40 protein-coding genes and 10 tRNA genes are annotated in these 42,961 nt (G+C 44.1%); 33 read left to right on the top strand and 17 right to left on the bottom strand.

The features are described from left to right. The first annotated feature begins 170 nt into the window (after window positions 1-170). From IEX81_RS15290 to IEX81_RS16920, 3 genes are all read left to right on the top strand, one after another. Window positions 171-245 (top strand) — tRNA-Asn (locus tag IEX81_RS15290). 6 nt (window positions 246-251) lie between these two features. Then, window positions 252-325 (top strand) — tRNA-Thr (locus IEX81_RS15295). A gap of 449 nt (window positions 326-774) precedes the next feature. Beyond that, on the top strand, window positions 775-855 hold the full coding sequence (locus IEX81_RS16920; RefSeq protein ID WP_373292394.1) for a putative holin-like toxin: 81 nt from the start codon (window positions 775-777) through the stop codon (window positions 853-855). A gap of 810 nt (window positions 856-1,665) precedes the next feature. Here the strand turns inward: IEX81_RS16920 and IEX81_RS15300 are convergent. Next, window positions 1,666-1,782 carry a YjcZ family sporulation protein gene (locus tag IEX81_RS15300; protein ID WP_229727643.1) on the bottom strand — a complete coding sequence of 39 codons (117 nt, stop codon included), beginning with the start codon at window positions 1,780-1,782 and terminating at the stop codon, window positions 1,666-1,668. Between the two features lie 436 nt (window positions 1,783-2,218). Between IEX81_RS15300 and IEX81_RS15305 the strand changes: the two genes are divergently transcribed. Both IEX81_RS15305 and IEX81_RS15310 read left to right on the top strand, forming a co-directional pair. After that, window positions 2,219-2,563 (top strand): hypothetical protein, encoded by a 345-nt coding sequence (locus IEX81_RS15305; RefSeq protein ID WP_188804894.1) that lies wholly within the window; start codon window positions 2,219-2,221, stop codon window positions 2,561-2,563. Between the two features lie 279 nt (window positions 2,564-2,842). Beyond that, on the top strand, window positions 2,843-3,454 hold the full coding sequence (locus tag IEX81_RS15310) for a flavin reductase family protein (protein WP_188804896.1): 612 nt from the start codon (window positions 2,843-2,845) through the stop codon (window positions 3,452-3,454). Between the two features lie 250 nt (window positions 3,455-3,704). Here IEX81_RS15310 and IEX81_RS15315 read toward each other — a convergent pair whose 3' ends face one another. Together IEX81_RS15315 and IEX81_RS15320 are read right to left on the bottom strand one after the other, a co-directional pair. Continuing rightward, the gene (locus tag IEX81_RS15315; RefSeq protein WP_188804898.1) at window positions 3,705-3,884 is read right to left on the bottom strand and encodes a MerR family transcriptional regulator; all 180 of its coding nucleotides are present in this window, start codon (window positions 3,882-3,884) and stop codon (window positions 3,705-3,707) included. 170 nt (window positions 3,885-4,054) lie between these two features. Beyond that, entirely contained in the window at window positions 4,055-4,312 is a 258-nt protein-coding gene (locus IEX81_RS15320) for a hypothetical protein (protein WP_188804900.1), read from the bottom strand. Window positions 4,313-4,880: 568 nt separating this feature from the next. Here IEX81_RS15320 and IEX81_RS15325 point away from each other — a divergent pair. Then, a complete protein-coding gene (locus IEX81_RS15325) occupies window positions 4,881-5,426 on the top strand; it encodes a hypothetical protein (protein WP_188804902.1) in 546 nt (181 codons plus the stop codon). A 160-nt stretch (window positions 5,427-5,586) separates the two neighbouring features. On the opposite strand, the gene IEX81_RS15330 is transcribed toward IEX81_RS15325, so the two are convergent. After that, on the bottom strand, window positions 5,587-5,685 hold the full coding sequence (locus tag IEX81_RS15330; RefSeq protein WP_188804904.1) for a YjcZ family sporulation protein: 99 nt from the start codon (window positions 5,683-5,685) through the stop codon (window positions 5,587-5,589). A gap of 1,042 nt (window positions 5,686-6,727) precedes the next feature. Between IEX81_RS15330 and hemG the strand changes: the two genes are divergently transcribed. Further along, window positions 6,728-8,110, top strand: a complete 1,383-nt coding sequence (gene hemG, locus IEX81_RS15335; protein WP_188804906.1) for a protoporphyrinogen oxidase — start codon at window positions 6,728-6,730, stop codon at window positions 8,108-8,110. Next, window positions 8,107-9,207: a TIGR04053 family radical SAM/SPASM domain-containing protein gene (locus IEX81_RS15340; protein WP_373292392.1), complete on the top strand. Its 1,101-nt coding sequence runs from the start codon at window positions 8,107-8,109 to the stop codon at window positions 9,205-9,207. Before hemG ends, IEX81_RS15340 begins: the two co-directional genes overlap by 4 nt. 244 nt (window positions 9,208-9,451) lie before the next feature. Here the strand turns inward: IEX81_RS15340 and IEX81_RS15345 are convergent, their stop codons facing one another. Further along, on the bottom strand, window positions 9,452-10,435 hold the full coding sequence (locus IEX81_RS15345) for a DMT family transporter (protein ID WP_188804908.1): 984 nt from the start codon (window positions 10,433-10,435) through the stop codon (window positions 9,452-9,454). Between the two features lie 328 nt (window positions 10,436-10,763). On the opposite strand from IEX81_RS15345, the gene IEX81_RS15350 reads away from it, so the two are divergent. The 13 genes from IEX81_RS15350 to IEX81_RS15410 all read left to right on the top strand — a co-directional run bounded on the left by IEX81_RS15350 (window position 10,764) and on the right by IEX81_RS15410 (window position 14,803). Further along, a complete protein-coding gene (locus IEX81_RS15350) occupies window positions 10,764-11,189 on the top strand; it encodes a universal stress protein (RefSeq protein WP_188804910.1) in 426 nt (141 codons plus the stop codon). A gap of 157 nt (window positions 11,190-11,346) precedes the next feature. Next, window positions 11,347-12,165, top strand: a complete 819-nt coding sequence (locus IEX81_RS15355) for an AAC(3) family N-acetyltransferase (RefSeq protein WP_308424094.1) — start codon at window positions 11,347-11,349, stop codon at window positions 12,163-12,165. A gap of 171 nt (window positions 12,166-12,336) precedes the next feature. Continuing rightward, complete coding sequence (locus IEX81_RS15360) at window positions 12,337-12,498, top strand: hypothetical protein (protein WP_188804912.1); 162 nt, start codon at window positions 12,337-12,339, stop codon at window positions 12,496-12,498. A gap of 193 nt (window positions 12,499-12,691) precedes the next feature. Beyond that, window positions 12,692-13,456: a M15 family metallopeptidase gene (locus IEX81_RS15365; protein WP_188804914.1), complete on the top strand. Its 765-nt coding sequence runs from the start codon at window positions 12,692-12,694 to the stop codon at window positions 13,454-13,456. Window positions 13,457-13,557: 101 nt separating this feature from the next. After that, the gene (locus IEX81_RS15370; protein WP_188804916.1) at window positions 13,558-13,713 is read left to right on the top strand and encodes a DUF3918 family protein; all 156 of its coding nucleotides are present in this window, start codon (window positions 13,558-13,560) and stop codon (window positions 13,711-13,713) included. A 285-nt stretch (window positions 13,714-13,998) separates the two neighbouring features. After that, window positions 13,999-14,070 (top strand) — tRNA-Glu (locus IEX81_RS15375). Between the two features lie 4 nt (window positions 14,071-14,074). Beyond that, a tRNA-Val gene (locus IEX81_RS15380) sits at window positions 14,075-14,150 on the top strand. Window positions 14,151-14,154: 4 nt separating this feature from the next. Continuing rightward, window positions 14,155-14,230: transfer RNA gene (locus IEX81_RS15385), tRNA-Thr, on the top strand. Window positions 14,231-14,254: 24 nt separating this feature from the next. Next, window positions 14,255-14,339, top strand: a tRNA-Tyr gene (locus tag IEX81_RS15390). Between the two features lie 22 nt (window positions 14,340-14,361). Then, window positions 14,362-14,437 (top strand) — tRNA-Lys (locus IEX81_RS15395). 13 nt (window positions 14,438-14,450) lie between these two features. Next, window positions 14,451-14,536 (top strand) — tRNA-Leu (locus tag IEX81_RS15400). Window positions 14,537-14,647: 111 nt separating this feature from the next. Further along, window positions 14,648-14,719, top strand: a tRNA-Gly gene (locus tag IEX81_RS15405). Window positions 14,720-14,730: 11 nt separating this feature from the next. Beyond that, a tRNA-Ala gene (locus tag IEX81_RS15410) sits at window positions 14,731-14,803 on the top strand. 158 nt (window positions 14,804-14,961) lie between these two features. Here IEX81_RS15410 and IEX81_RS15415 read toward each other — a convergent pair. The 3 genes from IEX81_RS15415 to IEX81_RS15425 all read right to left on the bottom strand — a co-directional run bounded on the left by IEX81_RS15415 (window position 14,962) and on the right by IEX81_RS15425 (window position 17,204). Further along, entirely contained in the window at window positions 14,962-16,158 is a 1,197-nt protein-coding gene (locus IEX81_RS15415) for an Acg family FMN-binding oxidoreductase (protein ID WP_188804918.1), read from the bottom strand. Then, complete coding sequence (locus IEX81_RS15420; protein WP_229727645.1) at window positions 16,155-16,811, bottom strand: TetR/AcrR family transcriptional regulator; 657 nt, start codon at window positions 16,809-16,811, stop codon at window positions 16,155-16,157. The genes IEX81_RS15415 and IEX81_RS15420 overlap by 4 nt, the downstream gene beginning before the upstream one ends. Before the next feature lie 240 nt (window positions 16,812-17,051). Further along, on the bottom strand, window positions 17,052-17,204 hold the full coding sequence (locus IEX81_RS15425) for an aspartyl-phosphate phosphatase Spo0E family protein (protein WP_188804920.1): 153 nt from the start codon (window positions 17,202-17,204) through the stop codon (window positions 17,052-17,054). Between the two features lie 182 nt (window positions 17,205-17,386). Here IEX81_RS15425 and sigW point away from each other — a divergent pair, with 182 nt between their 5' ends. From sigW to IEX81_RS15470, 9 genes are all read left to right on the top strand, one after another. Next, on the top strand, window positions 17,387-17,962 hold the full coding sequence (gene sigW / locus IEX81_RS15430) for an RNA polymerase sigma factor SigW (protein WP_188804922.1): 576 nt from the start codon (window positions 17,387-17,389) through the stop codon (window positions 17,960-17,962). Next, the gene (locus IEX81_RS15435) at window positions 17,962-18,360 is read left to right on the top strand and encodes an anti-sigma factor family protein (RefSeq protein WP_188804924.1); all 399 of its coding nucleotides are present in this window, start codon (window positions 17,962-17,964) and stop codon (window positions 18,358-18,360) included. Before sigW ends, IEX81_RS15435 begins: the two co-directional genes overlap by 1 nt. A gap of 232 nt (window positions 18,361-18,592) precedes the next feature. After that, complete coding sequence (cdaA, locus tag IEX81_RS15440) at window positions 18,593-19,423, top strand: diadenylate cyclase CdaA (protein WP_373292393.1); 831 nt, start codon at window positions 18,593-18,595, stop codon at window positions 19,421-19,423. After that, the gene (locus tag IEX81_RS15445) at window positions 19,416-20,696 is read left to right on the top strand and encodes a CdaR family protein (RefSeq protein WP_188804926.1); all 1,281 of its coding nucleotides are present in this window, start codon (window positions 19,416-19,418) and stop codon (window positions 20,694-20,696) included. Before cdaA ends, IEX81_RS15445 begins: the two co-directional genes overlap by 8 nt. 153 nt (window positions 20,697-20,849) lie before the next feature. Then, window positions 20,850-22,208, top strand: coding sequence for a phosphoglucosamine mutase (glmM, locus tag IEX81_RS15450; RefSeq protein WP_188804928.1), 1,359 nt, complete (start codon window positions 20,850-20,852; stop codon window positions 22,206-22,208). Window positions 22,209-22,867: 659 nt separating this feature from the next. Further along, the gene (gene glmS, locus IEX81_RS15455; RefSeq protein ID WP_188804930.1) at window positions 22,868-24,673 is read left to right on the top strand and encodes a glutamine--fructose-6-phosphate transaminase (isomerizing); all 1,806 of its coding nucleotides are present in this window, start codon (window positions 22,868-22,870) and stop codon (window positions 24,671-24,673) included. A gap of 891 nt (window positions 24,674-25,564) precedes the next feature. Then, window positions 25,565-25,609 (top strand): erythromycin resistance leader peptide, encoded by a 45-nt coding sequence (locus tag IEX81_RS16925; RefSeq protein WP_127762567.1) that lies wholly within the window; start codon window positions 25,565-25,567, stop codon window positions 25,607-25,609. 331 nt (window positions 25,610-25,940) lie between these two features. Then, window positions 25,941-26,852, top strand: coding sequence for a putative RNA methyltransferase (locus tag IEX81_RS15465; RefSeq protein WP_188804932.1), 912 nt, complete (start codon window positions 25,941-25,943; stop codon window positions 26,850-26,852). Then, window positions 26,833-28,296 carry an Msr family ABC-F type ribosomal protection protein gene (locus IEX81_RS15470; protein ID WP_188804933.1) on the top strand — a complete coding sequence of 488 codons (1,464 nt, stop codon included), beginning with the start codon at window positions 26,833-26,835 and terminating at the stop codon, window positions 28,294-28,296. The genes IEX81_RS15465 and IEX81_RS15470 overlap by 20 nt, the downstream gene beginning before the upstream one ends. Window positions 28,297-29,928: 1,632 nt before the next feature. Here the strand turns inward: IEX81_RS15470 and IEX81_RS15475 are convergent. The 6 genes from IEX81_RS15475 to IEX81_RS15500 form a co-directional block, all read right to left on the bottom strand. After that, window positions 29,929-30,807 carry a DMT family transporter gene (locus IEX81_RS15475; protein ID WP_188804935.1) on the bottom strand — a complete coding sequence of 293 codons (879 nt, stop codon included), beginning with the start codon at window positions 30,805-30,807 and terminating at the stop codon, window positions 29,929-29,931. Window positions 30,808-31,618: 811 nt separating this feature from the next. Next, window positions 31,619-31,840: an IS3 family transposase gene (locus IEX81_RS16930; RefSeq protein ID WP_188804938.1), complete on the bottom strand. Its 222-nt coding sequence runs from the start codon at window positions 31,838-31,840 to the stop codon at window positions 31,619-31,621. Continuing rightward, a complete protein-coding gene (locus IEX81_RS15485) occupies window positions 31,830-32,438 on the bottom strand; it encodes an IS3 family transposase (RefSeq protein WP_188804940.1) in 609 nt (202 codons plus the stop codon). Before IEX81_RS15485 ends, IEX81_RS16930 begins: the two co-directional genes overlap by 11 nt. A gap of 44 nt (window positions 32,439-32,482) precedes the next feature. Further along, on the bottom strand, window positions 32,483-33,031 hold the full coding sequence (locus tag IEX81_RS15490) for a helix-turn-helix domain-containing protein (protein WP_188804942.1): 549 nt from the start codon (window positions 33,029-33,031) through the stop codon (window positions 32,483-32,485). 938 nt (window positions 33,032-33,969) lie between these two features. Next, window positions 33,970-34,962 (bottom strand): LacI family DNA-binding transcriptional regulator, encoded by a 993-nt coding sequence (locus IEX81_RS15495; protein WP_188804944.1) that lies wholly within the window; start codon window positions 34,960-34,962, stop codon window positions 33,970-33,972. Window positions 34,963-34,968: 6 nt separating this feature from the next. Continuing rightward, on the bottom strand, window positions 34,969-36,450 hold the full coding sequence (locus IEX81_RS15500; protein ID WP_188804946.1) for a sucrose-6-phosphate hydrolase: 1,482 nt from the start codon (window positions 36,448-36,450) through the stop codon (window positions 34,969-34,971). Between the two features lie 227 nt (window positions 36,451-36,677). Between IEX81_RS15500 and IEX81_RS15505 the strand changes: the two genes are divergently transcribed. From IEX81_RS15505 to IEX81_RS15515, 3 genes are read left to right on the top strand one after another with little or no spacing between them, the layout of a single operon-like run. Next, on the top strand, window positions 36,678-38,624 hold the full coding sequence (locus tag IEX81_RS15505) for a sucrose-specific PTS transporter subunit IIBC (RefSeq protein WP_188804948.1): 1,947 nt from the start codon (window positions 36,678-36,680) through the stop codon (window positions 38,622-38,624). A 31-nt stretch (window positions 38,625-38,655) separates the two neighbouring features. Continuing rightward, window positions 38,656-39,531: an ROK family protein gene (locus IEX81_RS15510; protein WP_188804951.1), complete on the top strand. Its 876-nt coding sequence runs from the start codon at window positions 38,656-38,658 to the stop codon at window positions 39,529-39,531. Then, window positions 39,507-41,150, top strand: coding sequence for a glycoside hydrolase family 13 protein (locus IEX81_RS15515; protein ID WP_308424096.1), 1,644 nt, complete (start codon window positions 39,507-39,509; stop codon window positions 41,148-41,150). The genes IEX81_RS15510 and IEX81_RS15515 overlap by 25 nt, the downstream gene beginning before the upstream one ends. Before the next feature lie 119 nt (window positions 41,151-41,269). On the opposite strand, the gene IEX81_RS16640 is transcribed toward IEX81_RS15515, so the two are convergent. The 3 genes from IEX81_RS16640 to IEX81_RS15530 all read right to left on the bottom strand — a co-directional run bounded on the left by IEX81_RS16640 (window position 41,270) and on the right by IEX81_RS15530 (window position 42,711). Beyond that, on the bottom strand, window positions 41,270-41,503 hold the full coding sequence (locus tag IEX81_RS16640) for a hypothetical protein (RefSeq protein WP_229727646.1): 234 nt from the start codon (window positions 41,501-41,503) through the stop codon (window positions 41,270-41,272). Between the two features lie 243 nt (window positions 41,504-41,746). Beyond that, window positions 41,747-41,950 carry a hypothetical protein gene (locus IEX81_RS15525; RefSeq protein ID WP_188804953.1) on the bottom strand — a complete coding sequence of 68 codons (204 nt, stop codon included), beginning with the start codon at window positions 41,948-41,950 and terminating at the stop codon, window positions 41,747-41,749. 110 nt (window positions 41,951-42,060) lie between these two features. Then, on the bottom strand, window positions 42,061-42,711 hold the full coding sequence (locus IEX81_RS15530) for an ATP-binding cassette domain-containing protein (RefSeq protein ID WP_188804955.1): 651 nt from the start codon (window positions 42,709-42,711) through the stop codon (window positions 42,061-42,063). Window positions 42,712-42,961 lie beyond the last annotated feature (250 nt).

A 42,961-nucleotide genomic window follows, 5' to 3' on the forward strand; every position in this document is an offset into this window, starting at 1 on the left:
GTTAAGCTCTTCTGTGCCGATGGTAGTGGGGGGCTGTCCCCCTGTGAGAGTAGGTCACTGCCAGGCAAGTGATAAAGAGCAGGAAGCCATCAATGATGATGGCCGCCTGTTTATTTATATTTATTTATGTGAACACTTCCACTGCAAGTCAATCTTGATAATTTAATTATTCCACAGTAGCTCAGTGGTAGAGCAATCGGCTGTTAACCGATCGGTCGTAGGTTCGAACCCTACCTGTGGAGCCATCTATTGCTTCCATAGCTCAGTTCGGTAGAGCACTTCCATGGTAAGGAAGGGGTCGCTGGTTCAAGTCCAGTTGGAAGCTCTCACGGGAAATGCTTTAACAGCGAGGTTTATCGGTCATCCGAAGCCTCGCTGTTTTTATACGAAAATGGGTTTGGAAGGGGACTGTCCCCAACGGCAATTTTTTTAATGCGTTTCATTCTTTTTGAACCTGTCGAACATGTCGGCCGTGTAAGATATGACTGTAAACATTAAGCATGGTTTTAAATGTCCCGGTGCTCCAGCCGTTCATGTATGGCCTTATACCTCGAGATTCAATAGCCATCTCCGAATGTAAAAAAAGGAAACATGTCAAACCAATATTGAATTGATCCCTTCATAATTGAGGGCATCGCTCAAATTGGAGCCGTGGTAAGGGAGCAAGCGGGTAGCTGCCCCCTTGAAAGGGCAAGTCATAAGATGTCCCCAATTCTGGGGAGTGACATGCTATAATCAACAAACGACACCCTTATAGAATGGGGGGTGGCGCCAATGACAGTATTTCAAGCCTTAACACTGATGATTTCTTTTGGTGTGCTTGTTCTCATGCTGTCAGACAGAAAAAAGAAATGATCCGCTTCATATGCCATCTGCGGTGGCGATAATTGAAGCAGACCATTCATGTTAATGTGTTTAATTCTTATTGCACCGTTCCGCTCTTATCGCGGATATTGCCATTCCGTCGGTGTTGGTAGCACCGACGGTTTTATTTTACGTTCCCTGTGCTTTTATTATACCCGGATCCTAGGGAGAAATACAACAGAACCTATGGAGAAATGCAATATTCGAAAATGAACTGTTCAAAATGGAGCAGCCAGCAAATCTGCCGAGTGGGGGTTCAAAGTGGAAGAAGATTCGGAAGAAGAATTTAAACATAATCATTCGTTTTTCATCATCTATAGCAAATTAAAACGAACGAAAACCCTATTCAATAAGGCTTTATCATACTGGAACAAATTGTAAAATACAATGTCATTAGTTATGGTAAGGAAGGGGTCGCAGGTTCAGGTCCAGTTGGAAGCTCTCTTATAAAACGCTGATGCATCAGGGGCTATTGGCTATTCCCGATTCCTGATGCATTTTTTATTTTAAGACGGCATCACCCAAATCGTCGCCAAAGAGAATTATATAGACAACCTTTGACATGCCCAAATAACAGAAAATATTCTTTTCCATTTTTATCTTTGAATCTAATTCAGTTATCACAATCATCTGTTCTTTCCAGTTTCGCGAGCCGTTGCAGAAGTACGATTTGAAGGCCAAGATGCACGACGTGTAGCAAGAGGTTCAGGGGAGAGTCTGCAATGAGTAAATCAAAAGAGCACCTAGGTGCAAGGTGCCCTTCTTGGACTGTTCTTTGTTAGTTTTGACGGATCCTGTTGTTTACCATTTTACAAAAGAAACGCCAACGATGATCAAGAGAACAAACAGAACGACGATCAGAGCAAAGCTACTACCGCCGCTATAGCCACCTGTGTATCCACCATCCAAGAGAAGCACCTCCTCGTCACGGAATAATACACTATATGAGTGGACAGGCGGTTCGCGCAAGGTACAAATTAATGAGTGAAAAAACCTATTTAGGGAGGAGGGATAGTTTCATCAAACTTTCTCAATCAAATGTGGATCATTGTTCTGGGGCTCAGGTGGTCGACATCATGAAGCAACATGGAGGCTGGGAATGATTCATAGTACGGCGAAACAGGGAATTTGAACACTTATTCTTTCCCTTCCAGCTCCGTTAATCTCTTCGAAGCAGGCGAAAATAATAATGAGTTCTACTAGTCATCTGGATGGCATTGAACGACACATAAAGCGGAGTTTTATAACAAAATGAATGGTCTGAAATACAGTTCACCCCATATTATGGTGATTTTTTTGAAATAATGCAGGGAAATATCTCCTTTTATTGAATTGTGTACGAGGAGGTGTTTTTATGTATCTAGAAAACTATATAGGACATTATGTTAGATTTAAGCTTAACCAGCTTGGCAGAGAAAATGAAACTTTGCAGTGGGCTTACAAAAAGTTACACATGGATGGCTTTACCATATCAAAACTAAAAAGCGTTGATGAGTTAGGAATATGGGTTGACTTTGATAAAGAGGTAACAATTCTACAAGATGAAAGTGGTAAACAATTATACGATCCACAACCGGAAAAGAGAAAGTTTGCTCTCCTTGTTAAGTGGAATTTCATTGATGGTATATATGTTGCTGATAATAAGGAAAGTGATGGTATGACAGTCGAGGATAAAGTGATCGGTTTTACTAATAAATAGTGTAGAAATAGGGAGGCTGTCTCAATCAGTCCATAGCGGAAAGAAGTTGCCACAAAAATTTGTAAATTCCGACAGATCAATTCAAATAATTTGATTGAAAGGCTGAACAAGAACAGGGTTTGTTATTCTATCAATTGATTGAATGGTAGAAAGGAGGTTCTCATTGCGTCTATGCGTTCTGACAAGATCATTAAGATGCCCCAGGGCTTATCAGAGGCTCCATTCAAAAAAGATACCTTGAAAAATATTTTATGTTTTATGGGATAGGAGGGATAAATTTTGAAAGGCATCGATCCAACCTTATTGTCCATACGGGAAAACTACAAATTTCTTTCGGGCAGCATCATCCCGAGACCAGTCGCTTTTGTGACCACACAAACAGGGGAAGGTGTTTTGAATGCAGCCCCCTTCAGCTACTTTAATATTGTTACTGAGAATCCGCCGATGATTTCCATTTCTGTGCAGCGCTCAAATGGAAAAATGAAAGATACGTCAAAAAATGCCATAAGGTTGAGAGAATTTGTTGTTCACATTTCAGATGAAAGCTACATTGACCAGATCAACCAAACTGCTGCGCCTCTTCCGCCGGATGAAAGTGAAATAAAATATGCTGGATTAACACCCGTTAAGAGTGTAAAAATCAGTGTTCCAGGCGTAAAAGAAGCGAGTGTCCGGATGGAATGTGTTCTGGAAAAAGCGATTGTTCTAGGCGGAACAGAATCTGCCCCTTCCTGTGATTTATTAATTGGCCGCGTGATTTATTACCATATCAAAGAGGATTTTTACATGAACGGCAAAATCGATCCTTTAAGCTTAAAACCTGTTAGCAGGCTTGCAGGAAGTTCCTATGCAAAATTAGGCGAGATGTTTGAACTAACCCGGCCTGTGTAAAGATATCCGTATCCCGCTATTTTTAAAGGGACTTAGAGGCAGATTGATAGAATCGAATTTTATTGTCGCCAAAGTTGATGAATAATAAAATCGGAGTTGCTGACGACAGAGTAATCAATACTACGTTGTCTATTTTGCTATAATTCAGATTCGGCCCCCTTATTGTTTTATACCGGAAACCTTGCGCAAATATTTGTCTTTCGAAATCATAACCGTTTACTTCTCCTGATACTGCTGAATCCAAATGATTTTAAGAAAAAATCTGCTGGAGCTTAAGTATATCGTCCTGTGTGTACATTCTGCGGCCGCCTTCGTTGATCATCGATTTTAGTAGACCGATTTTGTCGTAGTACTGAAGGGTTCTGACGGTAACGCTGGCTTTTCTGGCCAATTCACCAACTGAAAATAAATGCTCTTTGGCGTTTCCCATTGTGCGCCTTCTTACAGTGTTACTATTGTGATTACGTAACGTGCAATAGTTCTTTATAGGAATTTGGGGCTAATAGCAGAACTGTCCGATCTTAAAATACAAAAATCCCTGCAAGAGGGGCGCAGGGACAGTAAAGGTCGTTTGAAGAAACATGAACAGTCCGTCTGTGTTCAGTCTTCGTCATAAGGCAGATCAGCCTCTTTCTTCTTTATTCGTTCAACACTAAAGATTTCTTCTATAATTTTATTGACTTCAGCCTGTTCGTCAATAACCAGGTATGTGCTGATTGCCTCTTCGTTAATCAGGATGAACTTAGTTGCTAGATAATCCGATAGGTCTTCGTTTAATCCGGTTGTCATGAATCTTCTCTTCATTTCCACTCGGATAAAGTGCAGCTTCTGATAAGTCCGTTCTTTTCTATGCAGCATTTATGATCACCGCTTTCAATGGTTTATCTCTTAAAAAAAGTAGCAGGCTCGGATGGCTTTTGGTGAGACTCATTTAAAAAATTTTTCTGTGATGAGGGTTGCTGCCGCTAAACACCTTCATAATCTTTAAGGCCATATCTCTTTTTTAAATGAAAACTCAATTATGGGCAAATTGACAAAAAGAGAATTTATTATTCGTGCAAGCGTATTTTCAGGCAGCAAACAAAACAATAGGTGAGAATTCTGCTATTTTTGCAAAAAATAGATGGGATTCATGACCGTTTTAAAATTTCGCATGAACCAATGATTAATGGATAAGAAATGGGTTTGCAATGATATGATGAAAAACAGAAACGAACCTGTCCGATAAATGGATAAAAACTTTAATGGTGAAGAGAATCACTACGGCCAATCGCGATCAAAAAACGTCGGCTGACTTGACGCTGGGCCGATGAAACTCAGCACAAACCTTGATATAATGGAAAAACAGAATTTTTGCCATTGTGGCAGAGCACGGGAACTGCTCGCGGATCGTAAGGTGAGACGAAGAAGGGACGGGGGAGTATTTTTGAATAGCGGAACATTACTGGGCATCCCTTATGGCAATTGGCTGACGTTTCTCGGTTCACTTATCGGCGCATCGATGCCGATCATTATCTTAATTGTTCAGCATCACCAAAATAAAGTGTTGAGAGCCAAAGAAAAAAATGAGAATTTCATCGTGTCCTACAGTAGTTATAAATTTTACTTTGATAAGGTTAATCGTACGTTAGAAAAAGTGATTAGCGAAACGAGTAACACTGAGAAAAGCGTGAATGATTTAAGAGCAATTTATGTAAAAGCAAAAGAGATTTTCAGATACTGTTTAAACAAGCTCAACGATTTGGATGACAACAAGTTTACCGCGGTGTCTCATATGAAGCTGATGGAAATAAAATATGAAATGGATCATCTTCTTACTAAAACAAACGACATGATCGTGAGTAAATGGGATAAAGGAAGCCGTCCCCTTGAAGATTTCCTTTTTTATTTAAAAAATAAACAGACGACGATAGAAACAATAAACGAAGTGACCGATCATGAGTATTTAAGAGTAAGGTCACACATGAAATAAATGGTGCGATTGCAGGAGGACATTGAACGGCATGAAAACGCTGTTTAATGTCCTTTTCCTTCTTCTATCAGATCACCACGCGAATTGAAAATACCAAAAGGGCACCCGGTGCAAGGTACCCAGAAGCAAAGAGGCTATTTGAGTGCCGGGTGCGGCTTTCTTAATAGCAGAAAGCGGTGCCGACGATAATCAGCAGAATGAAGAGAACTACGATCAGAGCAAAACTGCTGCCGTGGCTGTAGCCGCCGTCAGATCCCAAGAGTAGACACCTCCTGTCACGTGATAATGCAGTATATTAACGAACAGGCGTAAGCGCAAGGGATGAATGGACAGGTGAAAAAATCCTTTTTGACGGAAGAATAAGGATGGGAGTGTAAGCTTTATCCACCAAGGGGTCGTGTAAAAAAAACACAATGAAAACGTTTCTTCTCTATTGAATTCTCAAACAAATGTTTATTTAATCGTGTTCTGCCAATTCGCAAATAGGGTCCGTCTCTTCAGCCCGGGTTTTGCTGCCCAGCAAAGGGTTCGTGTAAAAACTGCCATCAAAAGGAATATTTTACGGACTTTTTCCACATAATAACTATACAGATTGATAAGTTTTGCTGGATTCCAATAGTTGTCAATAAGTAAAAAATCACTTTTTCAGAATTTAATCAGTCTGAATGAGTAACCTTGAGTTGAGGTGGACTAGATGGAAGGCAATTTCTATAAAGGGCTGGCATGGGCGTTCGTGCTCTGTATTCCCTTTTGGGTAATAACAATAGGGCTGCTTTTTTTTATTTAATTTTATATTGCGCTAATATGGTAAAGCGATAAAATATATGGTATATTATTTCTTGCACGAAACGAAAGCAATTACTATTCCCCATCTTTTTGCATCTCGAAGAGAGATGTTAAGAGAATCTTAAGGAACAGGCTGTAGGATAAACTTATTCAATAAGTTTAACCCCTGTTTCAGGCCCGTATGGGTCTTTTTTTTTTATACATTGTGTGACCAAGCTCGTGTCATTGTTCCGCTCGCCTTATTCACTCACCAATGCATGTCTTCCTCTGCAATAAAAAGATAGTTCATGAATTCGCGCGTCCCTTAACTTGTAAACCAGATTAAACGGGACAAGGGAGACAAGCCGCATTCATATTTGTGAAAACGGTATTCAAATGACAATAAATTGAAACAGATTACTGCTTCTAATTGATTATCCAGTGATAGTATTAACGTAAGTGCAGATGATTTTTTCGGGATTATATTCAATCATTCGATTTTTAAACGATAAACACGAACAAAAGGGGGGCTCTTTTTGGATGGACAGAAAGTTATTGTGATCGGAGCGGGAATATCCGGACTGGCCACGGTCTATTATGTGAAAAAGAAGCGACCGCAGGCCCGTGTCGTTTTGCTCGAATCTTCCGGGAGAATCGGCGGGAAAATCAAAACCGTGCGCCGTGACGGTTTTTTAATCGAATGCGGGCCGGAAGGTTATATGGCACGCAAGCCGACACTGACGAAGCTGATTAAAGATCTGGGTTTGGGCGATCAGCTTGTCCGATCAAATACAGGAACGTACTACATTTATGTTAATCACCGGCTCAGGAGGATGCCTGAAGGTTCGGTCATGGGCATTCCGACAAAGCTGCTTCCGATGGTGACGACCGGCCTGATCAGTCCGATTGGAAAACTGCGTGCAGGGCTTGATTTGCTGATCCCGCGTGTTTATCAGGACAGGGATATTTCATTAGCGGAGTTTTTCGGCAGGCGGCTGGGGCCGGAACTGGTCACGAATATGATTGAACCTCTGCTATCCGGAATTTACAATGGTAATTTGTCGGATATGAGCCTGGAAGCGACGCTGCCGCAATTTGCGGCGATTGAGAAAAAGCACAGAAGCTTGATTCTGGGCATGAAACACATTCAGCCGCCGAAGCAGGCGGGTGCGCCGAAAAAGGCGGAGGGACGTTTTCTGAGTCTGTCATGCGGGCTTGATGTCCTGACAGAGAAACTGGCTTCATTCGCAGACGACGTCATGCTGAATACGCCGGTCAGTCATGTGGAGCCCGGTAAAGCCGTTCTGAGTGACGGCACAGCCATCGAGGCTGACGCTGTCATTTTGGCGACTTCGCCGAAACAGCTTGGACCGCTGCTTGATTTTCCGGAGGCATGGGGCTTGACAAATGATAAGCGGACAACCACGGCAACCGTAGCGATGGGGTTCAAAAAGGCTTCGGTGGAATCGCTGGACGGAACGGGTTACGTCGTATCGAGAAAAGAAGGGCTCAATATTACCGCGTGCAGCTGGATGGATCGCAAATGGCCCTACACGGCTCCTGAAGATTGCGCACTGGTCCGTACATACGTCGGAACGGCTGAAAATGCGGCGATTGTTGAAGAAAGCGATGAAGCAATCGAGGAAAAAGCTTTAACCGATCTGAGAAAGGTCGGAAAGATTGGAACCCCTCTGTTTTCGGTAATTACACGCCAGATAGACAATATGCCTCAATACACGGTGAATCACAATCAGCGGGTACAGGCATTTGAGCAGGCGTTGGAAAATAGAAAAGGAGTCTATGCTTGCGGAGCTATGCTGCACGGTGTCGGACTCCCGGATTGTGTGGACAACGCGATGCACGTGGCGGAACAAGTCGGCATGGACTTAAAAGTAAAAGAGAAAGCGGTGATTGAATGATGATGGTTCGCGACTATAATCAGGACCCGTTTATTGTGATCTGGGAAGTGACACGGATGTGTCCTTTTCATTGCAAACACTGCCGGGCAGCCGCTCAGCTGCATCCTTATCCGGGAGAGCTGTCGACAGAAGAAGGGAAGGGACTGATCGATCAGGTTTATTCTATGAACAACCCGTTGCTCGTCTTCTCGGGCGGCGACCCGCTGATGCGGGACGATCTCTTTGAACTGGCATCCTATGCATCAGGAAAGGGCATGCGTGTCTCGATGACTCCTTCTGCCACACCGCGCGTAACAAAGAAGGCAGTGCTCCGATCAAAAGAAGCAGGCATCGCGCGCTGGGCTTTTTCACTGGACGGCCCGGATGCGGAGTCGCACGATGACTTCCGCGGAGTTCCGGGCATTTTCGACCGGACGATGAAGGGGATTTCTTATTTAAATGAACTGGGGATAAAATTCCAGATTAACACGACGGTCACAAAATATAATGTGGACAAATTGCCTGAGATGGCTGAACTGATGAAAGCATGCGGTGTTTCTGTCTGGACACTGTTTTTCCTTGTTCCGACGGGGCGCGGAAAAGAACTTGAGCCTGTGACTCCTGAGCAGCATGAGGAAGTCCTGCGCTGGGCTTTCAATCTGCAGGAACGCATGCCCTACATTGTATCGACAACCGAAGCACAATTTTACCGCCGTGTCGCTTTTCAGGAAAATCAGCGGCGCAGGAAACTGGGCATGAGACCGATCGGAAGGCCTCATGACGATTTGGCAAAAGCGCCGCGCGGAACGAATGACGGCAATGGATTTGTGTTTATCAGCCATACCGGAGATGTGCAGCCATCAGGCTTTCTGCCGATCAATTGCGGGAACATCAGGGATACTCCGTTGCCGGACATTTACCGGAATCATCCGGTGTTTAAAGCGCTGCGGGATCCGGATTCCACAAAAGGAAAATGCGGCGTCTGCGAGTTCCGGTTTATCTGCGGCGGTTCCAGGTCAAGGGCCTATGCGGTCACAGGAGATTACAAGGCAGCTGAACCGTATTGCATCTATATTCCGAAGAAGCACCGAGAGGGTAAGGAAACGGTTAACATCTGACCGGCGGATTCAGGCAGAAATGCACTGTCCAACTTATCGGTCGCTTTACGAGAAGCTCCATGCAAAAAGAGGGATGCTGTTCAATAAAACGGCATCCCTCTTTTATACAAATAAGAAAGTACAAAAAATAGAAGATTAGAGGTGTCTAGTATAAGAAAAACTAAGGCTCAGACCGTCGTCAAAGACTTGGCTTCACCAAGTTTTTCTTATAAACATCACTTTTTAAATTCTGTCCGCAACTGTATTATCTTGTCTGAATCCGACTCGTCTGAACGGAAGACTTCCGCGCCGCGGCGAGCCTGCTTTCGCGATTGTCAGAAAAAAAGGCGATGCAGGAACCGGCCAGGATAAGCAGAATTCCGGAAAGGACATTTGCCGTTATGGCTTCACCGAGAATAAACAGCGCAAGAACCGGAGCAAGGGCGGGCTTGATGAAGAAGACCAGCGACGCAGTCGCCGCCGATGTTTCTTCCATTGCGAGAAAATAGAAGCTGAATCCGAGTCCGGTAACAAAAACGCCAAGATAAATCAGGCTTGGGAGCGTACTCCATGAAATCCCCTGCAATATAGGAACATTGCTGAAGGTACCCAGCCCAATGCTTTGCAGCCAATGAGCCACCGCACTGATTCTTGTAATCAGGATCAAAACAAGAAGTTCGGTGCCGCCCGCAAGAAAACTGAAACTGCTCTGAACTACGCCGTCATAACCAAACTTCAGGCTGCCCTTTCTGCCAATAATGCCATAAAGCGCGAAGGTAACAGCAGCCAGGAGCGACAGCACAATTCCAGTCACGTTGGTCAGATTTTCGGGATTAACGATGAACATCATGCCCGCCAGACTGATCACAAGCGAGAGCAGCGACAGTTTCGTCAGTTTTTCTTTTAAAAAGAAATGGGCGAACGGAATCAAAAACACGGCGTTGCAGCTGAACAGGATGGCGACGATCGACGCTTTGGAGTAGACGATGGCCATCTGGAAGAAGGTCATGCTGACAACGACACACATGAATCCGGAAAAAAGAAAATATAAAACGCTGCTCTTATTAAGTGAAAATCCGCTTCCTCTTAAATGGCGTATTGCGAGCGGCGATAAAACAGCAGACCCTATAAGAAAGCGCAGAAGATTCAATTGCAGCGGATTAAAGTCGGAAGCTGCCAGCTTGATGGCAATTTCCATCGTGCTGAAAAAAAGTGCCGAGAGCGCAATAAAAATGTAGCCTTTTTTCATTTTTCAAAACCTCGATTTCTCACCGTGAATTTTAGGTGATCTGATCGCTTCAGAAAAAATCTAAGCCGCGAAAGACCGGCTTTTCCAGATAATGTAATGTAAACGTAACCAACTAATACTTATTTGCATTGTAAATCTACACAATAATATAACGCAGATATTAAAAAATGTAACCCGTTTTCGGCTAAATATTTGGTCGATATTCGCACAATTTTCATTTCAAGGTATAAAATTCATGATGGAAATTGATCTGCCCCTATATTTGAATCTCTTGCTGTTATGGTAAAATAAAAAGGGAAGCAGAAAGAAAAAGAGGCGGGTGATCACATTGTTATTTTCAAAGATTCTGGTTTGTTATGATGATTCGGACTTATCAAAGAAAGCGCTTCAAAAGGCGATTGAAATTGCTGAACTGGATGACCACACGATTCTTGACGTGCTGAACATTGTAACGGTGCCGACAAATCAGTTCATTGTCGGCGATGTGTATCGCGAAGTACGTGAATCAACGTTAAGATTCGGCAGAGAGGTCGTTGGCCGAACGGAAAACGCTCTGCAGAATCTTCCGAATGTCACCCATACGATCGTCAAGGAAGGGCAGCCCGTGCGGACCATTCTTGAGTTTGCGGATGATAACGGATATGATCTGATCGTTATCGGGAGCAGAGGTCTGAGCGGTATTAAGGAGTTTCTGGGAAGCGTCAGTCATGGCGTTGTTCAGCGTTCGAAAATTCCGGTTCTGATTGTCAAGTAGAAGGGCAGAAAGATGATCGGGTCCCGCAGTCAGCCCGATTGCTGTGATTCAGGCACTCCGGTCCGGGGTGCCTTTTTTCGTATTCCCTGAATGAACAGGGACGGGTTAGAAATGAGTAAACCGATCATCCACTGGAAACAATAAAAAAGGCAGATGAATGAAAGTGACGGAACAAGATGCAATCAGAAGAACGAAAATGGCCGTTACCCGATCCGCTCTTGTTGAGGATTTTCACAGGCTCGGTTTGAAGAAAGCGATGACGGTGATTGTTCATACGTCAATGAGCCGGATCGGATGGGTGTGCGGCGGCCCCGTCACTGTAATTGAGGCGCTGCAGGAAGTGCTGACCATGGAAGGCACCCTTGTCATGCCGGCGCACAGCGCGGATGTCTCGGATCCGAGCGACTGGGACAATCCGGCTGTTCCGGCATCCTGGTGGCAAAGCATATACAAGGAAATGCCTCCTTTTGATCCTGAAAGGACGCCGACATTGGGCATGGGCAGAGTAGCGGAATGTTTCCGGACCTTTCCGGGGGTGAAGCGAAGCAGTCATCCGATCTATTCATTTGCTGCCTGGGGTGCCGGAGCGGGTGCAATTACATCGGAACACGCATTGGACGACGGGCTCGGACCGGCGTCTCCGCTAGGAAAGATTTACGACCGCAATGGCTTTGTCCTGCTTCTTGGCGTCGGCTACGGCAACAACACGTCGATGCATCTTGGCGAATGTTTTGCCAGACGTTTGCAGATGATCAGGCGGTCGAGCCCCGTCCTGATTAAGAACGAGAAACAGTGGGTGACCTATCGCGACTGGAACTACCACGAGGAAAGGTTTCCGAGGATCGGAAGAGCGTTTGAAAAAAAAGGAGCCGCGGGCAAAGCTTTGCGAAACGGAACAATCGGACAAGCGAAGTCGGTCCTGATGTCCCAGCGGGCAATTGTTGATTTTACGGCTGAGACCGTGCGAAAAGGGTAGCAAACCGGATTCTGTTCGGCTCGGCATCTTTGCGCGTCTCTCCTATTAACAAAAATTTAATCTGCAGGTTATTCTGTCTCAATATTTAGAGTACATAATTGAATTATCAAAACAATCTGGCGGATAGTTCACTGTTTATTGGAGATAATTTACGGACAGGAGATGATGAAAATGGAAGCCAAAAAAACAGACTATATTGAGGCTGAGGAACGGCAGCAAATCAGCAGCAGCATTGATGATCGGGAAACGGTCAAACTTAACCGCAAGCTGTTCCTAACTAACTGTGTTCTAGCCATTTCCATTGCTGTCAACGTGAAACTGCTCTTCGGATAAATAAAGCAATTTGCCGGATGTTGCACGAAAACCGATACTTTTCCAAACGTGAAAAATGAATAAATTAATAAAACGGGTAAATAATGGAAGTAAATTTCCATTATTTTTTTTATAGAAAAAATGACAGGGAAAGAGGAATCGAATAAACTGGATCTACATACAAGACAAGCCTTGAATATGGAGAGTCGGATATATGAAAGTGAACATTAATCTTTATGCAGGTGTCATTGCCGCCTTTCTGAGCCTGGCTGCTTGTTCAGACACGGTTCATCAAGTAAAGCCGTCGAATGTTCAGAAGGACAGTCCCGCAGCCCAGCCCGGTCTGGCGGTAAAGACAGTTTCGTCCCTTAACCGTGAGGACGTACATATTGTCGCCAATCCCGACAGCACGCTTGTCCTGGTCAATAAATTTTTTAAGCTGCCGGACAATTATGTCCCTAAACAGCTCGTTTATCCTGATGTTCCGTTCATTACCGGTGATAAGTCCGAGACTGCTAAGATGCGTCCTGCCGCCGCCAAAGCACTGGAGACAATGTTCGCGGCTGCCCAAAAAGACGGTATTCAGCTGGCCGGTGTGTCGGCCTATCGTTCTTATGCGTCTCAGACGGTGCTCTTTAACACTTATGTTAAAGAAGACGGCGAGAAAAAGGCGCTGACTTACAGCGCCAGGCCCGGGACAAGCGAACACGAGACAGGTCTGGCTATTGATGTTTCGGGTATCAGCGGTCAATACGCGGCATCGCCTGCCTTCGCAACAACGCCTGAAGCTGCCTGGCTGGCGGCTCACGCACCGGATTATGGTTTTATTATTCGCTATCCGAAAGGAAAGGAATCGGTGACAGGCTATGAATATGAAGCGTGGCATCTCCGTTATGTGGGGCTTCCCGTCTCGAAGAAAATTGCCGAAAGAGGCCTCACCCTTGAAGAATATCTTAGCGACGTTTCTGTAATCCGCTGATTGCTTACCAAAGATTGTCGTTCATTGATTTCTGCCGCATGGGTAATCTATAAAGGTTCGCAGAAGAGTGAACAAAATGGTTCATGGTGGTGAAGAGAAGAATGAGGCGAAGACGGAGGATTATGCCGCTGATTACGACGATCGGTATCGGTGCGGCTGCTTATCAACTATTGAGGCGGAACAACTGGATCGCTCAGACGGTCAGAAACCGGATGAATAAGATGGTACAGCAGAAGGAATTGTTTCCGAACACTTAACAGAGAAGCGGGAATCCGTTCGTTGGATTCCTGTTTTTATACGAAACATAAAGTATAAAATGATTAGCGGAATTTAGTATAAACGGGCTGCAAACACTGAAAGAAAGCTTTTCAGCTGCATGGGTACGACCTGATACGCAGGAGAACGGACCAGGTATAAAACATGGTCTGAAAGACAAAATGTTGAAGATGTCAATAGTCAGAATATATAAGTTTTTATTTTTTGCTTTACAAGCCTTCATATTCTGTATATAATAAAGAACGTCGATTGCGACGGAGAGACTTGGCCCGTTCGTCAAGTGGTTAAGACACCACCCTTTCACGGTGGGTTCATGGGTTCGAATCCCGTACGGGTCACTTTGGAGGATTAGCTCAGCTGGGAGAGCGTCTGCCTTACAAGCAGAGGGTCATAGGTTCGAGCCCTATATCCTCCACCATTTCGCCGGTCTAGCTCAATTGGTAGAGCAACTGACTTGTAATCAGTAGGTTGGGGGTTCAAGTCCTCTGACCGGCACCATTGATCGATGCGCAACGACAATATGGAGGGATAGCGAAGAGGCTAAACGCGACGGACTGTAAATCCGTTCCCTATGGGTTCGAAGGTTCGAAACCTTCTCCCTCCACCACTATAAATTTTCTTTAACTTGTGGGCCATTAGCTCAGTTGGTAGAGCATCTGACTCTTAATCAGAGGGTCGAAGGTTCGAGACCTTCATGGCCCACCATTTATCCTATTATGCGGGTGTGGCGGAATTGGCAGACGCGCTAGATTCAGGTTCTAGTGTCCTTTACCGGACGTGGAGGTTCAAGTCCTCTCATCCGCATTATTGTTTTAAATTGGAAGGTATGCTTAAAAAGCTTCTGAAATGGAATGCAGGCGATATGCTTACGGTCTATTTGATTGAATAAGCTTTTAAAACGGTACCTTTTGTTTTGCGGAAGTAGTTCAGTGGTAGAACATCACCTTGCCATGGTGGGGGTCGCGGGTTCGAATCCCGTCTTCCGCTTCATTTATTTCGGGGCCTTAGCTCAGCTGGGAGAGCGCCTGCTTTGCACGCAGGAGGTCAGGGGTTCGATCCCCCTAGGCTCCACTCTGATTCTTACATAAGACTATGCGGGATTCCCGGTTACAAGAACGGGAATCCCGCTGATTTTTGGAATAAGAAAAAACTGCCCGCAACGGACAGTTTTTTCTTATTAAACAGCTGCTGCGAGCAGAAATAAATGTCCCGGCTGATCGGGCATTGAATCAGTTTTTCATGATCAGATCCATAACATCGCGGCGCATGGTCTGCGGTACATTCTGAACAGGTTTTCCGATGCGGACGAGCATTTGGATGGTACCTCCGTCCGGCGCATAGTCACGGTGTATGCCGTTGTAAAGCTGTCTCATCTCAGGATATTCTTCCAGAACCTGACTAAGCGGCTGAACAGCGAGACCTAAATGATTGGCTTCAAGAATTAACCGGCTGTAAAGCATGCCGCTCTTCACCTGGCTCTTGCGGCTGTTATCTTTCGTCTGAATCATAACGTACGCCGGTGTGCTGTCGACCGATGCCTGGGTCGACTTGACGAAGAGGTCCGACGCCGCCTTTCCGCTGTTCATGGAAGGAAAAAGCGTGACAAGTCCTTGAAGCAGGTGAACCATGATTCCGGATGTGCCCTGCCCCTCAACAGAAAATCCATAGCGGTACTTATTTTTTTGATACTCGTTGGCCCGGAAAATCCTGGCTGACTCATCCATAACCCGCTGAACACCGGATTCAACGACAGCGCCTTTCATTGCATAATCGTCCAATCTGCTGACGTCCGCTTTATCTTGGTAAATCTTCACCGACAGGCCCGGTTCTGAAAGGCTATCAAGCCGGCTGATCTGTGCGGCGGTCAGAGCGTCCGGCTTATAAGGTCCCCTGTTTGTATCCGGGACGAACAGGGCGTTATAGAGAGGACTCTGCAACGGGCCGGTCTTCCTGAGCGTGATTTTGGCGACCGGTTTCGTATCCATGCTTCCCCGGAGGTTTTTTTCATTATATACTCCGTTCGGGAACAAGGATATATCGGTCCGGTAACCGATCTTCTCGCCGGCGACTTGCACGTAGTCCAAAAAGGTCCCCTGAGTCACCATCATCTGGCGCGAATAAGGGTCGACTTCGTTTGTCATCCGGCTGCTGTCGGCATAGAGGTAAAAAACTCTCGGGTCATTTTTATCAAGCTGAATTTTCCACGGCTGCATATTGTGCCCGTTTGCCGCAAGAAGTCCGTGTGCCGCCAGTTGAATGCGCGGATCTTCAAATTTTTGGGCATAATTTTTATCCCACGGCTCAAGATAATTCTTAGGAACAAAAATCCCGCTGATCAGGAAAAGAGAAAGGAATGCCGCTAAGATGACGGCGCCCAGACTGCAAAGAATGATAAGCACTGTTTTTTTAACCCCTTTTTTCTTCATTCAGGAGAACCCCCGCCTTCGTTTTGAATGGAACGGATCATCATCTGAAAAGCGCCGGAAAAAAGGTCTTTAGATGATGTGTGATGGTAATTTTGAAAATAGTTGGCTTTAACCTTTGACGTATGGAACACGCCGACCATGCAGGACCACAGGACAATCGCCGTTTTCACAGGGTCAAGATCATTTCTGAAGATTCCTTCTTCCTGACCTTCCCTGAGCAGCCCGGTTAACATGCCGAAAATGTCTTCACCAAGCTTGTAGCACTCTTCTCTTGACTGATCCGGGATCCCCTTTTGAAAATCGCTCTCCCCGTTTTCATATGAAAAGATAGCGGCAAAATAATCCGGGAAATCCGTGCTGAATTGGTAGAAGGTGTCCGCCATCTGCTCGAGTCTGCCATCGGCAGGACGGTCGTTCGTTTTTTTTCCTTCCTTTTTCAGCATTGCGATGAGCTGCCTGTATCCCCGGATCATCACTTCGAAATGAAGCTGTTCTTTACTGTTGAAATAGGCGTAGACAGTGCGCTTGCTGAAGTGCGCTTCACGGGCAATGTCGTCCATTGTTGACCGCTCATACCCTTTTGAAAAAAAGAGTTTTTCGGCGGCGTTGATTATTTTATTCCTGCGCATCGTTTTTCCCTCTCCGGGGTTCAAGGGCAGCACCTCCGATAGCGATGATTGAACAATAAAGTAAACTGTCAGTTTACTTTATTGTTCAATAAATCGGCTGGCCTGTCAATACCGGAATGAATGCCATGACGTGCCGAAGATGGCCATATCCGTTCTTTTTTATTATGGTATAATTTGAGTAATAAATAGTAACCAAAAATTATATGTCCGATTTGTTCACAAAATTAAAGAGAGCACGGCCGGCCGCGCTCTCTCGAAATACAATTATCTGAGTAATTGCTCGTATTTATTCAATAACTTGTCAAGGCGGCGGCTCATGTGCTGAATTTTCGGTGAAGACAGCGGTTCTTCAACAGCGGTAAGGACAAGTTGGTCGCGCAACTTTTCGATTTTCTTACTGAGATCCTTTCTGTTCATTGGCTCGCCTCCATATTTTGTCTTAGTTGTATTAAAATACCCATTAATTTGAAAAATAAAACAAACAATGTCGGTTTTTCTGAGTTGTCCCGGACAGCCGCCGGGGTGCCGGCTCCGTTTCATTTATGAAACTTGACTCGGTGTTCTTTCGTATGACATATTAATGCAAAAGAGAGGTTAAGATGGAGCAGAAAGAGAAACGACTGATCAGGAGGGTTAAAAAAGGCGACCATCAAGCCTTTGCAGAACTCGTCGACAGATATAAAAACAGTGTGTTCGCGATTTGCCTGAGGATGGTCGGCAACCGGCAGGAAGCTGAGGATCTGTCCCAGGAAACATTTATCCGGGCATATAAACATATTGATCAATTTGACAATGACCGCAACTTTTCGACGTGGCTTTTCCGGATCGCGACCAATCTCTCGATTGATTCATTGCGGAGGAAAAAACCGAGTGTCTCGCTGGATGCCGAATTGCCGGGAGCTGAGGGACTCGCGCTGAAGGAACTGCTGAGCGGCGGGGAAACCATGCCCGATGAGCAGATTGTCCGTGCCGAGATGGAAAAAATTATCCAACACGAGATCAGTCTTCTTCCTGAAAAGTATCGCTCGGCTGTTATTCTGAAATATATTGAAGATCTCAGTCTGAAAGAAATCAGTGAGATCATGGGGATTCCTGTCGGAACGGTGAAAACAAGAATTCATCGCGGCCGTGAAATGCTGAGAAAACATATGGCTGCTTTCAGAGGTGAAAAGTGATGAGCGATGCACATAAAAAGTTTGTGTCTTTAATGAATAAAGTGCTGGATGAAGAAGCGACAAAAGAAGAGCAGCGCTTGCTTGATGCCCACATCGCTGACTGCAGCAGCTGCCGCGTCCACTTTCATGAATTACGGCAGTCGGCAGATCTGCTCAACCGACTGGTCCACCCACAAGCACCGTTAAACTTTACGAAAAATGTTCTTGATAAACTTCCTGCAGATAATCGCCATGCGGTTCGGAACTGGGTAAGCCGCCATCCGCTGTACGCGGCGATGGCGATCTGCGCGCTCCCCATGTCGCTTATGATGATCGCGGCGAGGCGTCAGACCGTTTATCGGGATAAAAATGGAAACGGCCAGTTTATACTGCTTAAAATGCCTGAAAACCGTTCCTGATACTGATAAAAAACGGCGAATACAAGCCCGGTGCGCCGGCTACTTCGCTGCCCGGAAGAGACAGGCTTCTCATTTTTTATGGCGAATGGCATAGAATAAAAAAATGTACAGAACAGACGGCGGCAGTGGGGTCGTTCACGATATGCCATCTATGCTATGATTCATTGTGAAGCGGGACTTCACACGGGAGCAAGGTTATTTTAATAATAGAAAACGAGCGGCTGTTTGGAGGATGAAAGCCATGTCTTGGTTGGCTCATTTCAACATTTTAAATTACCTGACGGATATCATTGATATCTTAATCGTTACCTATCTGATCTATAAAGTCATCCTGATTATCCGGGGCACAAAGGCCGTTCAGCTTGCGAAGGGTATATTAGTTATTGTCGGCGTCTGGTTTCTGAGCAGCTTGTTTCAGCTAAAGACACTCGAGTGGATCCTGAACAACGCCATTACATACGGATTGTTTGCGATTATCGTGATTTTTCAGCCTGAACTGCGGCGTGTGCTCGAACAGCTCGGGCGGGGCCGGCTTTTTTCACGAGGAACGATTGTCGAGGAACAGCATAAGCAGATGACCGATGCGATTGTCAAGGCGTCTTCATATATGGCAAAGCGCCGCATTGGAGCGCTAATGTCCATAGAACGGAAAACGGGGCTTAATGATTACATTGAAACAGGCATCCCCCTGCATGGTAATCTGACCTCCCAATTGCTGATTAACATTTTCATTCCAAACACGCCGCTTCATGATGGTGCGGTGATTATCCGGGGCAATGAGGTGGTGGCGGCGGCATGCTATTTGCCGCTTTCCGAAAGTCCTTTCATATCAAAAGAACTTGGGACAAGGCATCGCGCGGCAATGGGAGTCAGTGAGGTCACCGACTCCCTGACCGTGGTTGTTTCGGAGGAAACAGGCGGAATCACAGTCACGAAAAACGGCGAAATGTTCCGTGACATCCCGGAAGAACGGCTGGCAGAAATCCTGCAGACTGAACTAAACAAATCTGAGAAGAACAACGGTTCTTTAAGATGGAATTGGAGAGGGAAGCACCATGGATAAACTACTGCGCAAAAACTGGCTGGTCAAGATTATCTCCTTTGTTACAGCGCTGATGCTCTATGCCATTGTGAATGCAGGCCAGAATCCCTCTCCTTCACCATCAAGCGTTATAATAAATCAGACGCAGCAGATGATTGTTACGGAAAAACTGGATGTCCGTTACAACTCAAATCAATATGTGGTCAGCGGTGCACCGCAGTCTGTAAGCCTTCGTTTGAGCGGATCGAATGATCTCATTCTGAAGGCGAGATTGCTGACGGGGAAAAGCGCTTTCATCAATCTAGTGAACATGAGACCCGGCACTTATGACGTTCAGGTCCAGACACAGGGCTTCCCGACCGGTCTGAAAGTGACACCCGTTCCGGGAACGGTAAGGGTCACCGTACAGAAAAAGACGAGCAAAGAGCTCCCGGTAGCTGTTGACATATTAGATAAGAGCACAGTTGGCGCCGGATTCCTTGTCGGCGATCCAGTAATCGATCCAAAGGCCGTCACCGTAACCGGTGGAGAGAGCACGATTAACTCAATTGCTTTTATCAAGGGAGTGATCAGCGTCAAAGGTGCCAATGCAACCGTTGACAAAATGATTGCACTGCATGCATATGATAGTACTGGAAGCGAGGTCGATGTGTCCATTGAACCGTCCGCTGTTCACGTGCAGGTGCCGGTGACCCGGGTATCCAAACAATTGAGCATACAGGCGGTGACGACCGGCACGCCAGCGGCGGGCTATCAAGTCGGTTCAATTGATTTGTCGGCAAATACGGTCAATGTCATCGCGCACGATGGGAACGCGTTGAATACGATCACCGGCATTCCGCCGCTTTCCGTCCCTGTCGACGGACTGACGTCCGATAAAACATTCTCGGTCAATGTACCGGTTCCTGCCGGCGCGACTCAGGTTTCGCCAGGCAAGGTTAATGTGACGGTACATATTGTAAAAGCAACTTCGGCAGGCGGCGGGAGCAGCGCCAGTTCGGCTGCTGCCGGGACAAGCGGCCAGATGGGGACAAGGAATTTTCAGGCGGTTCCCGTTACGGTAACGGGACTTGGTTCCGGCCGGAATGCAACGTTCACTTCAGCGAATAACGTCAATGTTTCGGTTACGGGAAATTCTCAGGACCTCAATAATTTGACGGCAAACGATATACAGGCCAGTGTTGATCTTACGGGACTGGGCACGGGCCAGCATCAGGTCACGGTAAATATCACGGTTCCGAACGGGCTGACCGCTCAGGCATCTCCCGGAAGCGTCGGCGTCAACATCAGTTAGCTCCGGCAAGCGATAGCATGAGGCCCCGAGAGACAATCAGCGCCTGCTGAATGCCTGTGTGGGCTTCATGGTTTGCCGCAATCAGGTTTTCTTAAACGGATTTCTCAAGACAGAGACGAATTTGGACGAGTGGAAAAGATAGGAGCGATTGAAATGGCAAAGTATTTTGGTACAGATGGAGTAAGGGGTATCGCGAATCAGGACCTGACCCCCGAGCTGGCGTTCAAGCTTGGACGCACGGGCGGCTACGCTCTGACGAAAACAACGGAGCATCCGAAAGTCATGGTAGGGCGCGACACAAGAATTTCGGGCTACATGCTTGAGGGGGCCCTGATCGCCGGATTATTGTCGATCGGCGTCGAGGTCATGCGTCTCGGGGTGATCTCGACTCCGGGCGTTGCCTATCTGACGAAAGCAATGGACGCCAGCGCGGGCATCATGATTTCTGCATCGCACAATCCGGTTGCCGACAACGGCATCAAGTTTTTCGGCAGCGACGGTTTCAAGCTGAGCGATGAAGTGGAAGAAACCATCGAAGCGCTGCTTGCAAAGAATACGGATGATCTCCCGCGGCCGATTGGCGGCGATCTCGGCACGGCCAGCGACTATTTTGAAGGAAGCCAGAAATACCTACAGTTCCTGAAACAGACGATTCAGGATGACGATTTTTCAGAGATAAGCCTTGCGCTCGACTGCGCCAACGGATCGACCAGCGCACTCGCTCCGCACCTGTTCGCTGATCTTGAGACGGATATTGTCACCATCGGCACATCGCCGAACGGAAAAAATATTAATGACGGGGTCGGCTCGACGCACCCGGATGCACTCGCAGCTCTCGTTGTGGAAAAAGGGCTCGACTGCGGCCTGGCCTTTGACGGAGACGGCGACCGCCTGATCGCTGTCGACGAACTGGGAAACATCGTCGACGGAGATAAAATTATGTACATCTGTGCCACTTACTTAAAATCCAAGGGCCAATTAAGCAAAAACACACTCGTGACAACGGTGATGAGCAATCTGGGCCTGTATAAAGCTCTGGAAGCGGCGAAGATTGAAACAAAGCAGACCCAAGTCGGGGACCGCTATGTTATGGAGGAGATGCGCGCGGGCGGCTATGCACTGGGCGGCGAGCAGTCGGGGCATATTATTTTTCTCAACCATTCGACGACAGGCGACGGCATGTTGTCCGCACTGCAGCTCGTCAGCATCATGAAGGCGACCGGAAAGAAGCTGTCCGAACTGGCCACCGGTATCAAAACCTATCCACAGAAGCTGGTAAACATTCGGGTGGCCGATAAATTCCATGTCACCGACAATCCCGCGGTCAGCCAGGTCATTCGCGAAGTGGAGACGGCGATGGCAGGTGACGGCCGCGTGCTCGTCCGCCCGTCGGGAACCGAATCACTCGTACGGATCATGGCGGAGGCGCCGACCGAAGATGCGTGCGACGCTTATGTCAGCCGTATCGCTCAGACTGTTGAAAAAGAGATTGGCGGCAAGATTCAGGGCTGATTTTTTATTTTATAAAGCTCAATGTTGATTTTTCTACTCTGTTGATTGGAGCGGAAGGAGCGGCACTTCTGAGGGAACAGCGAGCCAGGCAAGACCCCGCGCGAAGTACCTGAGCGAGGAGGCCCGCGGAAAGCGAGCACATAGAGCGAAAATCAACAGGCAAGTTTAACAAAGCCATTTTATAATATATGGGTATGTCCGCACGGCACGGAGAATGACCGGTCTGAATAATTTAGTAGTATGCAAAATCAGTAAAAGGATAAGGATCCGGCCGGAGGGGCACCGGATTTGCAGTCTTGCTGAAGAGAAACTCTGCATGAAAGTCTGTTGACAGATATATATTTTTTAAGTAGAATTTCAGTGCGGCCAAATGGCCGAAAGGTTTGACTCGGGAAGGGAAAGAGAGGGTGGACGAACTAAATATAAAGCGCCTGGACTATTCCTGAAAACGATGAACGGTTGGAATAGTTGACGAGGAAGAGGTTTATCGAAAGACTCGGCGGATGCCTCTCGGAAAAGCTTGCACCGTTAATCCGCGTACAAAACAGGAAGGCAACTTTCTGGACAGAGGCCGGATAGCAAGCATTCAATACGACAAAAAAACAAGTGGGGCAAGATTGCCCCAGAACGCTTTCTTGCCTCACATGGAGGGGAATCCAATGTGTGGTATAGTTGGTTATATTGGCAATGAGGATGCACGTGATATTTTGTTGAACGGACTCAGCAATCTGGAATATCGCGGCTATGATTCGGCGGGCATTGCGCTTCAGAATGCGGGCGGCGTCCATATTTTTAAAGAAAAGGGCCGGATCGCGGCGCTTCGGAGCATTGTTGATCCGGAAATTCAAGCAACTCAGGGCATCGGACACACACGCTGGGCGACACACGGCGAGCCGAACAGGCGCAACGCGCATCCGCACCAGAGCGCTTCCGGACGATTTACCATCGTTCACAACGGCGTCATTGAAAACTACGCTCAACTAAGGGATCAGTATCTCGGAAAGGTCTCTTTGAAAAGTGATACGGACACAGAAGTCGTTGTTCAGCTGATCGAACATTTTGTGGACGGCGGTCTCGAAGTGGAAGAAGCACTGCGGAAAACGCTGAAACTGGTTGACGGTTCCTATGGGATCGCGATGCTTGATGCGGAAAACAGCGATGTTATCTACGTCGGGAAAAACAAGAGCCCGCTTCTGATCGGCATAGGCGATGGGTTCAACGTCGTGGCGAGCGACGCGACGGCGATGATTCAGCAAACCAAACGCTATGTCGAACTGATGGATGAAGAAATTGTCCTGCTGTCGCGAAACGGATATGTGATCAAGGATCTCGATGGGAATGTGAAAAACCGAGAGCCGTACACCGTTTCATTTGATGCCCGCGATACGGAAAAGGGCGCCTATCCGCATTACATGCTGAAAGAAATTGACGAACAGCCGGCCGTGCTGAGAAGGCTGCTTCAGGAATACAAGGGAAAAACCGGATCGATCGCGATCGATCCGGCCATTACCCGGGCGATTAGCGAAGCGGACCGGCTCTACATTATCGCCTGCGGCACAAGCTATCACGCCGGACTGGTCGGTAGACAGCTGATCGAGCAAATCGCTCAGATTCCGACCGAAGTGCATATTTCAAGCGAATTTTCCTATAATATGCCGCTTCTTTCGAAAAAGCCGCTGTTCATCTTCATCTCGCAGAGCGGCGAGACGGCCGACAGCCGCGCGGTGCTCGTCAAGGTGAAGAAACTGGGCTATCCGACGCTGACACTGACCAATGTCGAAGGCTCGACGCTTTACCGCGAAGCGGATTACAAGATGCTGCTCTTCGCCGGACCGGAAATTGCCGTCGCTTCGACGAAGGCCTACACGGCTCAGATGGCGGTCCTGTCCTTCATTGCGGTTGCCGTTGCGCAGGGCAAAGGTATCAAGCTTGATTTTGATCCGGTTCACGAGCTGAGTCTCGTCGCCCAGGCGATGGAGCGTATGATTGATGAAAAAGCGCTGCTAAAGGAAGCCGCCTGCGATTACCTGTCGGTGACGCGCAACGCTTTCTATATCGGGCGCGGCCTCGATTACTACGTCTGCATGGAGGCTGCTCTGAAGCTGAAGGAAATTTCCTACATCCAGGCGGAGGGCTTTGCCGGCGGTGAACTCAAACACGGCACGATCGCGCTGATCGAAGACGGCACGCCGGTTCTCGCCTTCGCCACCCAGGAAAACGTCAATAACAGCATCCGCAACAATGTCCAAGAAGTCACGGCCCGCGGCGCCCATACCGCCATCATCAGCATGGAGGGCGTGACCGCTCAGCCCGGCGACAAAATCGTGCTTCCTAAAGTGCACAAATCCTTTACACCACTTGTTTCAGCCATTCCTCTGCAGCTGATCGCCTATTACGCGGCCCTGCAGCACGAATGCGATGTCGATAAACCAAGAAACCTCGCCAAATCGGTGACGGTGGAATAAAAAATAGAGAGGCACCCACATGGTGTTGTCTCTATAAAAAATTAACGTTCCTTAGATAAAAATAAGGTTCCAGAGAAAAAAATAATGTTCCTTATCCGAAGGATTTTCCGGTTCTTTTCCGGTTTTCCTTCGGATTTTTTTTACTCAAAAATGAGTAAAAGTGGCAGCAAGTATTCAATCAAAATTCAATCCTCATCCAATCGGTTTGGTTCATCCAATCCTCCTTCAATCCTTGTTCCGTAAGGGTTTAAGCACCTTCGGTTCTTTTTCAGTTGGGTTTCACACTCTATAGATTCGGTATCCTTTTCGGTGTTTTTCCTCACATTTTTGATCCAATGAACCCTCCATTTTTCGTTCAGATACTTTCCACTCTGGAACGTAATTTTTTTATCTAAATCAGTGAAGAATCGTTACATAAACGAGCGAAAATCGGTAAAAAGGCTGGAATGTAATTTTTTTATAACGAGAAATGGATAAGGAGCAGGAGAGGGCATGAGCCCTTGGGAGAGAAGGGGCTGAGGGGGATTAGAGGGGGAAGGGACGGTGGAAAGGAATTTTTTTATGGGGACATAGTAGATGGAGGTGGCTAGTTTCTCGAAAAATAAATATGTTATTTATTCACTCTCAACGTAAAACAACGGATCTATGTGTCACATGGTCTGCATTGGAACTGAAGGAAACATAAACAGCAACAACATTGTGTTTGAAACTATTATTCAATCGTCAATCCAACGTTTGTTTAAATACAAAATCAATTCAATTCTTGGCTGAATCCAATACAGGTTCAGACTTTTTCGCCCAATTAATGGAGGAAATTTCCACCTTTACTTAATCTACTTTCACATCTATAATAAAAAATGTACCTATAAATTTTAGGAGGATTATTAAAAAATGACACATTTTATGAGACTACGATTCCCAACTTTGAACAAGTAATTGAATATGTTCAAAGGCTCTGTTTGTCCATGCAGAGTAAACGGGATTAGTCTGTCCTTTTTTAATAATCTTCATTTCATATGAAGTATTGTCATTTACTGTATCCATAAATGACGATACTTTGGTTAAAATATGTAATGTTTAGAAAGGCGGCTTATTCTGCCTTTCTTTATTTTTGTCTAGTTTAACCTTTCTTTGGTCTTGCCAAAGGTGGGTTTATTTGCTGTCGTCTACTTACAGCACCTAATAAAATAAGGACGGGTCTCTTTCCCTTTACTCCCAAGTCACAGGCAGATGCTTGTGATTTTTTTATTTGAAAGGAAGAGCAACCATGACAAGTAAAGAAAAAAGTGCTGAGTTAGTTAATAAATATGTTCATGTATTTAGTTGTCCAATTTGTAAAAGTCCAATGAAGGTTACTCATTTAAAAAGTCTTGTCTGCTTGAACAATCATACATTTGATTTTGCGAAACAAGGATATGTAAACATGCTGACTCGTTCAACAAATAGCCATTACAACAGAGAATTATTTAAAGCAAGGCATCAAATCATTATGGAAAGTGGCCTTCACGTCCTGCTGCATGAGAAGATTTCAGAAGTTATTAATGAACATATGAATGCTATTAATGAGGAAATCTTGATTCTGGATGCTGGTTGTGGAGAAGGTTCCCATTTACAAAGGATTTTAGATGAATGTAACAATGAAACGGTGATAGGAGTTGGTATTGATATTTCAAAGGAAGGCATAAGAATGGCAGCGAGTAATTACAAAGATTCCATCTGGCTTGTCGGCGATTTAGCAAATTCACCATTAGCGGTTCAATCATGTCAGGTTATTTTGAATATCCTATCACCAGCAAATTATAAGGATTTCAGAAGGATTTTAGTTCCAGATGGTCTTGTTATTAAGGTTGTTCCTCGTTCTAATTATCTAAAAGAATTACGAGAAACACTATTTGATGATACAGATAAAAAGTCTTATAAAAATGATGAAACAGTATCGCTTTTTAAAAAGCATTTCCATCTGGTTGATATTTTCAACCTCAGATATACTCAAGAATTAACCCAAACAGAGTTAACGAATTTAGCTCAAATGTCTCCACTTGCCTGGAACTCAAAAAAGGAACATATTGATCACTTTACAAATCAAGATACTTCTGAGATTACCATTGATTTAGATATTTTAGTAGGGATAAATAAGCTGACGAAAGGAGGCAGAGAGTATGGAAAATGTATGTATTGAATTGGACAATATTGAACTTTCATTTTTAGATAGAGTCATATTAAACATTCCTAAGCTCACCGTGTACCAGTTTGATCGGATTGGTATTGTGGGGAAAAATGGTGCGGGTAAGAGTACCCTTCTGAAACTCATGAATGGTCAAATTAAGCCAGATAAAGGCCATGTGAAACATTTCGTGGATTTTGGTTTTTTTGATCAACTAACAACTCCTCAAAAGACCGAGATAGATTACGAACTTAAAGGGAAGCTGTCTGTTCCAGATACGGAAATAGAAAACTTTAGTGGTGGTGAACAGACAAGGCTGAAATTAGCCCAAATTTTCTCAAACTATCTTGAGGGATTATTAATTGATGAGCCAACTACCCATCTTGATGCAGAAGGTATCCAATTTTTCATCAAGGAATTGACTTACTATTATGGTGCTTTAATAATTGTGAGTCACGACCGGTATGTATTGGATAAACTTGTGACGAAGATTTGGGAAGTGCAAGATGGAATTGTAACCGAGTATACTGGCAATTATTCGGATTATGTGGCCCAAAAAGAGCTTCAAAAGAGACAGCAACAAGAACAACATGATAAGTATCTCAAAGAGAAATCACGTCTTATGAAAGCTGCAGAAGAAAAAATGAAGAAGGCTAAAAAAATCACAGAAGCAAATGGGCGTATGTCCAAAAAGGAAACAAAGGCAAAGGCGAATAAGATGTTTATGACGAAATCCAAGGATACAAGTCAAAAGGCAGTAGAGCGGGCTGCAAAAGCGATAGAACAAAGAGTGGAACAACTTGAAGTGGCAGAAGCCCCAAAAGAGGAGCAAATCATTCGATTCCATCAGCCTAGTGCTCTTCAATTACGCAATAAGTTTCCAATCATGGCAGAATTATTAACACTAAAAGCAGGGGAGAAGACACTTCTTGAAGAGGCGAGCTTCCAGTTCCCATTAGGTAAGAAAATCGCCATTACAGGAAAAAACGGTTCAGGTAAAACAACTTTGCTTCGCCATATCTTACAAAGGGGTGAAGGAATAACTATTTCCCCTAAAGCTGTTATTGGAGTCTATGAACAAATGAATTATCAGTTTACCAAAAATGAAACCGTACTGGAATTTATGAAGGATAGAAGTGACTATGATGAGAGTAAAATTCGTTCTGTCCTGCATTCCATGAGTTTTATAGGAAATGACTTAACAAAGAGTGTCCTTAATTTAAGCGGTGGAGAGGCTATTCGCCTAGTATTATGTCAGCTTTTCTTAGGAACATACAATATTCTTATTTTAGATGAGCCCACAAATTTTTTGGATGTTTTCTGTATAGAAGCATTGGAACAATTTATAAAAGCGTATGAGGGGACGGTTCTCCTTGTAACACATGACCGTATTTTTATTGATAAAGTGGCTGATTGTGTTTATGCCATAGAAGATAAAAAACTTGTATTAAAGAGCTGAAGCGTTAAGGAGGCAGGGTAACTCTATTTCTTTATCCTGCTTCCTTTTTTTGTGTTCAATAATACATCAATTCTTTGTCCAATAAGGGCTCTGGTTACATCAGTCTAATCCTGTTGAGTTTCTTACGATATAAAATGGGTGCCCTTTCGTAAAGTTCCCATTCCAGAAGGTACTTAAAACTTATACAAAAGCAAACGTATCATGTTTCTGAAACTTGGAATCATACCCATAGTGGAATAAAGAAAGCGGGTTTTTAAAGGAAGTTTATGAATATTTTTTGATTTAAAAACGGATAAGCAGGCAACCCGGGTAAGTTTGGAATCTAATTTATCTACATCATTTATGTCATCCACCGTCCATTTATGTACAGCTCCAGTTGTCTCTTTTAAGCTGTTATCTCCCTGTAACTTTCTTGGTTTCCATGTTACAAAGTTCTTCCCAACTGTCACATAGTTGGTACTGAAACGGAAGGGAAACGGGCGAGTACAGGCAGCCAAACATCATGGATGTAATGATTATTCAACCGTTAATTAACCGTTTGATTAAAACCAAAATCAATACAAACTCAGGCTGGATCCAATGGGTCCAGTCTTTTTCTTTTAACCCAATATCTCTCCAATCCCTTGTCCCGTAAGGGTTTCAGTCATCTTTTCAATACATAAATCCGTAGAATTTTTCAATCTCTATCCGGTTGGGTTCCTAAATGTAACTCCATCCTCAAATTGTTACATTCCATCTTTACTCTTCACTTTTATTCTCTCCATTCCGGGAAGAACTTTTTACATAGTCAGAATATTCAATACAAGCCAGAACGGAAAAAAGAGATGGAAAACGGGGAAAATCGTCTATTCTGGGGAAGAACTTAATAACAGAAAAAAGAAGGGGAAAAGAGGGCGTGGAGCTTAGAGCCGAAAGGGTTTGAGGGGGATGAGAGAGTGAGGAGGGGCAGGGAAGAACTATAATACAGCTAAATAGTAATGTCGAACTGTTCATAAAATCGATAGGAGTGAAGTAAAGATCTGAAAATATATAATGGCTGAACTTTTTTGTCATGTTGACTCAGCTTGGTCCAATTTGAATTTCGGCTCGACTTTTGCCAGATTCGGTTCTACTTTTCAATAGTTCGGTTCAACTTCTTCCCGTTTCGGTTCAACTTCTCATTTTTGGTTCGACATTTGCCGGATTCGGTTCTACTTTTCAATATTTCGGTTCGACTTCTTCCCGTTTCGGTTCAACTTCTCATTTTCGGTTCGACATTTGCCGGATTCGGCTCTACTTTTCAATATTTCGGTTCGACTTTTTCGCGTTTTGGCTCGACTTTCTCCTGATTGGGTTCAGCTTTCTAAATTCGATCGAACTGTTGCGCATTGTCCGTCAACTGTGCAACAGTGTATTTTCTTTAATTATAAGGCAGTAAAGAACTTTTTTGTCATGAAATCTGTGGTTGAATACTGGTATGTCAGCATGAGTAAACAACTTTTTATTTGAATTTATCAATAGCATAGTTCGTTGTGAACTGTTTTACGCACTAAAAAGGATGGATATAAAAATCATCCATCCTTCTAGTCAGGTGTACAAACCGAAAGTTCGCTAGATTTTGAAAATCAAAAGAAGAATCCGGCATAATAACTATCAATCTGAATATCCGATATTTATCCAAATGCTGGCCGAGATTAAGATCACACCTGCCCAAAAACCGAGACCGATTGCTTCACCTAAAATTAACCAGCCTAATAGCGTCCCAACTAAGGGTTGGAACACGAAAAACAATCCAGAACTGGCGGCATTCATTAACTGTAAACCACGGTTCCACATAACAAAAGCGACTGCCGTTGAAATCACACCTAAATATAAAAGACAAAAGATTACTGTTGGTTGCATCAGATAATGCCAATGCACAGTAGAACGTTGAATAAAAACAACTGGCGATAGACAAACCAAAGCAGTTGCTGTTGCAAGGGTTGTCACCTGTATCGGTGAGTAATCGCTAGGAACTAATTTGATCAAGACCGACATTAAGGCCCATGTGAGCGCCGCGATCATTAAAAAACCTGCACCAAGCAACTTTCCCATACCGATCGCATGAACCCCAACAATCATGAGTACCCCAATCGTTGCCAAGGCAACTGAACTTATTTTAATCCAAGTTAATCGCTCTTTGAGCAGCCACCAAGCAAATAAAATCATAAATGTTGGGGTCGCGGCTGTAATTACGGATCCTAGTTGAGCGGAAGACAGCCATGTGCCAGCTTCTTGCGTTACAATAGATAAAGCATTACCGATCAAACCAATTAAAATGATTAATGGCAAGTCTTTTCGTTTCACACGCCAATCTACATGTTGCCAGCATCCAATAGCAAATAAAGCTATAACAGCTATTAAGTAACGCAGCCAGACCAGTTCAACGGGCGGAATAAATTCTACCACTACTTTTACCACTACAAACATACCGCCCCATATGCTGGCGGCAATGCTTAAAAATAAAGCTCCAAAAATCTTATTTTTTTTCATTTGTTATCTCCGTTTTCGTAATTTATAAATGTTTTATTACGAATTTAACGGAGAATATTCTCCGTTAAATTATCGGAGAACCGGAACATCACATTCAGTTGCTGGTGCATAAATCATGCTCTATACCCCCTCGTATTTTTGTCATTGAAAATAACTATACCATGTATCCAATTATTTTTTGATCATTTACGATCGTCCATCATCTTATAAAACGTCCCTCTATGAGATGTCTGCCCGACTAGTTACAGAATTTAAAATCCTTGGCCTGAACATAATTGAAAAAAGGGTAACCACGTCATTGACCAAAGCCTTCTCATGCTGATCATTTACGAAACCATAAACGATCAGCAAGACTTTCTCAGTCCTTTCTGAAACCATCGTTCGTTGTGGCGTCGCTTGTCGGACTTCCAAATGCTCCCATGGTATCACGTGCAATAATAAGATTTTCTAAGCTTAAATCTGGTTTACCAATAGCCGTATAATTTTCATTATTATCTCCCTTTGAAACCTCCAAAGGAAAATGGAGTTGTTTAAAGTCATAAATTCCCAAGGGCAGATGATTAATTCGTCACACTTCACTCCCTGCTTTCTATTCTTTTTCTAATTATGACTGTTTTCGGAGATATTGTTGCTATACAAAAAATTTTCGTTAAAAAACAGAAAATTTTAACATTCGTTGTATAATTGTTATAAATAAAATTTAAATTGCTTTTGCGGTTGAAGGGGGATAGATTCTATGAGTAATACTTTTGAAAAATTAATGAAAGTAACACCCTTCCTTGATCTGAACCCTAAAAGTTGGACATAGTTTTTAAGCTGCTTGCTCGGTAGTTGAAATCCGATAGTCAATCGGACTTAGACCACCGAGTTTTTCTTTGATTCTGGATTTATTATAGTACTTAATCCATTCACACATAGCTTTCTTTAGCCCTGCCCGTGTCTGGTAGTCATGAGAATTAACGGTCTCAGCCTTCATAATATGAAAGAAACTTTCCATCTGGGCATTGTCTAAACAGGTGGCCTTACGGGACATACTCTGATAGACCCGATACGATTTGAGTTCTTTGCGCCACGCATAATTCTGGTATTGGAACCCCTGATCTGTATGGACGTAGGTACGATAGTGATGCTCGGGGAAGACGCTCCAGAGCCTCATGAAGCGGCTTGAGCGCAAAAGCTACCGTTGGATGGTCACTGATCGTAAAGGATAGGATTTCATCGGAATAAAGATCCATCACAGGTTCAAGATAAAGGCGTTCCTTGGTCGTTCTGTGACCCCATCGGAATTCTGATACGTCTGCCACCAACTTCTGAAACGGCCGGTCGGTCATGAAACGGCGATGGAGCCGATTCTTAGCGATTTTTCCAACGGTCCCCTTGTATGAATTGTACTTACGAATCCGTTTGGTATAGACAGTTGACCGAAGACCTTCCGCCTTCATAATGCGTTGCACTTTCTTATGATTCACGGTCAGGTGCTGCTCATTTTTCAGAGCTAACAGGACACGACGATAACCGTAATCTGGATGTTCCTGTTTTATAGCCCTAATTTTGGAGGTTACTGGGTCATCCTCCTCCGCCTGTGGACGATGAAGTTCATAATAATACACACTCTTTGGCAGCTTCACCACCTGAAAAATATCACTCAGAGAGTAGTGCTGCCTTAGTTCAGTAACTACTTGCGTTTGTTCCGTTCGTGTTGCTCTCTCTGACGAACTAAGGCATCTAATTTTTTTAAATACTCGTTCTCGATCCGAAGCAATTTGTTTTCTTTCTCCAGATCTTTAAGGCGCTCCTGATCAGACTGAGAAGCTATTTTCAGCTTGTCGTTCTTTTTGGCCGTACGATCTGGATTCTTCTTTTTCCCCATAGGTGGACGTCCTCGCTTGATTTTTAACCCATCCACACCCACCGTTTCAAACCGTCGATCCCATTGATAAATCGTTGACGGTGAAGAGATTTTGAAATGAAGTGCTGTACTTTCAAGGGTGGAATGGTTCTCTTTCATCCACTTTAATACATCCAGTTTGAAATCGCAGGTATATTTTGGCCATTTATCGCAATTTTTTAAGCCTGCAAAACCCTTTACCTGATAGCGATGGACCCAATTCAAAACAGAACGTTTAGATGGAATATGGAACTTATGGCACAATGAGGTGCTTCCCATCCCAGCTAAGTATCCGTGAATCACCTTCATCTTAAAATCAAGAGAATATTTGGTCACACTAAAACCCCCTGAAGTTAGATTTCTTATTGTCCAACTTTAGGGGGTCAGTTCACCTAAGTGTATTTTTTATCTTATTGGGCTTGATAATTGGAATATTAGGTGCATTTGACCATAATGTAAAAACATTGATTTCATCATTATTTCTGATTACACAATCTGTACTTTTAATAACATATACTATGTTATTTAGAAAATTATGGAAAAACAGACCATAACATTATTCTTAAAAAATTGCTTATTTTTAATGAACAGTGACGGACACTGCGAAAAAATTTGGAGAAAAGCATGAAAACAAGGCTATTAAAATATTTGTTTATTATTTTAATCGTTACGACAGCTGGTGTTTGCATTTTACAGTTGTTTTTTCCGGAATATATGGCAAAAAATTCGTCATACCCTCTGCCCATTGGTTGGCAAAGAGAAATCGCGTTTTGGAACATTGCGATTATTGTTATGCTAAAAGAGAGACAATAAAAATAATAATAGTAACAATAGAAAATCCAAGTGTTTTCCAATATTTATAATATAGAACTTCAGTAGTTCCGTAGATCATAAACAGAAATGATGCTATAATAATCGGAATATTTAAGTATCTATGTGCAAAATAAGAACTTAATGAGGTAATAGAGAAAATGAGTCCAAAAGAAAACATAATAATAACTTTTAACTTTATTTTATAATCGGGCAAATGTTCAGGTAATTCCCCGTGTTGCTTTCTTGCTAAGTTTAATCCATTCGCTCTCAGTCATCATACTGCACAGTATATTTTAGTGATACTAAAGGCTTTGTTGCCACAAAGCAAAAATTATTAATCCAATGACAACAAAGCCAAAATTATACTCAAAATTTCACCTAATATACTTGTGCCACCAATACCGGAACCAGCTAAGGGGAATCTCCTGATCCGCACACCACTTAGGCAAATGTTTTCTATGCTAGCAGAATTGCGAACTGGACGGGTTGCGTATGAGCTTTACAGGAAGGATATAATGGTGCTTCAAATCGCTTTTTTTATTTTCAATCCGCTGCAGCAGGAGTTCAACAAGCAGTTCCGCCATGTCATTAATTGGTTGGGCGACTGTCGTTAATTCCGGATGATAATTTTGGATCAGTTGAGTACCGTCATAGCCGATGACTTTCAGATCCTGAGGAACACGAAGACCGAGTTCCTTTGCCTGCCGCAAGACAATAAGTGCTGTGAGGTCATCAGTGCAAAAAATGCCATCTATGGATTCAGTAGTCAAAATTTGCTTAATAAGCAACGCTTTAACATTCGATGCCATTGACGACGAAATGACTTTTTCATGGGCTGGTAAGTTCAGATGGGCCATTGTCTCCAAATAACCGGTACGCCGCTTATCTGTCGGGCTGTTCGGTGTTTGACTGCTGGCAAATAGGTAAATACTTTTTGCGCCGTTTTGGTAAAGCTCCTGGGTTGCAAGCACCGCGCCTTGGTAATTGTCGGAGCTGACAATCGGAATGGTATCCGACAAATAACGGTCGAAAGAAATAATGGGCAGGCCGGCTTTTTCATATTCCTTGATCCCAAGATTATGCGCGCCGGCAATAATGCCGTCAACTTGATTGGCGATCAGCATATTCAAATAGACGCGTTCCTTCTCTTTATTATCCGCGCTGTTGCACAAGATCGTTTTATAGCCTAATTTGAAGAACTTGTTTTCAATTTTCTCAACCAGCTCTCCAAAAAAGGGATTGCTCACGGAAGAAAAGAGCACGCCAATGAGATTTGTCTGCTTGCCGTGAAGAGATCGGGCAATCGAGTTTGGCTGATAGTTCAGCTTTTTCATTGCCTCAAATACTTTGTCTTTTGTTTTCTCACTGAGATAGCCATGATTGTTGATGACTCGGGATACGGTTGTCGAAGAAACGCCGGCTTCTCGGGCAACGTCATTTAGTTTTGGCCTCAATATCGATTATCCTTTTCGTTTTGATAGTCTCCAATAGTCATAATTATAATCCAAATAAACTGAAGCCCTCAAGGATATCTGCGTTTGATCGTCATTAGGGAAGAAGCGTGCCGTTAATACTTTATAGCCGTGATTGACGAAAATTTCGGCGATCGAATGATCGATAAAAATCTGAAGGTGCAGCGGTTCATCTTTGGAAATCGTTGTGCACCGTGCCGTTCCGTATGCTTCACTGAACGGGACTCCGGCATTTGCGCGATCAAGCGTCAGCATGCCTGTTTGGAAGTCGATGTCCAGATCAAGCGACTGCGTCTCGTTCTTCGCCAGTGCTAATCGGCAGCTGCCTTTACCACGCAGATTGATGGCAAATTCATAGGCCGGTGCGCAGTCTTTGATGATAATTCGTGATTGCCGATCAAGTGTTCCTTGCGACTGTGCATGATCTTGACGTAAGGTTGCGGTTTCTCGTACCGGATTTTGATAAAGCTGTCCGTTTTTGATTGATAATTCTTTGACAAGGCTTAAGCAATGCGCCCATCCGTATGGATCGGTCGGGTAGTTGATTTCGGGCAGCCCGACCCAACTAACGGCGAGCGCCCGTCCGTCCGGAGCATTAAACGCCTGGGTTGCGTAGCAATCAAAACCTTCATCAAAATTGTGGAGCGCGTGATTGGATACAAAGGTCGCCTTATCCAAATTTATTTGGTCGCCAATGAGTGACACATTCGGGTAAATGTTCCGGTAATCTAGAATATTCTTATCTAAACCTTGTGGGCAAAAAATAAGTACCGGCTTCTCATCGATGAAAATGAGATTTGGACATTCAATCATAAACCCGAGAGATTGATCGGAAATATTTAGAGGACCAATGAACGACCAATTAGATAAATCTTCAGATTCAAATAAGACGATTTCCCCGATCAGTTGATCATTTTGAGCGCCAAGGAGCGCATAATAGCGGTCATTGCGCCGGATCACTTGCGGATCTCTGAAGTGATCCGTATAGTGATCCGGCTGGCTTGCGATCAACGGTGTTTTTATTTTTTCTATTTTATTCGCTCCATCCATCCAGGCGCCGATCTGATAAGGATAGCGCTGCCAGTCCGCATCGCGAACGTTGCCGGTATACATAATGAACAGTTTATCATCGACAGGAAGTGCGGAACCGGAATAACAGCCGTGGCTGTCATAAGGATTATCTGGAACGAGCGCCAGTCCTTTTTCCTCCCAATGGGTAAGGTCGTCAGATATAAGATGGTACCAGGCCTTCAAACCATGGACCGGCCCCATCGGATAACTTTGGTAGAAGAGATGCCATTGATGATTGTAATAAGAAAATCCATTGGGATCATTTAGCAGGCCGCTCCTGGGCTGGATATGGACATCCATTCTCCATGGCGAGTGCTGCACTTTTTCAAGCAGCTCCTTTTTGTCCTGATCGGACCAATCGTCGAATTTTTTATAGCGCAGTGCTCTGTTCCATTCCATTGTTTCGCGGGCCTCCAATCAAAAAAAGAAAACGTTTCCTTTTAATGAAAATATACCTTAATTATCACTTTGTGTCAATCGTATGTCATATATAATGGGATAAATAAAGTGTAATAGATGAATTTATAGATATTTTATGACGCACGATTGACATATTATAAAAACAGAGTATATTAATATTAAAGCGTTTTCAATATAACAAAAGATATTTTGAAAGGGTGTTCAATATGAACCACGAAAAAGTTGCTCAAGATGTACTGAACGCGCTTCACGGAAGGGATAATATCCAGGCAGCTGCACATTGCGCGACTCGTCTTCGTTTAGTGGTTAAAGACGAGTCTAAAATTGATCAAGCTGCGCTTGATGAACATCCCGATGTGAAGGGAACATTTAAGACCAATGGGCAGTACCAAATTATTATCGGACCCGGCGATGTTGACAAGGTGTACGATGCACTGATTCGACAGGCAGGCCTTCCTGATATGACAAAGGAAGACGTTAATCAGGAGTCTAGCGGTTCTAAGGGAAATATATTTATGCAATTTATCAAGGTTTTATCAGATATTTTTGTCCCGATTATTCCGGCTCTGGTTGCTGGCGGTCTGCTCATGGCTCTTAATAATGTGCTTACTGCGGAACATCTTTTTACCGCCAAGTCTATCGTTGAATTGTACCCGGGGTTGACGGATATTGCAGCCTTTATCAATACGATGTCTGCTGCTCCGTTTATCTTCTTGCCGATTCTGATTGGTTTTTCGGCAACAAAACGGTTTGGGGGGAATCCTTATTTAGGTGCGGCAATGGCCATGATTATGGTTCATCCCGCGCTTACCAACGGATATGTGGTGGCAGCAGCGGCGGCTTCCGGAAAGCTAGCTTACTGGAATATTTTCGGGCTGCATATCGCACAGGCAGGTTATCAAGGTCAAGTTATTCCCGTACTGGCTGTCTCCTTTATTCTGGCAAAGTTGGAACAATTCTTTCACAAACGTATTTCAAAGGCGTTCGATTTCACGTTCACGCCAATGCTTGCCATTATCCTTACCGGTTTTTTAACTTTTCTCTTTGTCGGACCTGTAATGCGCAATGTCAGCGACGGATTGACAACCGGGATTATGTGGCTGTACAACACGACAGGACCTGTTGGTACGCTCGTTTTCGGTACCTTCTATTCAGCCATTGTCGTTACAGGACTGCATCAGAGCTTCCCGGCGATCGAAACTACGTTACTGGCGAATATAGCGAAAACCGGCGGATCCTTTATCTTCCCGATTGCGTCGATGGCGAATATTGCCCAGGGCGCGGCCTGCCTCGCTGTTTTCTTTATCACAAAGAATCAGAAACAAAGGGGTCTCGCCTCGTCTTCAAGCATATCGGCCCTGCTCGGCATTACCGAACCGGCTATTTTCGGTGTGAATCTTAAATTAAAATATCCTTTTGTTTGCGCGATGATCGCTTCCGGTATCGCATCTATATTTATCGGTTTATTTCATGTCTTAGCGGTTTCCATGGGCCCTGCTAGCGTGATCGGATTTATCTGTATTCGTTCTCAGTCGATTTTCCCGTTTCTCCTGAGCGGTCTGATTAGTTTTGTTATCGCCTTTGCGGCTACCTTCGTCTATGGCAAACGCACGATGGCCGTTGAAGCAGCTGCAGTGGGCGAGGGCGTTGCTGCTGATGAGGATGCAGTTTCCGATCAGGACAAGCCGCAAGTTTCGGATGAAATTATTTATGCATCTGCGGCAGGCAAACCGGTCAGCTTGAAAGAAGTTAACGACAAGGTGTTTTCCTCAGAATTCATGGGTAAAGGTGCGGCAATCATTCCGGAGAACGGTAAGATTTTTGCGCCATGCGACGGATTGCTGACGGTGGCTTATCCTTCACATCATGCGTACGGATTAAGAACGGCGAGCGGTGCGGAAATTCTTATTCATATTGGGATTGATACCGTAAACTTAAAGGGCCAGCATTTTGAAAGCAGCGTAGAGCAGAATCAATTCATTAAAAAAGGCCAAAAGCTCTGTACCTTTGATCTGGAAAAAATTAAAGCGCTCGGCTATGATCCTACGATCATCACGGTGGTGACAAATACGGCGGAATACGCTTCCGTTGAGCGTATCAGCCATAAACATGTAACGCCGGGCAGCCCGCTGATCGCTGTGACCGGAAAATAATTGATCGATCAACGTTTAGGGGGTGGAATTGATGTTATTAGGTTCAATTGAAGCAGGCGGAACGAAATTTATCGCAGCGGTCGGCGATGAAGAAATGAATATTATCGACATGGTTACCGTCCCGACAACGAAACCGGAAGAGACAATGAAACCGATCATAACATTTTTCGATCAGTATAAGATTGATGCTGTCGGCGTCGGTTCCTTTGGGCCAATTGATGTTAATGAAGGCTCGGAAACCTATGGGTCGATTACATCGACACCGAAGCCATTTTGGAAAGATTATGATTTTGTCGGCGGGTTGAAAGAGCATTATAATGTACCGATTGCCTGGACGACGGATGTGAACGCCGCCGGATACGCCGAGTATGTTTTGGGAAAGGCGAAAGAGACGCGAAGCTGCCTGTACCTGACGATCGGTACGGGCATTGGCGGAGGTTTTATTAATCAAGGGCGTATTTTAAATGCGTACAGTCATCCGGAAATGGGGCATCTGTTGATCAAACGTCATCCGGACGATACGTTTGAAGGAAATTGCCCATTTCATCAAAATTGTCTGGAGGGCATGGCTTCCGGTCCGGCGGTTGAGAAACGTTGGGGCAAGAGGGGTATTGAGCTTGCGGGGCGTTCGGATGTATGGGAACTGGAGGCCTATTATCTGGCGCAGGCACTGGTAAGCTACACACTCGTCTTGCGTCCAGAGCGCATTATTCTTGGTGGCGGAATGATGAAGCAGAAGCAGATCTTCCACCTGATCCGTGAGCAGTTTGAACGGATGCTCAAGGATTACGTTGCTGTTCCTGATTTAGAAAGCTATATTCAGCCGGTCGGGCTTAATGATCAGGCGGGGATTATCGGGGGATTCTTGCTGGCGAAAAATCTATGCGTCAAACAAAGGAATTTATGATAGAAAAAGATTGGTGGAAGCGCAGCGTTGTCTATCAAATTTATCCGAAAAGTTTTCTGGACAGCAACCGGGACGGAATTGGGGACATAAACGGAATCATCCGGAAACTGGACTACATTCAGAAATTGGGTGCCGATGTCCTTTGGCTGTGTCCGGTCTATCAATCACCCCAAGTTGACAATGGATATGACATCAGTGACTATACCCAAATTGCGGAGCAGTACGGAACGATGCACGATATGGAGAACCTGATTCAGGAATGCAAAGTACGAGGCATTAAGCTGATCATGGATCTTGTCGTCAACCATACTTCCGATCAGCATCCATGGTTTGTCGAATCAAGAAAATCGAAGAACAATGCGTATCGCGATTTTTATGTCTGGCGGGATGAGCCGAATGAGTTAACGTCTAACTTCGGCGGATCAGCATGGGCATACGATGCGTCCACCGGCCAGTACTATCTCCACTTTTATAGCAAGCAGCAGCCTGATTTGAATTGGGAAAATCCTAAAGTGCGCGCGGCTGTTTATCATATGATGAACTTCTGGATCGAAAAAGGCATAAGCGGTTTCCGGATGGACGTGATTGACTTAATCGGCAAGGAGCCCGATAGAGGTATTAAAGAAAATGGCCCTAAGCTGCATGACTACCTTAAAGAAATGAACAGGCAAACCTTTGGCGCAAAACATCTTCTAACGGTGGGTGAAACATGGGGCGCGACCCCGGAAATCGGCCATCTGTACTCTGATGAAGCCCGTGAAGAATTGAGCATGGTATTTCAATTTGAGCCGATGAATTTAGACAAACAGCCGGGAAAACATCGCTGGGATTTAAAAAAACTTGACTTGACGGATCTTAAAGATGTGATGACCAAGTGGCAGCAATCCTTCGCTTCGAGCGGTTGGAACAGCTTGTTTTGGAATAATCATGATCTGCCGCGTATTGTCTCGCGTTGGGGAAACGATGGACCTTATCGTGAACGATCAGCGAAAATGCTGGCAACGCTGCTGCATGGCATGAAGGGTACGCCCTATATCTATCAAGGAGAAGAAATAGGGATGACCCATGCAAAGTTCGCATCTATTGATGATTACCCGGATATTGAGACGCAAAATATGTACCGTGCACGTATCGCAGCGGGGTATTCAGAGCAGGAGATCATGCATTCCATTCAGATGAAAGCAAGGGACAACGCCCGAACACCGATGCAATGGGATGAACGTGAAAACGGCGGGTTTTCATCCGTGCGGCCTTGGATGAAAGTCAATCCGAATTACCATACAATTAATGTTTTCAATAATCTGGCAGACCCCAATTCGGTTTTCTATCACTATCAAAAGCTGATTGCGCTAAGAAAAGAAAAAGCGATTTTTACTGAAGGGACATATGAATTGCTTGATCGCGATCATCCCAATGTCTACGCCTATAAACGGGTCATGGGGGATCAAGAACTACTTGTGGTTTGTAATTTTTATGAACAGTCCGCAGTTTTTCAATATGACATGGGCCAAGTTCGGGATATTCGAGTGTTACTGAGCAATTATCCAAATTCGCCCATACAATTGGAACGCTTTGAATTACGTCCGTATGAAGCAGTTATCTATGAAATCAAAAAATAGAGGGACACTTGCATGGTGTATCCAATTCATAAAACTTTTCCAGAACTGAAAAAGATCCGGTCAGACCGAGTCTCCTTCAGTTCTATTCTTTTGGCAGATTGAAACTGGACAAAAAGTTCTTAACTGAGAATAATGTTATTATGTGGTAGGGTTGTTATCTGCGTCACCCCACCAAAATACTCATAAGCGTGACGATGAGCCGTGATCCAGGACCACAGGTTCATGGAAAGCGTTGCTTCGGCATAGGAGAACTGACTGCACGGCAAGGTCGCAATGAAGAGATAGGCTTTAATCTTTTCACCGGTATCCCTGTCAATCACAGAGGCTGTGGATCCGGTCCAATCCACTTCCATGATTTCACCCGGCTTTCGGCGAATGCGCAAGGTCGCTTTGTACTTTTCCGATAGCGACTGTAATGCCGCACAAAACTTCGATAGGAATAGGGGGTTTTATGATTGAGGCGACATTTGACTTCGTATTCATGATGCAAAAGCGAGAGTGTAACATTGGGTTTAGCCAGTTCTTCATGGATGAGCTCAAAGTTCAGCGGTTGTCGTCCCAATGCTTCCAGCGCTTTCTCCGGGAAGAGAAATTCCTCAATCCAATCTCTGCTCTAATATATTTTTGGGGATAAAATTCATCAGAGCATAGGGCAGTAGAGCGCGCATCGTAATCATTTTCTCATCATTAAATGCTGATTTAAAATTTAGTGCCATTGTGATTGTTTTAAATTTATTTGTGGGAATCAAATGGATTTTTATATTTCCTGTTTCAACAATTTTTTCAATTAAGCTAGCCAAAAAAAAGCCCCCTCTATCTCTTCAATGAACATACAAAGAGTTTACATATTTTATTTCTACAAAATTTCTCCAATAAAATAGACAAATATAATATGATTAAACAGAATTTCTTATTTTGAGACAAAATATTTAAAAGCCAAATTTGCATTCTTATTATCAAAGTACTTTACGAAATCTCCATAAGATCCTGAAAAAATGAAACTTCCTTGAAACAACAAGTAAATATTACAGTCTATGTGTTGTAACTCAAGTAGATCATGTGTTGACATTAAAACAAGGGTATTTTTTTTATGTGAAAGAGTATCTAACATATTTAATATGTTAATTCTTTCAATTGGATCAATTCCGCTGAGAGGTTCATCAAAGATAAATAGTTTCTTGTTCAAGTGTGTTAGTAGATATATTAGTAACCATCTTTTTTCGCCACCAGACATTTTAGATATTTTTAAAGGTAATAATCTTCTTAAAAGAGATAATTCATTTGAGGACATATTTTCCTCATCGATTGGTGAATATCCATTATTTGAAGTACCGAACAAAAATCTTTTTAAATCAGAACCGAGCAAGCTTCCAAATAAATTACTCGTTTGAGTTTGATATACAATATCATTTTGATGAGGTACATTCTTTATTATTCCACCCCTAGTTTTAAGTAATCCAGACAAGAGGTCGAAAAAAGTGGTTTTTCCAGCACCATTTTTACCAATGATTACATTTAATTTGTTTGGTGTAAAATCAATATTCATATCTCTAATAATCATTGACGAGCTTTTTGGGTAACAAAAACTTAGATTTTCAATTATTATCTTGTCCAATTTGTCACCTAGTTTCTATCATTTGAAGATATTATTCGTATATTTGGTATAAAGATCAACCCTATTAATAAATATACTATAGTGCCACTTATAAAAGAAAAACTATATAAATACTCTGGTCTTTTGAAAAGAGTGTTTAAATAATCTTGTGTAAATAGATTCAAAAAACAATTGAAAAGGGAAAGCCTTCCCCTTA

The sequence above is a fragment of the Sporolactobacillus putidus genome (assembly GCF_014647035.1).
Classification (GTDB): domain Bacteria; phylum Bacillota; class Bacilli; order Bacillales; family Sporolactobacillaceae; genus Sporolactobacillus; species Sporolactobacillus putidus.

What these genes read in the sequence shown, in the direction of transcription:
- IEX81_RS16920 (WP_373292394.1), top strand. Translation starts at nt 775, where the DNA reads ATGACAGTATTTCAAGCCTTAACACTGATGATTTCTTTTGGTGTGCTT.
- IEX81_RS15305 (WP_188804894.1), top strand. Translation starts at nt 2,219, where the DNA reads ATGTATCTAGAAAACTATATAGGACATTATGTTAGATTTAAGCTTAAC.
- IEX81_RS15315 (WP_188804898.1), bottom strand. Translation starts at nt 3,884, where the DNA reads ATGGGAAACGCCAAAGAGCATTTATTTTCAGTTGGTGAATTGGCCAGA.
- IEX81_RS15320 (WP_188804900.1), bottom strand. Translation starts at nt 4,312, where the DNA reads ATGCTGCATAGAAAAGAACGGACTTATCAGAAGCTGCACTTTATCCGA.
- IEX81_RS15340 (WP_373292392.1), top strand. Translation starts at nt 8,107, where the DNA reads ATGATGATGGTTCGCGACTATAATCAGGACCCGTTTATTGTGATCTGG.
- IEX81_RS15345 (WP_188804908.1), bottom strand. Translation starts at nt 10,435, where the DNA reads ATGAAAAAAGGCTACATTTTTATTGCGCTCTCGGCACTTTTTTTCAGC.
- IEX81_RS15355 (WP_308424094.1), top strand. Translation starts at nt 11,347, where the DNA reads ATGAAAGTGACGGAACAAGATGCAATCAGAAGAACGAAAATGGCCGTT.
- IEX81_RS15360 (WP_188804912.1), top strand. Translation starts at nt 12,337, where the DNA reads ATGGAAGCCAAAAAAACAGACTATATTGAGGCTGAGGAACGGCAGCAA.
- IEX81_RS15365 (WP_188804914.1), top strand. Translation starts at nt 12,692, where the DNA reads ATGAAAGTGAACATTAATCTTTATGCAGGTGTCATTGCCGCCTTTCTG.
- IEX81_RS15370 (WP_188804916.1), top strand. Translation starts at nt 13,558, where the DNA reads ATGAGGCGAAGACGGAGGATTATGCCGCTGATTACGACGATCGGTATC.
- IEX81_RS15415 (WP_188804918.1), bottom strand. Translation starts at nt 16,158, where the DNA reads ATGAAGAAAAAAGGGGTTAAAAAAACAGTGCTTATCATTCTTTGCAGT.
- IEX81_RS15425 (WP_188804920.1), bottom strand. Translation starts at nt 17,204, where the DNA reads ATGAACAGAAAGGATCTCAGTAAGAAAATCGAAAAGTTGCGCGACCAA.
- sigW (WP_188804922.1), top strand. Translation starts at nt 17,387, where the DNA reads ATGGAGCAGAAAGAGAAACGACTGATCAGGAGGGTTAAAAAAGGCGAC.
- IEX81_RS15435 (WP_188804924.1), top strand. Translation starts at nt 17,962, where the DNA reads ATGAGCGATGCACATAAAAAGTTTGTGTCTTTAATGAATAAAGTGCTG.
- cdaA (WP_373292393.1), top strand. Translation starts at nt 18,593, where the DNA reads ATGAAAGCCATGTCTTGGTTGGCTCATTTCAACATTTTAAATTACCTG.
- IEX81_RS15445 (WP_188804926.1), top strand. Translation starts at nt 19,416, where the DNA reads ATGGATAAACTACTGCGCAAAAACTGGCTGGTCAAGATTATCTCCTTT.
- glmM (WP_188804928.1), top strand. Translation starts at nt 20,850, where the DNA reads ATGGCAAAGTATTTTGGTACAGATGGAGTAAGGGGTATCGCGAATCAG.
- glmS (WP_188804930.1), top strand. Translation starts at nt 22,868, where the DNA reads ATGTGTGGTATAGTTGGTTATATTGGCAATGAGGATGCACGTGATATT.
- IEX81_RS15465 (WP_188804932.1), top strand. Translation starts at nt 25,941, where the DNA reads ATGACAAGTAAAGAAAAAAGTGCTGAGTTAGTTAATAAATATGTTCAT.
- IEX81_RS15470 (WP_188804933.1), top strand. Translation starts at nt 26,833, where the DNA reads ATGGAAAATGTATGTATTGAATTGGACAATATTGAACTTTCATTTTTA.
- IEX81_RS15475 (WP_188804935.1), bottom strand. Translation starts at nt 30,807, where the DNA reads ATGAAAAAAAATAAGATTTTTGGAGCTTTATTTTTAAGCATTGCCGCC.
- IEX81_RS16930 (WP_188804938.1), bottom strand. Translation starts at nt 31,840, where the DNA reads ATGTCCCGTAAGGCCACCTGTTTAGACAATGCCCAGATGGAAAGTTTC.
- IEX81_RS15500 (WP_188804946.1), bottom strand. Translation starts at nt 36,450, where the DNA reads ATGGAATGGAACAGAGCACTGCGCTATAAAAAATTCGACGATTGGTCC.
- IEX81_RS15505 (WP_188804948.1), top strand. Translation starts at nt 36,678, where the DNA reads ATGAACCACGAAAAAGTTGCTCAAGATGTACTGAACGCGCTTCACGGA.
- IEX81_RS15510 (WP_188804951.1), top strand. Translation starts at nt 38,656, where the DNA reads ATGTTATTAGGTTCAATTGAAGCAGGCGGAACGAAATTTATCGCAGCG.
- IEX81_RS15515 (WP_308424096.1), top strand. Translation starts at nt 39,507, where the DNA reads ATGCGTCAAACAAAGGAATTTATGATAGAAAAAGATTGGTGGAAGCGC.
- IEX81_RS16640 (WP_229727646.1), bottom strand. Translation starts at nt 41,503, where the DNA reads ATGGAAGTGGATTGGACCGGATCCACAGCCTCTGTGATTGACAGGGAT.
- IEX81_RS15530 (WP_188804955.1), bottom strand. Translation starts at nt 42,711, where the DNA reads ATGATTATTAGAGATATGAATATTGATTTTACACCAAACAAATTAAAT.